The sequence below is a fragment of the Actinacidiphila sp. bgisy160 genome (assembly GCF_057707815.1).
Genome location: NZ_JBYIQW010000052.1, coordinates 1 through 55440, shown reverse-complemented (window position 1 = coordinate 55440; position 55440 = coordinate 1). Strand labels below are relative to the sequence as shown.

Below are 55440 nucleotides of genomic sequence, written 5' to 3'. Positions count from 1 at the left end.
GATCTCCGCAGCGTCCCATGCTTCGGCGACCTGCCCGCCAGACTCGATCCCCATACTCCTCCACTTGGCGCTTCCTCTCCGCGTCACCGATTCGCTGCAGCACGTAGTGCGGATACGCCTTCAACCCCGCCTCCTTGTTGCGCGGGCACCAGGCAGCGGCGTTCTCGCCGTCTCCTGCCTCCAAATAGAGGCGCTCCATCAATTCGCACGCCCTCGCGTTGCTGGCCAAGGCCATCGGTTCGGCCCATGCGATCGCTTCAGGGATCTGGCCCGCGGCCTCCGCCAGGTCCGAGATCCAGCCCCAACTGTTCTCCTCACCCAGCTCTGCCGCCCGTTGATACCAGACCAACACCTCGGCCGGGTCCTGGCCCCTTTCGCGTGACAGCTGTGCGATCGCGACCGTGGTGTCCCGATCCCTGACCGGTCGCACATCAGCCAGCCGAGTACCTCTGCCTCCACTCCGGCCTGCTCACTCTTCCGCTTGATGGCCCTCTCGTCACGTGAGCGCTTCATCGATCGGCCCTCGGTGTAGGACGCGGCGCGGTGGAAGGTCCGGTACCCGGGAGAGCGGTACCGCTTCGCCGCCATGACCACGCCGACGGCGGGGTCAAGCGGGTCGGCGCGCTCGACGAGGTGGACGTCGGCCTCCTTGCCGGTCTTCAGGACGCCGAGCTCCGTGTCGATCGCGCTCTGCGAGGTCGCCACCCAGTCCGGTAGAGGCTCGGGGCCTCGGCAGAGGCGTTCGACGCTGAGCCTCGACCAGCACTGGCCGTCCTCGAGGTCGTCGTAGGAACGGAAGTCGAAGACGAATCGGTCGTCGACGTCGCCCAGGTCGTCCGGCGGCGGGACGCAGCAGTAGGGGTCGGTGATGAAGCCGTCAGGGAATGCGGGGTGCTGAGGGTGCTGCGAGAGATCGTCGCGAGACATCGCACTCCGGGAAGACCGCCTTGATGCGGCGTTTGCGCAGGTGGGCGCGGTTAGCGCGGGAGGAGTAGGCCTAGGCACTGTTTCTTGGATCATGTGCGGAGCCAGATCACCAGTGATGCGACGGTGACGGTTCCGAGGTAGGTGTAGGCGCGTTTGTCGTAGCGGGTGGCCACTGCCCGGAAATTCTTGAGGCGGTTGATCGCCCGCTCGACGACGTTGCGCTTCTTGTACCGCTGTTTGTCGAAGCCGGTCGGCCGACCGCCGGCCGAGCCGCGTCTACGGCGGTTGGCTCGCTGGTCCTTGGGCTCGGGAATGGTGTGCCGAATCTTGCGTCGGCGCAGGTAGCGGCGATTGCTGCGGGAACTGTACGCCTTGTCCGCACTGACGCTGTCCGGCCGGGAGCGAGGCCGACCGGGCCCGATGCACGGCACCGAGATCTTGTCCAGCACGGCCTCGAACTGCGGGCTGTCGCCGCGCTGCCCTGGCGTCAAGACGATCGACAGCGGACGGCACCGACCGTCGGCCGACAGGTGGATCTTCGTGGTCGCCGCGCGAACGGCCTAAGCACTCGCCTGCTTCACCACCTCCGCCAGGCGGACGGACAGGCTCCGAAATGTCGGATCGCCCAGGTTTGCACCGCCGTGGGGCCCCTTTTGAGGAACAATCACCGGCGGGGCGGCTTTACGGGCACCGGCGGCATGCTGATGGGCCCGGGCCGTTGTGGAGTCCACCGACACATCCCAGTCGATCCTGCCCGCGGCGTTCTCGGCCGCCTGCACCCGCGCCAGCAACATTTCCCACGTACCATCCGCCGACCAGCGACGATGCCGCTTATAGACCGTTTCCCACGGTCCGAAGCGTTCCGGCAAATCCCGCCACGGCACACCGGTCCTCGCCCGGAACAGCACCCCGTTGATGACCTTCCGGTGCTCACTCCACCGACCGCCACGTGTACCGCCACGAGGCAGGAGCGGCTCCAGCCGCCCCCACTCCGCGTTCGTCAGATCTCCTCGGCCAACCACACTGAACAGCCTCAACCCACGCGCGTGATCACTTCAGGAGATCCGAGAAACAGACCCTAGTCGCCCCGCCACGGCGGTGGGCCGGGTGCGGGGACGGCCGACCGGCAGACGGACCCGCACGTTGTTCAGCACCGGGATGGACTGAAGGCTGTCGGCGGCCTGCCCGGCGGTCAGGACGATCGCCATCGGCCGACAGCGCCGGTCGGCGGCCAGGTGAATCTTGGAGGTCAACCGGCCGCAGGACCGGCCGCTCCCCGACACTCGGGACATCGTGCGCTTCAGCTCACGGCCGTCGGCTGTTCCGCAGCGGCGAGCACTGATAGCGCAGCCCCTTGCCCACGATCCGGAACCGCTCGCGACCGGCCGCCGAGAACGGGTTGGGCAGCTCGAACACCTGACGGTGCTCCGGGTCCAGAGCTGCGGTGATCAGCAGGATCCGGTACCGACCGCCACGCGCGTGGGTGCGCGCGGCATCCACCTCGGACGGCCCGAACTCGAACTCCACTCGCTTGCCGACGGGTTCGCTCAGCGCCTTCACCTCGTACAACCGTGTGGTGCCACGCCAGGCGACCTCGAAGTCGTACCCCAGGCTGTCCGATGCTTCCCGGTCGCCGTTGATGACCGCGGCGTACCCAGACCGCCAGCGCACCTCGGGGTAATGGCGCTGGAGCCAGGCCCGTGCCACGACCTCCCCGACCAGACCGATGGCCGACCGCTGGTCCTCACTCACCTGGTGCAGACGGGCCACGACCACCCGCGACGAGCCGGAACTCCCGCCCCGCCCGGGCTGGGGCACCGGCGCGACCGTGTCCAGGCGTACCTTGCCGGACTGGGCGAGGAAGGCTTCGTCGACGGTCCTGGAGGCTAGGTCCGCGATGGCGGAGAAGTGGTCGCGTCCCACGGCGACCTCCTTCTCGCCGATCATGATCGTGGCCGGGCCCGCCCCGCGTGATCCGGCGGTGCCCTGCGCGGGTCCGGTCCGGGGCGTCAGGTCGGCGGGGGTGAGGCCGAGGAGCCCCGCGTCGGCTGTGAGCGGCATGCCGGTCGGCCAGCCCACACCGCGCCGCACCACGTCGAGCAGTTGTCTCTCGCTCAGCTCGATGAGGTCGCTCAGGCCGGAGCCGTCGAGGAAGGTCCGCGCCTCCAGCAGGGGCGCGCCCTGCCAGCCGGTTGGTACGGGTGCTCCGTGCCGGCGGCACCAGGCGGACACGAGCCGGGCCAGCGCCGGAACCAAGGGGTCCAGTGCGGCGGTGTTGAGTTCGCGGAGCCGGTCGACGGGTGGGAGATCGGTGGTTCGCCCGAGATCGTCGTCGGCGCCGTGCGAGCGCAGCCAGGCCTGTGCCCTGGCCCGCATCTCGTCCTCGGGCGGGGTGACGAACCGGGGCAGCCAGTCGGGGTCCGGCAGCAGGTCGTGGAGTCGACGGGCGCCAGCGTACGCGGAGAGGTCCGCGCCGTCGCGGGCCGCCGCCACATACCGTTCCCGCAGCCGGTCCACCAGCGTGCTGGCGTGGCCGCGTACGAAGTCGCCGAAGGCCTGCTCGTGGAGATCGGGGTGGGAGTAGGGGGCGTAGCCGGGGCCGAGCGTGGTGAGCGCCTCGTTGAACCGCTGGAAGTCCAGGCCCAGTTCGTCGCGGAGTTCGGCAGGTGTGGAGCAGGAGCGGGCGAAGGCGACGAGTTCGGCGGCCGACACGGGCAGCGAGACGGTGTACCGGCCGACGATCTGGACGAGTTCGTCCTCGCCTGCCGCGCGGTCGAGCGCCCGCGCACTCTCCTCGTCCCATGCGGAGCCGAGGAGGCAGCACAGGGCCGGGCGCAGCAGTCGTACCGTGTCGTGCACGTCTCCCGTGAGATTGCGTCTGATCTCGGCGACCTTGGCCTCGGTCGTGTCCAGTGCCATCGCCAGGGTGCGGTCGTCGATCCTTTGGGGATCATGGGTGTCGAGCTGCCGTTCCAGCTTGACCAGGATCAGCTCCAGCGCGTCCTGCAGCCCCGGCCTGCCCAGCAGTTGGGCGAGCGCGGACGTGCACGCCTGCAGTTCGTCCCAGCCCTCCTCGCTGCGCCAGACGACGACCGTGGGATGGTTGGCGTCCGGCAGCGGCAGCGCGCGGGTGGTGGGCGGTGGTTCGGTGAGCACGCCCGAGATGACGACCTCCACAGCGTCGGCCCGGACGACGCGCACGGTGCGCAGCCGCTCCAGCAGGGCCCGCACACCGCGCTCGCTGCGGCGCAGGAACGACCCGGACTTCAGTTCCACGGCCAAAGCCACCACCGTGACGAGCCATTCTCTGCCGTCGATGAGCGTGTCGGCGTGAACAGTCGGGGTGATCGGTTCACCGTCGCTGTGGCGGATCTGCACATCGGTCGCCGACGTGCGCAGGGTGCGGATGCCGTGCGCGTCGGCCATCTCTACGATGGCGTCCCCGCTCTCCGGTCCGGCGACCAGGACGGGATGGCCCGCCAGTTCGACGAGTGCATCCTTCAGCGGCGCCTGCTCGTCGCAGACGTGCACGGGCACGTCCTCGGCCGTCGGTACGAAGGTGCCGAGGGCGTTGCCGCGACTAACCACGAGCCGTACCTCCTCGCCGGTGAGCCACGGCCAGCGGGTGTTCTGCGCGAGGTGAGACCACGCCCGCCCGTAGTGCTTCTTGAAGGAGACGCTGAGGTGCGTCGGCACGTCGCCCCGGTGGAGGATCTCGCCGAGGTGCTTGACGGCCGCTCCGGCGTGCCGAGGGTCCTCCCAGCTCCGCAGCCCGCACTGGCGGAGCCTCGTGGCCGCGACCTTGTCGGTGAGAAGCCGCCGGGTCGGCAGCGGCAACGAGGGGACGAAGCCGGGTAGTTCCCCGTCGGTGCTGAACCACGCCTCGCCGGGGGTGACGAAGGCCGGGCCGTCCGACTCGGCGTCCTCCACCGGAAGCCAGGGCGTGCGGCGGAGGAAGGACGCGAACGGTGTGGGCCAGGAGTGCTCGTCCCTCTTGTGCGGGTGCTCGGGCCGGTACACGGTGACGTCGAAGACCTCGTCGCCCCAGGTGCGGAACCCCAGGATGAGCAGTTCGGCAAATTCCCGCCGTGTGGTGGGGCCGAGGTCCGCCACCTCGGTCGCTCCCGGGAGATGAACCAATGGCCGCTGGAACGCGTAGGGCGTCCACGGGTGGGCGAACTTGGTCCACCGGGACCGTACATCCGCCGTCCACACAGGCCCCAGGCCGTCGCCGAGGCCGAACCGCTGGGCCAGGCCACGGGGTGCCAGATCGTTCCCCTGCTGGGCTCCCAGGCGGTCCCCGACAACGGACAGCCGCAGTCCGTCGACCACGCCGACGGCCGTGAGGAATTCGAGGTACGCCTCCCGGTCCCGGACCGGCGCGGGCCAGTCGTCGGGGCCGCTGATCCAGTGCCGCCGCTGGTCCGCCAGCTCGGGGATCCGGGAACCGCCCGCTTTGAGGAACCTCTCCAGCCGCTGCGCGCCTTCGGTGCCCCAGCCCGGTGAGTACGAGCAGCGTGCCGCCCTCGCCCAGCCGCCGTCGGTGAGCGGCACCCGGAAGGCGATCCGCGACAGCCGGTCGCGCTGCCCCGGCGTGAGCGCCGGGAACTGCCGCAGGGCGAAGGTGAGGGCGTCGCGGCTGAGGGCCTCCGAGGGCCGTGCCCCGAGCAGGTCGTGCAGCGCGTCGAGGACCTGGTCCAGCTGGTAGGAGCGGACCAGCCCGCCCCGCAGCAGGAAGTCCCGTCCGGGGCTCTCCCAGGTGATGTCGGGGTGGGTGAAGGCGATACGGCGGCGCAGCGCCTTGAGGTCGCCGGGGACGCGGGTGCCGGCGACGTCGTGCTCGTCCCCGGGGTGGAAGAAGACGGTGCCTTCCTTCTGGCCCTTCTTCCCTTGCTCCGCCGCGCCGCCGAGCGCAGGCCGCAGGCCGCCGTCCTGGTCGAGGATGATCCGCCGACCCCGCAGCGCGGTGTGCTGGCCGGTGAAGGCCTGGGCCAGGTCGTTGTAGAAGTCCGCCCAGCGTGGGCTCGGCGACTCGCCACCTTCTGCCCGGATCTCCTCGGCCACCGCCTCGGCCCAGTCGGCGGTCCTGACCAGCGGAGGACGCAGGGCCCGGGAGACGACCGCCTTGGCCAGCCGGTCGGCACGGGCATGCCGGACCTGGCCCGCGGAGGCGGCCAGCAGATGGGCTCCGGCCCGCGCGAGCGCCCCGGCAGTGAGGACCCGCCAGGGGCGGCGGCCGTCCGGCCAGGCGTAGGTGTCCCGCAGGGTGCCCCAGGACTCCCCGCCCTCCAAGGGGAGGAACGGCTCGACGGCGAGCCGCCCGTCCACCGCCTTGCCGAGGCGGGCCGGGGTGTCCCAGCACATGAGGTCGAGGACGAAGTCCCCGGCGCGGGCGTGCGGGGTCTCGGTACGCAGGTGTCTGGCCGATTCCACGCAAAGAACCGCCAATTGGTCGAGCAACAAATCGTTGAGGGCCACCGCCTCGCTGATGTCGAGCCGGGCGAGCTTGGTGAAGAACGGCGCGTGGGCGTGGCCCGGAAACGGCGCAGAGGACGCCTCCGACATCGGGATGAAGGTGTACATCCGGCCGTTCCGCGACAGCGGCCGGTCCAGTCGGAGCGCAACACCGACCCACGCCTCGCCCTGCCAGTCCCGCCATTTCGCGTCGATCCCATGGACGTCGACGCTGCGCTCGATCGCCACGCGCAGCGCCTCGGTGTCCAGGGTCCGCCGTGCCAGCAGATACCGCCCGGCGTCACCGAGGTCGACCTCGCTGATCCAGTCCGCGGTCCGGGACGCGACCAGGTCGCAGGGGCGTTGGGCACGTGACAGCACATGTCGTGTGCCGCCCTCGGCCCCGTCACGGATCTCCACGACCAGTTCCCGCACGCGGTCGAGGAAGAGTAGTAGGGGCGCCTTGTCGTCCACCACGTTCTCGGCCTGCGCCACGACGAGGCTCCAGGCGTGGTCGTTGCGCAGCGGCAGTCGTACGACGGTCGCGTAGCCGTCCGTGGCGAGTTCCTTGAGCACGGGGTCAGCAGCCTCGGCGGGCACCGGCAGTGCCAGCGGAGAGACGTCCTTGATCACCCGGGCGGCGAGGGCCGGGTCGTTGACGACGGCGTGGATGTCGTCCGGTCGGGCGAAACGGAAGCAGTAGCCGTCGAACGAGTCGGAGGCGGGCGACGCCTTCGAGTAGATCTCCGGCCAGTCGGTCAACTGCAGCACACTGCGGAAGCCGAGCCCCTTGTTGCCGATGCCCTCACCGGCTCCCTTGCTGGAGAGGGCCAGTTCAGTGATGGCCTTGAAGTTCTCCACGGTGAATCCGGTGCCTTCGTTGGCGACGTACAGGACACCGCCGCCGTCCTGGTGGCGCGTGGCCAGCACGGCGATCCTGCCGGTGCCCCCCGCGGCCAGGGCATCGTGTCCGTTCTGGATGAGCTCCAGGATCGTGCGGCCCTCGTACTCCTGGGCCGTGTCCTCGCTGACGGACTTCAGGCTCTCGGCGAAGCGCCAGTCTCCTCCCGCTCCGTCGAAGATCTCGATCCGCCGGCGTGTCAGGGCGGTGATCGCGTCCCCGAACCCCGCCCCTGATCCGCTGCTCCTCATCGGTGTGATTGCCGGTCCCCCCTCGCTGAACCGGCATGCCTGTGCGTGCCTGCCGGGAATCGTGCTCATCAGTGTGTCCGGAAGGGGGCACCAGCCACGTTTTCCGGCCAATTCTTTGAAAGCTCACATGTCGATGCGAGAGGGGGGTGGGGCCCGCTCGGTCCCCTGCGACGTCCGGGCACCCTCAGATGTGGTGAACGGCGGGACGACCGAAAGAAGCTCGTCGGCAGCCCGAATTGTCAGAGGCGGATGCTAGGGGCTGTCTGCGGTTGTGATCAAACGCGGGTTAAGCGAGAGCTGGTCATTCTCAGGGTCCCTCATGAGCCGGAGTGCATGCGCCACCGGACGGCGTCTACGGCACTTGGTCACAGGCCCTGTTCGGGCCTGGGCTCGGTCAGATAGACGCCGGCGAGCGTGCCGTCGTAACCCGCGGCCTGGGTCGCAGCCTCCAGGCTCGGGGAGTCCTTCCCTCCGACGTGGATCACCGCCTCGTAGTCCGCGCGAGTCAGTTCGCGCTCGACCCACTACTGACTTGTAATGCGTGATGTCGTGGGGTGCTGACAGGTCGTGATCGTCGCGGTACACCACGGTCATGAGGTACGCGCAGGGTGGTGGGCTGACTCACGAGCGGAGGGCGTTTCGCGAGCGGATCCGTCTGGACGCGGGTGAGATGTTCGCGGCTGGTAGCGACAACGCCGAGGTGGCGAGGGTGCTGCGGGTGCATGTGCGCTCGGTACAGCGCTGGCGGCGCGAGTGGGCCGAGCGGGGTGAAGCGGGCCTGGTCTCGAAGGGGCCGGCGTCCTTGCCCAAGCTCAGTGACGAGTTGTTCGTGAAGCTGGAGGCGGCACTGGCGTTGGGGGCGGTGGCGCACGGCTGGTCCGATGAGCGCTGGACGCTCGCGCGGATCAGGACGCTGATCGGGCGGATGTTCCACAAGAGCTACACCGTGCCCGGGGTGTGTCTGTTGCTGCATCGGCACGGCTGGTCGCCTCAGGTCCCGGCTCGCAGGGCGGTGCAGCGCGACGATGAGGCGGTCGCGACGTGGGTGAAGGAGACCTGGCCGGCCGTGGAACCACCGCGGCGGCGCTCGGGGCCTGGACCGTCTTCGCCGACGAGGCCGGGTTCTCGATGACGCCGCACACCGCCCGCACCTGGTCCCGCAGAGGTGTCACCCCGGTGATCCGGGTCAATGGCGGCAGCAGACGTCACCTGTCGGTGGCCGCTCTGTGCTGCTACAAGCCCGGCGAGCGGCCGCGGTTGGTCTTTCGGCACACCGGTGACCGGCGGGTCGACGGCCGCAAAGGCTTCTCCTGGAAGGACTTACGAGACCTGCTCACCGCCGCCCACACCCAGCTCGGCGGACCGATCGTGCTGGTCTGGGACAACGTCGGCCTGCACCTCAGTCGCGCGATGCGCGCCTGGATCACAGCCCGGGACTGGCTCACCGTGTTCCAGCTGCCGGCCTATGCACCCGACCTCAACCCCGTGGAAGGGATCTGGTCCAGCCTGCGGCGCACCAACCTTTCCAACATCGCCTTCACCGACTACACGCACCTGGTCACCGCAGTCCGCCGGGGCCTACGCCAGATCCAGTACCGGCCCACCATCATCACCGGCTGCCTCATCGGCACCGGCCTCGCCACAAGCCCCGGCGACATCACGCATTAATCCTCAGTAGTGTGCGCAACGGCAGCGGATTGATCTCGTTGCGGTCGCAGATCAACCGTCCAGTCGCGCCGGGCACCGCACTGCGGACACATCCCTCGGGGGGAGTTCGCCGATGCATCGCAGCCACCAGGCGAGGACGTCGGTGACGCCGTCCGCAGCGTCCAGTTCGCACCATCCGATGGCCTGCTGGAGCAAGGCATCGGTGTCGTGGCCAGCAGCGCGCTCGGCCTGGTCCAGGTGGCGGCGAGGGCGTCCCAGCCGGGCGCGATGCGTACGGAGTCGGCCTGCTCGGGCAAGGTGGTTTCGAGGGTGCCGGCGTACCACTCTCGTAAGGGTTCGGGAAGGCGACGGCCGTGCTCGCGCATCGCGTCCGTGGGGGCAGCGGCGGCTGATCGGTAGGCGCTGCACAGGTGTTGTGCGGCTCGTTGGGCGGCGGCTGCCTGCTGGACGTGACCGCGGGCGGAGTGCCAACGTTACGGCGGCGATGGTGACGAGGAGCATCGTGGACAGGAGCATCGCGGTGGTGCCGCCGTCTTCGCCTTTACCGAGGGCGTTGCCGGCGCGGATGACGCCGCGGGCGGCGGAGCGGATGGCTCCGTTGTCGGAACGCTCGGCGCGAATATGGGAGCGGGTGGCGCCTTCGAAGGCGCGAGCGGCCTCGGCGAGTCCTCGGGTTGAAGCCGGGGCTGGTCTGGGCGAGTGCGTCGAGGAGTTTGCCGACGCCGGCCGGCTGGGCCGCGGAGCACAACGACCTCCCGGATCGTCATGCACATGAGGTGTTTGGCCCAGGTGCCAGAGTGGCTCCCAACATGTGCGTAAACTCAGTCAAAGAACGCGCCCCCAACGCAAGTGATCACGGATTCATTGGGCGCCAGGCTGCCGAGCTCCGGAGGAAATCATGTCCGTAACCGCAGGGTCGACCCCGGTTGTCGTCACCCTTGCGGAGATCGCCCGCATCGCGGGAGTCGGACGCGCCGCCGTCAGCAACTGGCGTCGACGGTACGACAGCTTCCCCTCTCCTGTCGGCGGCACCGACACGAGCCCGCAGTTCTCCCTGCCGCAAGTCGAGGAGTGGCTCAAGCGGGAGAACAAACTCAAGACAGCGCCGAACCCGCTCGACCGGCTCTGGCCGGAATACGAGTCCCTGGGGGACCGAGAAACGACAGGCCTGCTGGTGGCCCAGGTGGGACTCCGGCAGAGCGGCGTCACGACAGGCAGGCCGGCGGCGGGGCCGCTCCTTGATCAGCGTCAGACCCGCCTGCTGGAGCGCACTCTGGAACTGGCTGATCCGGACCAGGAGCACGGGCCCTTCGACTTCCTTCTGGAGCGGTGGCTCCGGACGCACGTACGGCAGATCACGACGACTCCTGTGCAGCTGGCCGGGCTTATGGCGCAAGCCGCAGCCATGAACCACCCAGGCCCTGTACGGACCGTGCTGGATCCGGCCTGCGGGGCGGGGACGTTGCTCGTCGCAGCCGGCCGGCAGTGGGGTGCTGACCGTGCTGCGGGATTGCGTTTCCTGGGCCAGGACAGCGACGCGGTTCTGGTGGAGCTGGCCAAGGCGCGCCTGGCGATCGGCGGGTTCACCAAGCGTGACCTGTCCAACGTATCGTTGGCAGCGGGTGACACGCTGCGGGCCGATGCCCATTCCGGAGCGCAGGCCGATGTGCTCCTTTCCGACCCGCCGTCGAACGAGCGTGACTGGGGCCACGCGGAACTCGCCACAGACCCGCGCTGGGTCTATGGGCAGCCTCCGCGCACAGAGCCGGAACTCGCCTGGGTTCAGCATGCCGCGGCAGCTCTGGCTCCCGGCGGCGTCGCGGTTCTCGTGCTGCCGCCCGCTGTGGCGGCGCGCCGCGCGGGTCGCCGGATCCGGGCCGGTCTCCTGCGGTCCGGCGTGCTCCGGACCGTGATCGCCCTGCCTCCCGGTGCCGCCCCGCCCTACGGTGTCGGACTGCATCTGTGGATCCTGTGCGCGGACGGTGCCCTCGGCCGGGGCGGAGCGGACGGCGCAGAGCTCACCTTCGTGGACACCACACACGCCGCTCGTCCCGTGACCGCCGACAGGGGCGGCGTCGACTGGTCCGCCGTGACGGAGCAGATCGTGGGGGTCCTCGGCGGCACAAGCACGCTGGGAAGCGTCTCGGTACCCGTGGTCGACCTGCTGGACGACCAGGTAGACCTCACGCCTGCACGGCGTGTTCCGAGGACACGGGCCGCCACCATCGTCGACATCAGGCGCCTCTGGACGCGGTACGACGCGCACATGAGGGAACTGCGCGATGCCACCGACGCCCTGTCCGCACTCGTACCCGCGGACGACGGCGAGACGGTTCCGCTCATCAGCGTCGGCGAGCTGGAACAAGCCGGAGCCCTGGAGATCCGGACCGGGCAGGGCCTGCCGGAGTCACTGGTGCGCCGCGGGGAACGCCAGGAGGACGAGGCGCGCGTCCTCACGGGTGCTCCGCTGTCCGGGCAGGCGCAGCTGTGGCTTCCGGCGTCGGTGGTCGCGGCGGGCGAGCGGGATGGCTCGCTCACGGTCACAGCCTCCCAGGACGTCATCGTCTCAGTGCTGGCCCGGGCCTTCGACGTACGGGTGGACGCCGACGCCCCGTCCGTCCTGGGGCCCCAGCTCGCGGCGCTCAGGGCGAATCCCGCGGTCCTCGACCCATGGTTCCTGTCCGGCTGCCTGCGTGCCCCGGCCAATGTGCACAGGGCCGGCACGCACGCATCCACCACGTCACGCATTGACGTACGGCGTATGCACATCCCAAGGCTCTCGCTGGAGGAACAGCGACGGTACGGGGAGATCCACCGGAAGATCACCGCCTTCGAACGCGAGATGACCGATATGAAGAGCGTGGGCGGCGAGCTGAGCCGGGCGCTGGGGGACCTGCTGGCCGCAGGGCACCTTCCCCGGAACTGATCCGGCTACGGCTCTGGCAGCCGGGCGAGGAGGTCGGTCACCTCCGCTTCGTAACCGGATTCCGCCAGCTCGAAGGCGACCTCGCGACAACGGCTCGTCAGCCGGCCGGAAACCGGTACGGCGACGAGCGGCAGCCTGTGCACCACTGTGCGCCAGCCGCTGAACGCCCCGGCGAAGTCCCCCTCGGGCATCAGGCACTCGGCGATCCCGAGGCGGGCCTCCAGCACGAGAGGATCCGAGGGGTCTCCGTTCCCGGCCACGTACTGGTACTGCTCCTTCGCCTCACCCGTACGACCATCCAGTCGAGCGGCATCGGCACACACCAGCCGCCCCTCCAGGACGATCGGCTCGCGGGCCCCCCAGTCCGCCACCGCCTTGGGCAGCAGGTCGTGGAGCTCGGCACAGCGGGCACCAGAACCGTCGGCGAGCAGTTCCGCCCGGGCCTGGGCGATCCGTCCCGCGAACTGGTTGCGCCCCAGCCACCCGCCACGACGGCGGACCGGACGCCGCGCTACGGCACGGGGGGTGGGCCGCGTGTCCGGCGGGCCGGCCACCGCGCTCTCCCGCAGGCGATAGCGTGCGGTCGGGTCCGGAGCCAGTTCCGGATCCGGGGCCGGGTCGCCCGGCTTCGGCAGGAAGTCACACAGGACGTCCAGCACCTCGTCGATGGTATCGGGGCGGTCCGCCGGAGTCTTGGCGAGGAGGTCCCAGACCAGGTCGTCCAGTTCCTCGGGAATGCCGACGTTGATGCTCCGCAGGCGCGGCGGCAGGTCCTCGAGGTGCTGGGTGCTCTTGTTCCGGTCCGGCTTGTCCTCGAAGGGCCGCTCCCCGGTGAGGAGTTCGAAGAGCACACAGCCGAACGCGTAGAGGTCCACCGAGGCGGAGATGTCCTGCTGGCCCCGCAGCTGCTCCGGAGCCATGTACCCGGCGCTGCCCGGGGTCTCACCCAGTGCGGTGTAGCGGGTCGCATCGGGATCGGTGAGGTGAGCGATGCCGAAGTCCAGCAGCTTCACCGCTCCGTCCGCGCAGGCGATGACCACGTTGCCCGGTTTCAGGTCGCGGTGCACCACGCCGTTCGTGTGCGCGTGTGCCAGGGCTTCGGCGACCTGGACGGCGACGGCGACAGCGGCGTCGAACGGGAACGGCCGGCGCGTGTCCAGGAATTCGCGCAGGCTGATCCCCTCGACGTATTCCATGACGAGGTAGGACTCCTCGCCCTGGTAGCCATGGTGCAGCAGACGCGGGATCCCGGGGTGCTTCAGCTCCTCGAGGATCGCACCCTCGCGTTCGAACCGTTTCAGCAACTCGACCCGGTGTCGCGCGCGCTCTGCAGGGGTGAACCGGCCCTGCGTGTAAGCATCGAGCCGCAGCACCTTGACGGCGGCCAACTGCCTGGTCACCAGATCAGTGGCCGTCCAGATGGTGCCCATGCCGCCCTGGTCGAGCGCTTCCTCGACTCGGTAGCGGCCGTCGAGGACTTCCCCGGCTTCCACGCCTCACCCCCGGCTGTTCATGACACGGTGTCAGCCACACTGTAGCGGTTCACGGATCACATCGAACGAATCGCTTGACTGAGTTCACAGAAATACGCTTCCCTGGGTGTGTTGGCGCTCTCGTCCCACCACACCCGTAAGGGGTGCATCGTGCCGCTCCACCTGCCTCCACCCGGAACGAACGGAGACATCCGGCTCATCCGCACCTCGCTGCCACTGCTGCGCGAGGACCCTCAGGACTGCCCGCGCGGCAACGCCCTGCGCGCCAGGGCATTGCTCGCCCAGGTTCCGCCGCGCCGGCGGGGGAAGCCCGTCGAGGACTTCGCCCTCGGGCCGGTCATGAGCGTCCTGGACGCGGTCGAGCACGAGGGAGAGGACGCCGACAGCGCCTTGACGCGGCTTCTGAGGCATCAGAAGTACCATGCCGGGCACGTAAGTTGGGCAGAATCAGCCGTTCGGTCCTACCTGCTGGCGCGCGCGGAGCGCGAAGCGCAGCGGCGCGCGCTCGGGCGTCCGCCGACCCTGCCGGTCCGCGCCCAGTGGACAGCCATCACCGAGAGCGAGGTACCGGACGCCCGCGGGGCGATCCGCTACGAGCGCACGGCGTGGGGACGACGGTACGCGTCCGCCGACGGGTCGGAGCGCGAGATGTGGCTGCTGTCCGTGAATTCCGTCAAGGGGGACCGGCCGCCCGCCGAGATCGCGGAAGCGGCGGCCGTGGCTGCGACGGGCATCCCCTCCCGGTCGGCCTTCCGGGACATCTTCCGTCCCGCCGCCGGCAGCACCGTGCGCCCGAGGCGGGTCCGGATCATCGGCATCGGCTGCGGCAGCGATGATCACGACGTGCTGGCCGACTGGGATGTCGACGAGGCCGAGCGGCGGTTCGCCGAGCACGCCAAGCCCGTGCTACGTCGGGTGATCGAGGGCGACCGGCTCAACCCCGGTTCCAGCTGCACGCGCTGCGAAGGTCTGGCTGCCTGCGCGCAGCCGCCCCGGGCTCCTGGCGTTCTCGGGGTTCCCGGGCCGCGCCGCCCTCGCGCCCGCCGCTCCGTGTCCGCGAGCGACCTGCGCGTCCATGCGCGCTGCCCGGCGCAGTTCCACCTCACCCGTGTACTGCACCTGAAGTCGGGGGACCCGGAGAGCGAGCCCATCCGCAGGGGACGTGCCGTCGACGAGTGGCTCAACCTCCTTCACGGGAACGGATGCTGCCGCACGGCCCCCCTCCCGGATGCCCTTCCCGGCCTCTCCTCCGCCGAACTGCCGACCGCCCTCGCCCTGCTCGCCGAGCACCAGCGGGCCTGCCCTCTCGATGGCCTGCCGTCCGACGAGGCCGTACGGGTGCAGCCACGCCTGACCGCGTACGACCCCGAGCTGGATGTCGTCCTGATCGCCGACCCCGACCTCCTCTACACCCGCTCCGGAGGCTGGATCTGGCACGAGACGAAGACGGCTGCAAAGCCTCCCTGGGAGGGACGCGCGTTGATGGAGACGTACCCGCAGCTCGCCTTCGCGGTGCTGATGATGTCCGCCGGAGTACCCGGTGGTGATCCGCGCCGGTCGCTGATCGAGCTGGAGGTGCTGTACCTGGACGCGGAAGGCACCGGGAAGTCGCGCTGCGAGGAAATCGATCCCGGTGATCCGGACACCCTCGCCGAAGCACGCCGCATCATCGCCGGGCTCGCCGGCCCCTGGGCGGTGGACGAGACCTACGCACCGACGCCCGGCGGTCACTGCGGCGGCTGCGACATGATCACCCACTGCGCGGCCGGCCGCGCGCATCTGGAGGCACGGTGACGGCGACGACCGACAGCGGCATGCCGCCGCACGACGCCGACTGGTCAGCCCATCGCGGCATTCCCCTGATGCGCACGCTGGCCACCGCTCTCACGGTGCTCGACGCGGCCACCGGCCCTGACGCCTTCACCCTGCCCTACCCGCCCGAGGTGCAACGCGCCCTCGACCGGACGGTGCTGGCCTGCCTGGAGCGCGGGGCCGAACCTCCGGTGAGTCTTCCAGACCTGCTGTCGTGGTGCAGCGAGCGGCCGGTGGCCGACTGGCCGGTGGATCTGTCGGCCGAGGCGGCCGGACCAGACGATCTGCTGCTCGACCCGGACTCCTCACGCCCGACCGAGCTGTGCTACGAGTGGGCGGAGCAGTTCTCCGACAGCGCGCTGGTTCTCTACGACCGTGAGATCGTCCGCGCCGCGCTGCGGTTGTGCCGCGAGTACGGCGAGGAGGACGCGTACACCGAGTTCCGGCGGCTCCTGGTCACCCGGCCCGTCCTCACCTCGGCCGAGGAGTGGGCCGTGTCGTTGGACCATGTGCTCGACCCGGTGAAGGAGCTCCTGAGCCGCATCTACCGCCCCGTCCCGGACAGCTATTTGCGCGGTGACGTCTACGCGACCTGCGGCCGGTGTCTCACCCTGCTGACGCCGCTGCCCGACGGCGGCTGGTGGTGCGAGCGGGACCGCTGCCGCCGCCGGGGCCGGCCGCCGGTGGGGCGCCGCATCCCGCAGGAGGAGGCCGGTGAACTGCTCCAGCTGGCCAGGCCGTTGCGTCAGTTCATCACCGGTCCGGGGCGGGCGGAGGTGCAGCTGGAAGGGCGGCTCACCGGGCTCGGGCTGAAGGTCCGGATGTGGCCGGCGTACGACGCCTACGACATGCACGTCACCTTCCCCGACGGCTGGGTCTGGGCGGTGGACGTGAAGGACTGGGCCCATCCGGCGTTCCTGGGGCGGGCCGCCCGTCCGGTGCCGCAGGAGCCCCGGTACGACGAGGCGTTCTGGGTGGTGCCGCAGGACCGCGTCGACGACCGGCCGGGCTACATCGCCACGTACGAGCGCAACCGCCCGGCAACCGCGTGCCGTGTTCCGTTGCTCACCGACACTCACCTGCTCGCCCGCGCCGAGGACCGGCTCGCGCGGGTCGGCGGAGCCACGCGTAAGGAGGAGACCGGCGATGCGTGACCGCGACAGCTGGCACCACCCGGTCAGCCGGGAGGTCGCCCGCTTGTGGGACGAGGTTCCCGACGAACTCGGCGATGTGAAGCCCGGCCTGCTGTGCCAGGCGGAACTGGCCCTGCGGATCCTGGAGCGCATCGCGCCGGACGAGCCCGCCCGCGGTGCCTACGTCCTGCTCGGCGGTTACGAGTTCGCCGCCGCCCGGGGATACGTGTCCTGTCCCGAGCACGAGGTCATGCTCGGCGCGGGTCGTCATCTGCTGTGGCACCTGCGCCGCGGCCGCGCCTGGGAGCGCACGCTGGAGACCTACCGGGCCCTGCCGGACCGGCTGCGGGCCTATGAGGTCCTCGCGCTCGACCGGCCGGCGCGACGGCGTGAGCCGACCGTCGCCTCGGACCGGTTCGCCGTGTACGAGGCCGCCCTCGCCGCCCTGCCGCCGTTGGCCCGCAAGGAGCTGCCCCTGGCCCCGGCGGGGCGCGCCACCTTCGTCGACCGGCGCCGGCCCGCCTCCGTGACGTTGCCCGAGGAACTGCGTCCCGACCCGGTTCCCGGTCATGATCCGGAGGCGGGGCGGCCGGGAAACGGTGAGCCGCTCACGGTCAGCCGGGCCGACCTCGTCGAGACCGCCCAGTGGATGGACGCGACGGAGCGGGAGAACGAGGTCGAGAACCCAGGTCACTGGGAGGACCGCCTCACCGAGCTGCACATCTTCCCCCGTGATGCGGACGGGCTGGGCTTTTCGCAGGAAGGCGATCTCCACCTGGACGGGCCGCTGCACCTGGCCGGCATGGTCGGTGCGGGCAAGTCGACCTTGATGACGCTGATCGCGGTCTGGGGAGCCCGCCGGACTCCGGCGCTGCGCACCACGCTCGTCGTGGGCGATGTGGCCGAACAACTGCGTCTGACCGCTCTGCTCCGCGATCTGGGGCTGACCGCCACGCCGGTGCTGGGTCTGACCACGCGAGAGACGCATGTGCAGCGGCTGCACCGACGGCTCGCCTCCCGCGGCTTGCACAACGTGCTGGACCACGACGACCCGGGCTTCGACCACCTGAGCACCGTCTGCGTGGTGGACGCCCTGCGCGACACCGAGGCGGCACAGCCCCTGCGGTTCGTGGACGCGCCGTGCACCTCGCTCCACCCGGAGAAGAAGCGCACTCGCGACGAGAACCCGGATTCCGGCGCGCTGCCCGAGCCCTACCGGCCGGGACAGCGGCGGTCCCCGTCCGAGGGCGACCGCCCGGCGGAGGTGAAGGGATCCCCGCACGGGTGCCCCCTGTGGTACGCGTGCCCGCGTCACCGTGCGGCCCGGGAGCTGGTCGACTCTCTGATCTGGGTGGCCAACCCGGCAAGCCTCGTGCAGTCGGCCGTGCCGCGCCACCTGGGCGAGGAGCGGCTGCGCCACCTGGAACTGGCCTGCCTGCGCAGCGACATCATCGTCGTGGACGAGGCCGACTCGGTGCAGATGAAGCTGGACGAGATCTTCGCGCCGTCGGCGACGCTGGTCTCTCCCGGCCCCGAGTCCTGGCTGGACCAAGTGCAGACCCACCGTATCGAGGAGCTGTCCCGGCAGGGCCGGCTGCCGCTCACCGACCAGGAGGTCGAGCGCTGGTCCGCCTCGCTCACGGTTGTCCATGCCGCCACGGACCGCCTGTACAAGCTGCTGATCTCCGACGCCGACCTGCGCGAGTGGGCTGACATCGAGTATTTCAGCCCCTGGACGCTCCAGGAGAAGCTGCTCGGCTCCTGGTTCGCGCAGGACTCCGATGCTGGCGTCCCGGACGGCGTGTCCGACGAATCGGAGCTGTACGAGGCGTACGAGGACGACGTTCCGGAGCCCGAGTCGGCCGGGCCGGAGGTGGACGCCCACCGGGCCGAACTGACCGAGCGGTTCGACGACTTCCGGGATGATCCCCTGGGCGGCCGGAGCCCGTACGGCAATCTGACGGACGAACTGGTGCGTCTCGTTCAGGACCTGCTGACCACACTGTCCTCCTCAGGCACGCGTGAGCGGGTCCTCGCCGTGCTGCGCCCGCTGCTCGCGGACACCCCCGCGTCCGTGCGGGCCCAGGACGAGGCGTGGCTCGATCTGACGGCCCGGCGCCTGGAGTTCATGCTGCTGCTCAGCGCCCTGCACCAGCGTCTCGAACGGCTGGTCTTCCTCTGGCCCCAGGTGGAGGCCGCCCTGCACCTGGACTCGACCGGCAACGAGCTGTCCCGCCGTCCGCCGCTCGACTACGCCCCGCTGGTCCCGGAGGCTCCGATGGGCAACGTCCTGGGGTTCCAGTACCTGCCGGACGAGCGGGAACGCGATGTCGAGGGGCGGCACAGCGGCACCCTACGCTTCTTCAGGTGCGCGGGTGTGGGTCGCGAACTCCTGCTCTCCCTGCCCGACGTGGGTGCCGACCCTGGCCGCGGCCGCAGGGGTCCGCACGTCGTGCTGATGTCCGGCACCAGCTGGGCGGGCACCTCGACACGCGCGCACGTGGTCGCCCCGGTGGGCGCGGTGCTCACCCCGTCGCCACGGTCCCTCAAGGCCGTGAGCGAGTCGGAATTCAGTACGCACTTCCTGTACGACGACGAGGGGCGCCCCCTGAGCCTGTCGGGCACCGAGCCGAAGGCCCGGCCCGCGGCCTGCCGGGCGATGGTCAGCCGGCTCGGGTCGCCCGGCCGGGGCGGCGCCCCGAGCCCGTTGGAGCAGGAACTGGCCAGGGTCGCCGACAGCCGCCGGCGCCGGGCGATCCTCCTGGTGGGCAGCTACAAGGAGGCGCACACCGCGGCGGAGGTCCTGCACGAGATGGAGCGCTGGCACGGCCGCGTGCGGGTGCTGGCCGCCGACGACGCGGACCTGGAACAGGCCGTACGCGGCTCGGCACCGCCCAAGCCGGAGGCGGATCGGGTCACGGCGCTGCGCCGGGGTGATCTCGCCACGTTCGCCCAGGACCCCACGGCGGAGATCCTCGTGGCCCCGCTGATGGCGGTGGAACGCGGGCACAACATCCTCAACGCCCAGCGCAACGCGGCCTTCGGCACGGCCTTGTTCCTCGCCCGGCCGCATCCGCGCCCGGACGACCTCGCGCTGGCCGTGTTCGCGATCAACGACTGGGCGGCCCGTTTCGCCCGCGACGAACCCGGGCTGCCGCAGGGCACGTTCGGCAAACTGGTCATGGCCGCGGCGGACCTGGACGCGGCCGGGCGGGCCTTCCGGCACGTGGCGCGCGCCGAGTGGCGCCGGCTGCTGTCCCGCCGCTACATCTACTCCCGCCTGTCCGACCACGAGAAGACGTCCTTCACCTGGGACCAGCTGGTGACGATCTGGCAGGTCATCGGCCGCCTGGTGCGGGGCGGGGTGCCCGCCCGCGTGGTCTTCGTGGATGCCCGGTTCGCGCCGCGTACGGCCGAGTTGCTCTCACCCGGCGCCGCGGCGGCGCCGCTGCCGCGGGAGGACGGCCTGCTGACCGGTCTGCGGGACGTGCTCGCCCCCTACTTCGCGGAGGGCGCACCGCCGCCCGACTGCTCCGATCCGGCGGACCCCGCGGTCGCCCGGCTGCTGTACACGCCGCTGTACAAAGCGCTGCGCGAGATCGAACACCGCACGTCCTGACCTTCACCAGAGAGGACCGGCCCATGGCTCGCCCTTACGACTCCATCCGTACCGCCACCGCACGTCCCGTCTCCTCGGACGCCTCGGTGGTCGAGCGGTACCGCGCGCTGCCCTTTCCCGAGGAGTGGACCGGGGCGCTGCTGGCCCTGTGCAACGCGGGCCGTGACAAGCCGCTGGAGACGGTGCCCACGTTCCGTATGGACCAGGTCGTGCAGGCGCTCGCCCCCGACGTCCTGGTACGGCCCCGTCCCAACCGCCACCGCGGGGAGGGCCGGGACTTCTGGCTGTACGCCCCCGAGAACGTGCCCGATCCGCTGCCCGACGTGGCGTTCAGGGGGCTCCTCGCCACCTGGCTGAAAGACCTGCGGTCGGAGCCCGAGTTCCGCTCGCTGCTGTCCGAGACCCGCTCGGCGCTGCTGGAGAACCCGCCCCGGTGGCAGGAAGGAGTACCGGTCGAGCTGCTGCGTCAGCAGCGGCCCACCGACGGTGGCACGGCCGCGCCGGAGCCGCGTCAGTTCCAGTTGTCCACCGACTGGCTGGCCCGGCGGATCCTCGCCCTGGAGCCCTACGACTTCGGGGGCGGGCGGCTCCGTTTCCGGGCGATGCCGCGCGGCCCGATGGACCGGGGCGCCGAACTCGTCTCGCAGGCACTGGAGTTCGAGGGGAGCCGGGGTTCCGAGTGGTTCTCCGTCGTTCTGAACATCACGTTGCAGACGGTGCCGTTCGACTCGCTGCCCCGCTTCCATGTGCACAGTCATATCCGCCGGTACGCAACCCGGGTGAGTGCCAGGACGGGGCGGCTGTACCTGCCGTTCGGCCGCCGCACCACGGTGCTGCTGCGCCCGCGGGTGCCGTGGCTGCCCGGAGCACCGGCGAGCGACCGGTTCGCCGTGGCGCGGCTCGCCTGGAACCGCGGTGGGCACGACTGGGTCGGGGGCGGGCCCGCCGGGATGCTGCGGAACATGTCCCTCACGGAGTCGTTCCCGGACGCCGACGCCATCCTCACCGACCCGGCCGGCTGGCTCGCGGACGACATGCGCGCGGCCGTCCTTTACAGCACGGCCATGGGGACGCACGAGGTCGGAGCCGGTCTGATGACCGACCAGCGCTCGAAGATCGTGGAATGGGCCCTGCAGGCACTTCCGGAACAGCTGGAGCCGGTGCCCGCGCTGGCGCGCACCCGCCTGTCGGGCAGCACGCCCGGCAACCCCCGCCAGGAACCCTCCAAGGAACCGGCGAAGGCCGAGGAGGAGCGCAGGCGCGCCCAGGCCCGGCGGCACGGCACGGCGTTCGCGCTGCGCCATCTGCCCCAGGACCTCGCCCCGGGCGAACTCCCCACCCTGGAGGCGCGGTTGCTGTGGCAGACCCCGGTGATGCGGGACACCGCGGTCAACGCGCTCGTCACGCACCTCGATCTCAAGGGTGACGGCGGCGCGCCGGCTGCCGAGGAGGCCTATGACGGGACGGTGGTCCTTCAGTGGGAGTCCCCCGAGCTCACCGTGCGCCTGCACTGCCGCAGGCTCTCCCGCTCCCTCGGCCAGGACCTCGCCCTGCCGGAGGGGACCCGGCACTCCCGGGCCGCGGTCACCACGGCGATCCGCGATCGCCGCCGGGAGATGACGGCCTTCCTTGCCGAGGAGGGCGTCTCCTCACCCGCGCCCACGCTTGCCCTGGTGGAGATCGACCGGGCCAAGGACTTCTCGTCCCCCGGCCATGACGCGAAGTTCGCGCTGCGGCTGGGCTGCACGGACGCCGGCGTGCTCACGCAGTTCATGGCCGTGCCGAAGAAGGCCCAAAGCTACAACAGCGAGAAGAACAAGGAGTTCCGGGCGGCGAAGGCCTGGGACGACGGACTTCGGCAGCTGGGTGTGCGGGTCCACCCCGAGCACAGCCTCGGTGAACACCTGCCCGGCGGCCTGCGGTACGCGGCAGTGTGGATGGTGCGCAAGAACCGGCGCAGCCGCACCCGGTGGGCAGGGCATGTGCCCGTCGCCGTGCTGGTCACGCCGGAGCCCTCCGGTGAGGGGCTGGCCCGGGTGGAGGGCTGGGACGACGAGGCGCGTGCCTGGGTGCCGTACCCGGTGATGCTGCTGAAGCTGACCAGGCAGTGCGAGGTACCCAAGGACCTCGTCCCCGCGCCGCGCGACGGCGAGGCCCCGGTGACCCGTCCGTCCTGGTGGGCGGACATGGCTCAGCAGCGGCGGGAGACTGAGGAGTGGCTCCAGCGGGTGCGCCGCACGCTGCGCTCCACGCCGACCATGCTGCTGGCCCACGGGCAGAACATGCGCTCGCACTGGACGTGGCTGCAGGACGGCACCGTGGTCGCGGACAAGATCCGCGACGGCCACGCCCCCGCGCGCCGCCTGGATCCGGACCTGCGACTGGTGCGGGTGCGTACGGCGCGCAACCGGGAGACCGCCCAGTGGTGGGGCGTGAACCCTGGCGGCCCCAACGGCCTGGCCGCCCACCTGTGGACAGACCCGACCGCGGACCCCGACGAGGCCCGCGTCTTCTGGTCCACCACACCCAAGGCCCGCACCTTCAAGCTGTCGGTGGCCGCCGACAAGCTGGCGCCCCGCGTCAACACCAAGGGCAAGGTGACCATCGACACGGACAAGGCCGCGTGGAACCCCGGGCTGGTGGAGATCGCCGTTCTGGGGTGCCACCCCGGCGACGGTGACCTTCCTGAGGCGCTCGCGCTCGCCGCGCATCAGCTCCGGCAGGCCCCCGACCTGCCCGACGCACTGAGCCTGCCCCTGCCCCTGCACCTGGCGGGACTCGCCCAGGAGTACGTGCTGCCGACCCAGAACGAGGACGGCGGGGACGGCGGCGACGCCCACGACTCCGTCGCCGACGCCGACCCGGACACGGGGGCGGCCCCGGGCGTCGAGACGGCTCCCGAGCCGGAGGAGACAGACTGGGAGCAGCTCACTTTGGACATCCCGCCCCAGCCCACGCCCATGGAAAAAACGTATGAGGGCGAGCCTCGCTGACGATCCCGCTACTGCGCCCTGTCTGCCTGCCTGGCCCACTGGCGTACGGGGCGCGCGTCCGGTGCCATCGGGTGGTGGAACGGCCGACGGGGGTCGGGCTCGGCCCACGGCACCAGGGCGCCCTCCGGAGTGCCCGGACCGGGCAGGTGGGCGGCGAGGCGGCGGTAGACGTCGCCAGCGTGCGCAGGCCGGTCGACCGGTTTCTTGGCGAGCAGTTCCAGGACGAGGGTCTCGACGTCCTCGGGGAGATCCGGGCGCCGTACGCGCAGCGGCTCTGGGGGTACCTCCGTGTGCAGGCTCGGCACCATCAGCGGGGCCTCATGCTCGAACACCGGGCTGCCGGTCAGCATTTCGTGCAGCAGGCAGCCGAGGGCGTACAGGTCCGTGCGCGGACCGACCGGCTCGCCCATGACCTGTTCGGGGGCCATGTACTGGAAGGTGCCGAGCCGTTCGCCGGTCGTGGTGAGCTTGTTGGTGTCGCCGTCGAGGATGGCGGCGACACCGAAGTCGAGCACCTTGACCACGCCGTCGGTGCGGATGCGCACGTTGCCCGGTTTCAGGTCGCGGTGGACGACCTGGCGGGCATGGGTCGCGGCCAGCACCGAGCAGATCTGCACGCCGACGGCGGCAGCCTCCTCCAGGGTGAGCTGCTCCCGCTCGGCGATGTAGTCGCCCAGATCGAGACCTTGGACGTACTGCATGACGAGGTAATGCGTGCCGGTTTCGACACCCAGGTCGTACACGGCCGCGAGCCCGGTGTGGTCGAGCTTGGCGACCGCCTTGGCTTCGCGTTCGAACCGCGCGGCGTCATGCGCCAGTTGCGTCGGTGTCAGGCCACTCGCCGGGATCATGGTCTTCACGGCGACGCCCCGGCCCAGGTGTTCGTCGTCCGCCATCCACACCTGTCCCATACCGCCGTGGCCGATGGGGCTCTTGATGCGGTACCGCTTGTCGATGAGCGTTCCGATGTCCATAGGTGACTGAGTGTGCCACTGTCATGCACGACGGGGCATGACACCCCCCGCATGACAGTTCACACATTTGAGGGGCGTGACCCGTTGACTCAGTTCACAAATTGATGGTGTCATAGGAAGCCATATCATTGCGGCCCGCCACCCCTACCTCACCCGGTACGGTGAACGTGCAGGTCGGCGCAGGAATGAGTGAGGGTTTTGTGGACGTCTTCAAGGTGCACGAGCAGCTGATCGCCGACTACCGGTCCTTCACCACCAGTTCCGTCCTCGTGAAGAACGACCGCATCCAGAACACCGTCGACGAGGCGCTCGTCCAGGGCGACCAGTGGCCCGACCCGTGGCTGTCGCTCAATCCGAGCTTCGCTCCCGGGGGCACGGTGACCCAGCTCGTGCGGGAGGGACTGCTGCACCCGGAGTGCGAGCGGATCTTCCGCGTGGACAAGGAGAAGGACGGCTCCCTCCAGCAGGGCCGGCCCATCGCCTTCCACCGGCACCAGCGGGACGCCATCGAGGCCGCCCGCGCCGGTGGCAGCTACGTCCTGACCACAGGCACGGGCTCCGGCAAGAGCCTCGGCTACATCGTGCCGATCGTGGACCAGGTACTGCGGGCCAAGCAGGAGGGCACCGCTTGCGGCATCCAGGCGATCATCGTGTATCCGATGAACGCCCTCGCCAACAGCCAGCGATTCGAGCTGGAAAAGTTCCTGCGCCACGGCTACGGGGAGGGCAAGGAGCCGGTCACGTTCGAGCGCTACACGGGGCAGGAGAAGGAGGACGAGCGCGAGCGGATCCTCAAGGAGCTGCCGGACATCCTGCTGACCAACTACGTGATGCTGGAACTGATGCTCACCCGGCCCCGCGAGCGCAAGGCCCTGATGCGGGCGGCCGAGGGCCTGAAGTTCCTGGTCCTGGACGAACTGCACACCTACCGCGGCCGGCAGGGCGCGGACGTCGCGCTGCTCGTGCGCCGGGTCCGCGACGCCTGCGCCGCGCCGGACCTCCAGGTCGTCGGCACGTCCGCGACGATGTCCAGCAAGGGCACCCTCCAGGAACGACGCCAGGACGTCGCCGACGTCGCGACCACCCTCTTCGCCGCCGAGGTCACGCCGGACCGTGTGGTGGGCGAGACGCTGGTGCGCGCCACCCGCGACCACGAGCCGGCCGACGCCGAACTGACGGAGCGGATCAGGGCGAACGCGCCCTCGAGGGAGTACGACATCCTCAAGGACGACCCGCTCGCCTGCTGGATCGAGACCGAGTTCGGGCTGCGCACCCTCACCGAGGGGCCGGACGCGGGGACTCTCGTCCGGGCCGAGCCCACGACGGTGGAGAAGGCGGGCCGCATACTCGCCGAGCGCACCGGCGAGTCGTACGAGGCCTGCGTCGCCGCCATCCGCGACACGCTGCACGCCGGTTCGCAGGCCAAGAACGACGAGACCGGCCGGCCTCTGTTCGCCTTCCGGCTGCACCAGTTCCTGTCCAAGGGCAATTCGGTGTACGTGTCGCTGGAGGACGAGGAGACCCGGCACATCAGCCGCACCTACCAGCTCCGGGTGCCTGGCGCCAAGGACAAGATCCTGCTTCCGCTGTCTTTCTGCCGGGAGTGCGGCCAGGAGTACCTGACCGTCGCCCGCGAGGAGCGCAAAGACGGCTCCCTCGCCTTCCGGCCGCGCACAGAGGAGGACGAGGACAACGGCTACCTGTACGTGAGCGCCGAGCACCCTTGGCCCGACGACACCGGCAAGGCGATCGACGCCCAGCGCTTCCCGGACAGCTGGATCGTGACGGACGACAAGAAGGGCGGCGCCCAGGTACTGGCCGACAGCCGGCGCAAGCGGGTCCCGCAGCCGGTGTGGGTCAGGCCCGACGGATCGGTCGTCGACCGCGGGCAGGGCCTGTACGCGGCCTACATCCCCATGCCGTTCATGTTCTGCCTCAACTGCGGGGTGAGCTACGAGTCCCCGCGCGGCAACGACTTCGGCAAGCTGATGACGATGGACCGCGAGGGCCGCTCCACGGCGACCTCCCTCATCAGCTCCAGCATCGTGCGCCACCTGAAGGAACTCCCGGCGGACGAACTCGACGAGGACGCCCGCAAGCTGCTCACGTTCGTCGACAACCGGCAGGACGCCAGCCTCCAGGCCGGTCACTTCAACGACTTCGTCCTGGTCACCCAGTTGCGGGGTGCCCTCTACCAGGCCATGGTCGAGGCCGGTGAGGACGGGCTGCTGCACGAGGAACTCGCGCCCGCCGTGGTGGCCAAGCTGGGCCTGCGGCCGCAGAACTACTCCAAGAATCCCAAGGAGGCCTCCCATCAGGCGAAGCGCACCCTGCGTGCCCTGACCAAGGTGGTCGAGTACCGGCTGTACCTGGATCTGGAGCGCGGCTGGCGGGTCACCATGCCCAACCTGGAGCAGACCGGCCTGCTGCGGCTGGAGTACGCGGACCTGCGGGAGATCACCGCGGACGAGGAGCGGTGGGCGAAGGCCTGCGGACCGTTGCGGACCGCCGGACCCGGCAAGCGCGCGGAGCTCGCCCGGATCTTCTTCGACGAGCTGCGGCGCGTGCGCGCGGTGGACTTCCCCACCTTCGAGCAGGCCGACTTCGACGAGCTGCGCAAGGTGTCGTACATGCTGAACGACGCCTGGGGGCTGGCCGAGACGGAGCGCACCCCGCCGCCGCCCGGTACCGCGTACGTCCGTCCCGGGCGCCCGAACCGCGCGCGCACCGAGCTGAACGTCACCGCCCGGGCCGGCTTCGGCCGGTTCCTGCGCAGGCCTGGCCAGTTCCCGGGGCTGGGGCATCCGCTGGACATGGCCGAGACGCAGCAGGTGATCGTCGATCTCGCGGACATCCTGGCGGAGGCCGGGCTGCTCACCGAGGTGCCCACCGGGCGCGGCGAGGAGCCCGGCTACCGCATCAACCACACGGCGGTGGTGTGGACGGCCCGCGATGACGAGTTCGGCGCGGTCGACCGGGTGCGCCGGACCTACGGCAAAGACCGCGGCCCGCGGGTGAACCCGTTCTTCAAGAACCTCTACAAGGAGGTCGCCTCGACGCTCGCCGGCCTGGTCGCCCGGGAGCACACCGCCCAGGTGCCCACGGAGGTCCGCGAGGAGCGCGAGGAGGACTTCCGTGAGGGCGTCAAGCTGCCCCTGCTGTACTGCTCCCCCACCATGGAGCTGGGTGTCGACATCGCCAGCCTGAACGCGGTCGCGATGCGCAACGTTCCCCCGACCCCGGCGAACTACGCGCAGCGCAGCGGTCGCGCCGGCCGGTCGGGCCAGCCCGCGCTGGTCACCACGTACTGCGCCACGGGCAACAGCCACGACCAGTACTACTTCCGCCGGTCGAACGAGATGGTCTCAGGCGTCGTCGCCCCGCCCCGGCTGGACCTCGCCAACGAGGACCTGGTCCGCTCGCACGTCCACGCCATCTGGCTCGCCGAGACGGGCCTGGAGCTGGGCAAGCGCATCCCGCACATCCTGGACGCGGCCGGTGAGGCGCCCTCGCTACGGCTGTTCCCGCACGTGCTCGAGCAGATCCAGGATCCCGCCGCCCAGCGGCGTGCGCTGCGCCGGGCCACCGCGGTCCTCAAGGAGTCGGCGGACCGCCTAGCCGATACCTCGTGGTGGGACGAGCGGTGGCTGGAGCGGACCGTCGACAAGGCGCCGGGGAGGTTCAGGAAGGCGCTGGGCCGCTGGGAGGAGCTGTTCCGCAAGGCGCTCAAGGAGCGGGAGGTTCAGCACCGGCGCATCCTCGACAACACCCTGAACAAGGACGCCTCCGCCCAGGCCGAGCGCCGCCGGCACCAGGCGGAGACCCAGCTCAAGCTGCTGAAGAACGAGGACACCGGCGGCAACAGCCCGCTGTCGGACTTCACGCCGTACCGCTACCTGGCCTCAGAGGGGTTCCTGCCGGGTTACTCCTTCCCCCGGCTGCCGCTGGCCGCTTTCATCCCCGGCACGGGCCGCGCCGCGCGCGGCGGGCGGGACGGCGACTACCTCCAGCGTTCCCGCTTCATCGCGATCCGCGAGTTCGGTCCGGGCGCCTTCATCTACCACGAGGGCAGCCGGTTCCAGGTGGACCGCGTTCAGCTTCCGACCAGCGCCGCGGGGGACCTGCAGACCGAGGAGGCCAAAGTGTGTGAGCGCTGCGGCTACCTGCACGTCGGCGAACAGCTCGAGAACACCTGCGACTCCTGCGGCTCCGAGCTGACGGAGTCCCGGTACAACCTGCTCCAACTGCGCACGGTCTTCACCAGGCGTCGGGACCGGATCTCCTCCGACGAGGAGGAGCGGCAGCGCACCGGCTACGTCGTCGAGGTGTCGTACAAGTTCAACAAGCACGGCGAGCGCGACGGCTCCCTGAACGCCGCCGCCCGCGACGCCGACGGCGCCTCGCTCGCCGCGCTGACCTACGGAGACAGTGCGACCGTCCGCCTCACCAACCTCGGCTACCGCCGCAGCAAGCAGCGTTCCGGCTTCTGGCTGGACCCGGTCGAGGGCAAGTGGCTGGACGCCAAGAAGGACCAGGACAAGCCGGGCAAGCAGACCTCCGAGGAGCAGGACGGCCTGGAGAGCGCGGAGAAGGCCGAACGCAAGGTCCCGGTGATCCCCTACGTCCAGGACACCCGGAACATCCTGGTGCTCCAGCTCGCCGAGAAGGTCGCCCCGGACGTGGCGGTGACCCTCCAGTACGCGCTGGAACGGGGCGTCGAGGCCGAGTTCCAGCTCGAAGACGGCGAGCTGGACACCGAGCAGTTGCCGCCCTACGACGGCCCGCGCGACCGCATCCTGTTCATCGAGAGCGCCGAGGGCGGCGCCGGCGTGCTGCGCCGCCTCCAGGCCGAGCCGGACGCCCTGCGCCGTGCCGCCGCCCGCGCCCTGGAGATCGCCCACTTCCGCACGGACGGCACCGACAAGGGCGGCCCGGAGAACGGCCCCGCCTGCGAAATGGGCTGCTACGACTGTTTGCTGTCGTTTGGCAACCAGCGCGACCACCAGGTCATCGACCGCAAGATGGTGCGGGACCTGCTGCTGCGCTTCGGCGGCGCCCGGGTCGACGGGACCGTCCCCGGCGTCTCCCGCGACGAGCACGCGCAGGCACTGCTGGACGGCGCCGACAGCACGCTGGAGCAGAGGTTCGTGGCGTTCCTGACCCGCAACGGACTGCGGCTGCCCGACAAGCAGCAGTACTTCGTCTCCAGCGCCCTGTCCCGCCCGGACTTCGTGTACCAGACGAAGGTGGGCCCGGTCGCGGTCTTCATCGACGGCCCGCATCACGACTCGGAGGTGCAGGTGCAGCGCGACGAGGACGCGCAGGAGCGGCTGTACGACGACGGGTGGGAGGTCATCCGCTTCCGCCACGACGACGACTGGTCCGAGATCGCCCGCAGGTATAGCTCGGTGTTCGGCGCCGGCGACGACTGATCGCACCCCTCACTCCTCTTCTTCGTACGTCTCTTTCGAAAGGTCCGCCGATGACGCCGCCCACCACCGCCGCTCCCGCCCGGGACGGCAGCCGGGAGTTCGCGGTCGGCTCGCTCGTGCACGCGCGCGGCCGCGAGTGGGTCGTCCTGCCCGATTCCACCCCCGAGTTGCTGGTCCTGCGCCCGTTGGGCGGCGCGGAGGACGACATCGCCGGGGTGCTGCCCGCTCTGGAAACGGTCGAGCACGCCCGCTTCGCCCCGCCGAGCCCGTCCGACCTGGGCGACCAGGCGGCGGCCGGGCTGCTGCGCAGCGCGCTGCGCATCGGGTTCCGTTCCAGTGCCGGCCCGTTCCGCTCGCTGGCCGGTATCTCCGTGGAACCACGCCCGTACCAGCTGGTGCCGTTGCTGATGGCGCTGCGCCAGGAGACCGTGCGGCTGCTGATCGCCGACGACGTCGGCATCGGCAAGACGGTCGAGTCCGGCCTGATCGCGGCCGAGCTGCTGGCCCAGGGCGACGCCCGCGGCCTGGTGGTGCTGTGCAGTCCGGCGCTGGCCGAGCAGTGGCGGGCGGAACTGCGCGGGAAGTTCGGCATCGACGCCGAGCTGGTCCTGGCGTCGACGATAGGACGGCTGGAGCGCAGCCGCCTGTACGGCCAGTCGGTGTTCCGTCCCGACCGCAACTATGTCGTGTCGACCGACTTCATCAAGTCCCCCCGCCATCGGGACGACTTCATCAAGAACTGCCCCGACCTGGTCATCGTCGACGAGGCGCACACGTGCGTCGCGGACACCGGCCAGGGCGGTACCCGGCAGCAGCGCCAGCAGCGGTACACCCTGCTGCGCGCGCTCGCCGACGACCCGAACCGCCACCTGCTGCTGGTGACGGCGACCCCGCACAGCGGCAAGGAAGAGCCCTTCCGCAACCTGCTGGGGCTGCTGGACGAGCGGCTGGAGACGATCAGCCTGGACCGGCAGGCGGGCCGCGACCTGCTCGCCCAGCACTTCGTGCAGCGCCGCCGCGCCGATATCCGGGACGACTTCCGCGAGGACGCCAACTTCCCCAGCGACCGGAAGTCCCGGGAGGACGACTACGCCCTGCACCCCGACTACCGCCGTCTGCTGGACGAGGTGATCTCCTACGCCCGGGAGACCGTCCGCAGCGCCGACGGCGCGCTCCAGCAGCGCATCCGCTGGTGGTCGGCGCTCGCCCTGCTGCGCGCCCTGGGCTCTTCCCCGGCGGCCGTCCGCAAGACTCTCCACACCCGGGCCGGCGTGCAGGACGCCGACTCGGTGACCGAGGCCGACGCCATCGGCAGCCGGACGGTCACCGACCCGGCCGACGACGAGGCGGCGGAGTCCGCGGACGCCGTCCCCGGCGCGTTGCTCGCCCCCGGCGCTGCCGACCCGGACGCGGCGGCCCTCGACGAGGAGGACAGGGCAAGGCTGCTTGCCATGGCGGAGGCGGCGGAGGCGCTCAAGGGGCCTGCCAAGGACCGCAAGCTGAAGCAGCTGATCGACACGGTGCAGGAGCTGCTGACCGAGGGCTACAACCCCATCGTGTTCTGCCGCTTCATCTCCACCGCCGAGTACGTCAAGGAGCACCTCGACGCGGCCCTCAACAAGGGCGGGAAGGGCAAGAAGGGCGCGCCCGGGAAGAAGGCGTACGCCGTCGAGGCGGTCACCGGCGAGCTCTCCCCCGACCAGCGCGTCGCCCGCATCGCCGCGCTGACGGAGGAGGACGAGGACGGCGAGGCGCCCCCGGAGCGCCGTGTCCTGGTCGCCACCGACTGCCTCTCCGAGGGCGTGAACCTCCAGGAGAGCTTCGACGCGGTCGTCCACTACGACCTCGCCTGGAATCCGACCCGGCACGAGCAGCGAGAGGGCCGCGTCGACCGCTTCGGGCAGCGCCGGGACGTCGTCAAGGCGGTCACGCTGTACGGCTCGGACAACGCGATCGACGGCATCGTGCTGGACGTCCTGCTGCGCAAGCACGCCCGCATCCGCAAGGCGACCGGCATTTCGGTGCCAGTGCCGGACTCCTCCGAGAACGTGATGCAGGCGGTGCTGGAGGGGCTGATCCTGCGCGGGGAGCGCCCGCAGTACGAGCAGGAGGGCCTGTTCGCGGTGGAGTCGCCTGCCGGCCGACAGACGGCCGAGCTGCACCAGGCCTGGCAGAGCGCCGCCGAGCGGGAGACGGCCTCGCGCTCCCGGTACGCGCAGAACGCGATCAAGCGCGACGAGGTGGCGAAGGAGGTCGCCGAGGTGCGGGCCTCCCTCGGCACCGGTGAGGAGGTGCGCCGCTTCACCCGCCGCGCCCTCGCGGCCCTGCGCGGCGTCCCCGGCCCCCTGCCCGGTGAGCCGGACGGCTTCACGATGAACTCCGAGGCGCTGCCCGCCCCTCTGCGGGACGCCTTCACCACTCTCCTGGGCCCGCGCCACCCCCGCCCGGTGGCCTTCCACGACGCCCCGACCGCCCCGCGCGGCGAGGTGGCCCTGACCCGCACCGACCCGGTGGTGGCCTCGGTGGCCCGCTTCGTGCTCGACGCGGCGCTGGACGACCGGATCGAGCAGTGGCAGCGCCCGGCCCGTCGCTGCGGAGTGGTCCGCACCACGGCCGTGGCCAAGCGCACCACACTGCTCCTGGTCCGCTACCGCTTCCAGCTGTCGCTGCCCGGTCGGGACGGCGTGCTCCGGCAGCAGCTGGCCGAGGACGCCCGCCTGCTCGCCTTCCGGGGGTCGGCGGCGAACCCCGACTGGCTGCCGGAGGACGAGGCGGTCGCCCTGCTGGAGGCACGGGCCGCCCAGAACACCGACCGCGCCCTCGCCCAGGAGCGCATCGAGGGCGTCCTCGGCTCGCTGGAGTCGCTGATGCCGACGCTGGAGGAGCGCGGCGAGCAGCTCGCGGCCCGCCTCCTCGACTCCCACCGCCGGGTGCGCGGCGCCTTCCGCGACGTGCGCGGCGCGACCGGCCCGGCCCGCCGGGGCCTGCGCGTGGACGTCCAAGGCCAGCCCGACGTCCTCGGCGTGTACCACTACCTCCCGGTCCCCATCCTCGACGGCACGACCACGAACGGGGAAGCCCGCTGATGAGCCTCGCGAAGACCATCGTCACCGACTCCGCCCTCACGGTGGGCGGCCTGCTGCCGCCGGACATGCTGACCCGGGTCCGCGACGGCAAGGACGTGCCCGGCGCCCAGCCGAAGGACTACGGCCTGTTCGCGGTTAACGACACGGTCCGGGACGCGGCCGAGCGCTCCTGGGCGTACCTGAAGGGCGTGTGGACGGCCTACCGGGACTCCCTCGCCAAGGACGGCGCCCTCGACAACGAGGGCATCGCGGCGGTCGGCGTGACCGTCGAGCGCTGGCTGCTGCCCCTGTTCGAGCAACTGGGTTACGGCCGCCTGCCCGAGGCCCCGGCCGGTGGCCTGTCGTCGGCAGACGGCGAGAAGCGGTTTGCGGTCAGCCACGCCTGGCAGGCCGTGCCGGTCCACCTGACCGGTTGGAACGTCGACCTGGACCGCAGGTCCTCCACTCTCCCGGGCCCAGCCCCGCAGTCGCTGCTCCAGGAGTACCTCAACCGCAGCGGCGCGGACTCCCTGTGGGGCCTGCTGTCCAACGGCCGGCTGCTGCGCCTGCTGCGCGACTCGACGTCCATGGTCGGCTCGGCCTACGTCGAGTTCGACGTCGAGGCAATCTTCGAGGGTGACCGCTTCGCCGACTTCTTGCTGCTGTGGCGCCTGACGCACCGCTCCCGCTTCGAGGCACACGGCGACAGCGGCGCGGCGGGCTGCTGGCTGGAGCGATGGCGCACGGAGGCGATCGCCAGCGGCACCCGCGCCATGGAGCAGCTCCGCAAGGGAGTGGAGAAGGCCCTGGTGACCCTGGGCACCGGCTTCATCCAGCACCGGGACAACGCGGACTTCCGGCGGCGGCTGGACGAGTCCGAGGTGACGGTCCGCGCCATGCACCCGGCGCTGCTCAACCTGGTCTACCGCTTGCTGTTCCTCTTTGTCGCCGAAGACCGGGGCCTGCTGATCCCTCCGGACGCTCCGGACGACGCCCGCGAGCGCTACGAGAAGTACTTCTCGTCCGCCCGTCTGCGCCGCACGGCCATCCGCCGCACCGGCGGCCCGCATGGCGACCACTGGCACGCGCTGCGCCTCGTCCTGGAGGGCCTGGGCCAGGAGGGTGGCCGACCCGAGATCGGCCTGCCCGGCCTGGGAGGCCTGTTCGAACGCTCGGAGGCGGACGTCATCCTGGACGGCCTGGAACTGCCGAACGAGGCGCTGTTCACGGCCGTGCGGGCCCTGTCCGTGGTGACCGACCCCAAGCTGAACCGCCCGCGCCGGGTCGACTACCGTCACCTCGGCGCGGAGGAACTGGGCTCCATCTACGAGTCCCTGCTGGAACTGGTCCCCCGCTTCAACCCGGCGGCCAACTCCTTCGAGCTGCGCACCCTCGCCGGCAACGAGCGCAAGACGACCGGCTCGTACTACACACCGTCCCCGCTGATCGACTGCCTGCTCGACTCGGCCCTGGACCCGGTGATAGACGACGCGGTCAAGTCGGGCGCGACGCAGGAGGAGCAGGAGGCCGCGCTGCTGCGGCTGACGGTCTGCGATCCGGCCTGCGGTTCGGGCCACTTCCTGGTGGCGGCGGCCCGCCGCATCGCCAAACGGCTGGCCGCGGTGCGCATGGACTCGCCCGAGCCGAGCGCGGAGGCGACGCGTACGGCGCTGCGGGACGTGATCGGCCGGTGCATCTACGGCGTCGACCTCAACGAGATGGCCGTGGAACTGGCCAAGGTGTCGCTGTGGATCGAGTCCCTGGAGCCCGGCAAGCCGCTCGGCTTCCTGGACTCCCACATCAAGCACGGCAACGGCCTGGTGGGCGCCACGCCGAAGCTGCTGGCCGAGGGCCTGCCGGACGACGCCTTCAAGGTGATCGAGGGCGACGACAAAAAGTGGGTCGCCGCGCTGAAGAAGCGCAACAAGGCCGAGCGGGAGGCATGGAAGGCCCGCCTGGTCGGCGTCCACCAGGGCGAGCTGTTCGGGTCGACGACGGCGCTTGCGTCCTCCAACGCGAAGCTGGCGCGGGCCGCGGCGGACATCACGGCGGCGCGGAACGACAAGCTGGAGTACGTTCACGAGCAGCGGGACGCGTACGTGGCGCTGACGCAGGACCCCGACTCGGACTACCTGCGGGAACGGGAACTGGCCGATGCGTGGTGCGCCGCGTTCGTCTGGGAGAAGACCCCGGAGGCCGCTCCGCCGGCGCTGACGCTGGAGGGGCTGCTGAACCTGCGGAAGAACGGCTGGAAGAAGCTCCCGGAGGGGACGAGGGACGCGGTCGCCCGGCTGCGGGACGAGTACCGGTTCTTCCACTGGCACCTCGAGTTCCCCGAGGTGTTCACGGTGCCGGAGGACACGGATCCCTCGGCGGCGGGGGTGGACGAGCGGACCCGGTGGGGCGGGGGCTTCAGCTGTGTGCTGGGGAACCCGCCGTGGGAGCGGGTGAAGCTCCAGGAGCAGGAGTTCTTCGCCACGCGCAGCGAGGAGATCGCCACGGCGCAGAACAAGGCGGCCCGGGAACGGCTGATCAAGGCACTGGCGACGAGCGAGGAGCCGGCGAAGCGGAGACTGCTGACGGACTTCGCCGAGGCCAAGCGTCAGGCGGAGGGCGTGAGCCACCTGCTGCGCGACTCCGGCCGCTTCCCGCTCGCCGGCCGGGGCGACGTCAACACGTACGCGGTGTTCGCCGAGGCCGCGTCCCTCGGCATCGCCCCGCACGGCCGCTTCGGCCTGGTCCTGCCGACGGGCATCGCTACGGACGCGACGACGGCGCCGTTCTTCTCAGACCTGGTGCGCAGCGCGCGGCTGGCGTCCTTCCTGGACTTCGAGAACGAGGCGTTCCTGCTGAGCAGGGCGGTGCACCACTCGGTCCGCTTCTGCCTGCTGACGGTCGCGGGCCGTAAGGAGCGGGTGCGGGAGGCGTCGTTCGCCTTCGGCACCCGCTACATGGAGGACCTGCCGAGCCGCCGCTTCGCGATGCCGCCGGAGGAGATCCTGCTGGTCAACCCCAACACGGGGACGCTGCCGGTGTTCCGGTCGCGGCGGGACGCGGAGATCACGTTGGGGATCTACCGCCGGGTGCCGGTGCTCATCAGGGAGGGAGACCCGGAGGGCAACCCGTGGGGTCTGTCGTTCATGCGGATGTTCGACATGTCCAACGACTCCCACCTGTTCCGCACACAGGAGCAGTTGGCGGCCGACGGCTGGACTCTGAACGGCAACATCTTCGAGCGGGAGGGACAGCGGTACCTTCCGCTGTACGAGGCGAAGATGCTGCACCACTTCGACCACCGCCTCGGCACGTACGAGGGCCAGACGGAGGCGCAGGCCAACATGGGGACGCTGCCCCGGGTGACGCCGGAGCAGCATGACGATCCGCGGTTTTTCCTGAGGCCACGCTACTGGGTCCCCGAGTTCGACGTGGATACAGGGAAGAGGGATAGGAAGGGCAAGCCGGTCATGGAGCCGGGAGTGGCTTCGCGGCTGGCGGAGAAGGGGTGGCGTCACCGGTGGCTGCTCGGCTGGCGGAACATCGCTCGCTCTTCCGATGAACGCACCATGATTAGCGCCGTCGCCCCGTACTCCGGGGTCGGCCACAGCAACCCGCTGATGCTCCCGCGCGACGGAAAGTCCGCTCCCGTCTTGCACGCTGTTCTCTCGTCATTCGCCTTCGACTACGTGATTCGGCAGAAGATCGCTGGCACAAACCTGACTTTCGGTTATCTGTACCAGCTTCCCGTCCCGCTTCCGTCGGCCTTCGACGATCTGGAGACCGACGCCAGCTGGATCGCCTGCCGAGCCATCGAGCTCACATACACCAGCCACGACATGGCCGACTTCGCCCGTGACCTAGGCGATGACGGGCCTCCCTTCCGCTGGGACGAATCGCGTCGCGAGCTGCTCCGTGCCGAGCTGAACGCCGCTTTCTTCCACCTCTACGGGCTCGACCGCCATGAAATCGACCATGTGATGGACACGTTCCCTGTCATCAAGCGCAAGGACGAGGCCGCCCACGGCACCTACCGCACCAAGGCCCTGATCCTCGACATCTACGACCGCATGGCCGAGGCCCAGCGAACCGGCATCGCCCACCAGACCGTCCTCGACCCACCCCCCGGCCAGGGCCCTCGCCACCCGGCGTGACCTGACCGCCCCGCCTGAGCACCCTCACCGGCGCGCCGCCTACACCGGGCAGCGCGCCGTACTCGGCGCGTCCATCGCCCATCCACCTCACCGCACAGGCAGCCGCCCATGGAACCACGCAACTACCGCATGGTCATCTCGACCGCACAGGACTTCGTGACGACCTCGGCCGAAGCCGACCGCCAACTGCACCACTGGCTCGGCGTGATGAAGCGCTACGACACCTCCGCCCTGGACATGGGCCGCAACGAGATAGCCGAGGGCGTCACCCTCGACCACGACGCGGCAGCGGGCCGGCACGGCTCGTACTCCCGTTGGCGACTCCGCGAGAACCGGCCCGGCAACCAGGGCGCCTGGCAGTCCACCCTCGTGGTCCGCTCCGACAACGGCAAGGACGCGCGCCGCACCTGGCTCCAGGTGGACATCGAGCACCAGCCGGCCCCGGGCCAAGCACACATCCGTGCCAACACGCCCGGCATAGCCAAACTCCTCCTCGACGCCCTCCCCGCAGAGGACGGCCTCGCCGAAGTCGGCACGGTTCCGAAGTTCATCGAGCAGGACGACGTGGAGGAGGTAATCGAGGAACTCTGCGAGCAGGACCGCAGACTGCCCATCGTCGTGGCGAGTGTTCCGTACGGGCAGGATGCGGAGGCCTGGACGAAACGGATCGTCGAACCGGTCTTCCGGCACCTCAGCGGTCTCGCCGTCATGTACGTCCTCCGGCCGGAGGCCCAGCAGTCCTTCAACAGGACCCTCGAACACCATCCCGTCTTCGGGGGCGGCGTTCGCACCTACCTTCCTGGCGTGGACCCGGCCTGGCAGCCCGACGCCCAGCGTCACCCGGTGATGTCCCGGTCGACCATCGAGGCGAACGTCGGACGAGCGGCGGCGATCCTCGCCTCCCTTCCCCAGCGCCTGGCGCTGAGCCACCCCCTCCCGGAACCGCTGGACACCCTGCCGTTCCAGCGCAGCCGTCCCCGTCCGGTGGCCGACACGTCCAGCCTGGAGGCCCTTCGCAAGGAGCTGCGGAAGGTCGACACCCAGCGGCAGGAGGCGGAGCAGCGCGAGGAATCAAAGGACCAGCAGATCCGTGAGTTCCGTCTTCGTGTCAAGGAGGCGGACGACCGGGACTTCGAGCAGATCGTCGAGAACGACCAGCTCTACCGGGACTTCCAGGACGCCCACCGCAAGGTCCGCTTCCTGCAGAAGAAGCTTGAGGAGGCGGGCCTCTACGCGCTGGCCCACACACCGCCTCCGGAGCCCGAGGACCAGCCGGCCACCTTCGCCGAAATTCTCAACCGCATGGACGAGTTCACCTATCTGCGGTTCACCGGAAACTCCAAGAAGACCAAGGATCTGGACGCCCAGTGCATCGTCAACTGGGTGACCGTCGCCTGGGACGCGTTGCGCACGCTGAACGAGTACGCCGCCGCGTCCGCCGCAGGGACGACGGGCGGCGACTTCCGCCACTGGTGCGACAACCTTCCGGACGAATCCTCGAACCGCTTCCCGTCCGCCAAGGTCAAGATGAAGGAGTCCGAGACGGTCGGGAACAGAACGAAGTGGCGTCGGCAGCGCACGTTCCCCGTGCCCACGTCCGTCGCCAAGGAGGGCAAGCTCTTCATGCAGGCCCACCTGCGGATCGGCGGGGGCAACACGGTGTCGCCCCGGCTCTATTTCCATGACGACGGAGCCAGCACAGGGCTCGTCTACGTGGGGTACATCGGAGAGCACCCCGACAACACGCAGACCTGACCGGCTACTGCGGGTGGGTCAGCGTGCGACGGCGAACCGTACGAACGCGGCCCACTTCCAGGCAGAGACGGTGAGTTCAGCGCGGGCAGGTACCTTGGAGTCACGGACATGGATGGCGCCGGGCGTGACAGCGACTTCCAGGGATTGCACCGCCCTCGTTTCCGCTCTAGCTGCTCTTGAACCAGGTGAGAGGAGCGGATTCCGCAGTACTCATAGCTCTGCCACCACTTTTTCGACCAAGGCGCAGATCTCCCCCCTTCGATTCAGCCAGCTCCTCAGTTCCACACCGCGCGGCGCCCGCCTGGCCCGTCTGCTGACCGTGCAGCAGCTCGGCGCGTGGGGCTGGCCGCCAGCCTGCACGGTGAGCGAGTGCACCGCACTCGTCGTCGCCGAACTCACCGCGAACGCGCTGACCCACGGCTGTGCGCAGGGCCGCGGGTTCCGGCTCGGCCTCACCGTCGAGGGACCCGACGCCGGCACCCTCCGTGTCGAGGTCACCGACGCCCGGGGCGACCGCGCGCCCAGGCCCCGTACGACCGCCCCGGAGCCCATCGCCCAATCCGGACGCGGCCTGCTCCTCGTCGAAGCCCTCGCCGCTCGCTGGGGATGGGAACCCTGGCCGCCCTCCGGGAAGACCGTGTGGGCATGTCTCCCGCTCCCCTGACGAGGAATGCGAGACAGTCCGTCCACAGGCGAGCACACACCGTGGACAACTCCCTGGGGAGGTGGAGAGAATTCCGATCACGCTGTGGGGGAGGGACGTACGGGTGGGGGAAGACAACGCCGTGGGCGGCGCTGTGCCGCGCATCTCGCAGGGTATCGAGATGTACGCTGGCAAGGACGGGGCCGTGTCGTGGAGTGGCGTCGAGCTGACGGCCGACGTGATGCGGGAGTTGCGTGGGGGCCCGTGGGCCGAGCGGGTGGGTGATCTCGCCGCCACCCGCGACTTCCTGACCGAGTTACGGGGCCTGGCGACGACGGACATGGAGACCGACGCCCTCAAGGCTCTTCTGGCGAGCGAGCCGGAGCCGCTCCCCTGGCAGGTCGGCGAGGCCCTCGCCGAGGTGCTGCTCGAGCACTGGCACGGGGCGCTGTGGCTGTGGGACGGCGCCCGTGACCGGCGTACGCGCAAGGCGAGCCTCCCGGGCGCCGATCTGGTCGGCCTGTGCGTGGCGGACGGCTCGGCGCGGCTGCTGTTCGGCGAGGTCAAGTCGTCCTCCGAGCAGTCCGCCCCACCGGGCGTCATGATGGGTTCGGATGGCATGATCCACCAGCTCAGGAAGCTGTCCGCGAAGGACGACCACCTCACGCTCATGAAGTGGCTGCGCTTCCGGTGCCTGACCCCGGAGCACAAGGCCGCCTACCAGACAGCGGCCGGCCGCTGGGTGAAGTCGATGGGCAAGGACATTCAGCTCTTCGGCTGTCTGGTGCGCGACACCGCCCCGGAGCCGAAGGACCTGAGCAACCGGGCCAAGGACCTGGCCAAGACGGTCGTGGAGCCCATGCATGCGCTGCTCACGGCCTGGTACCTCCCCGTGGCCATGACGTCATGGCCCGACCACGTGGGGGTGCTCGACCATGGCTGACCTGGGCTGGCTGGACGACGTACTCGACCCGGCCCTTGTGGCCGAGGCCGACGAGGGGGCGCACCGCGTGCTGATTGCGTCCGCTCTGCGCGCTGTGGAGGGGGAGGTCCCGCCGGGCCCCGAGGAGGGCCACGAGGCGGTCGGTTTCGCGGTGGACGCCCTGGACCTGCTGGCCTGGGACGCGATCGCCGAGGACCCCAAGGCGGAGTCGACGCGGCGGCTGTGCGGGCAGATGTTCGCCCTGGCGCGGGCCCGGCTGCCCGCCTGGGACTCGCCGGAGGCCCGGCTTGAGCTGCTGCGCACGGCGTGCCTGGGCTGGATCGCGGACGAGACACCGCTCGCCGCCCGGCTGCTGGCGGACGTGGAGCTGCCCTCCGAGCCTCGGTTGGCCGATGACTGGGAGTCGCGTGTGCGGCGCGGTACCGCCGACGCGTGGCTGCTGTTGCTGCGCAAGCGCGGGTGGGACGACCTCGACGCGCTGGACCAGCTGCTGGTGCGGTTGCGGTGGGAGCAGGCGGGGCTTGAGGAGCCGTACCTCTCGGCGGCGGGTGACGACGCGCGTCCCGCCGCTTGGGGGCTGGCGGCCCACTACCACCTGCTCAAGACGGCGGAGCTACTCGCCGAGTACCTGGCTACGGGCGCGCTGATGCGGGGGCGGCGGCCGAGCCGTCACTACGGGGTGCGCGAGCGTGTGCAGTCGCACTGCGACCGCGCGCTGGAGGCCGCCATGGCCTCGGCCGACCCGGACCTGGAGGTGCTCGTACGGCTGCTGACCGCGACCGCCGACCAGATCATCGACAACAGCCTGTGGACGGTGGCGCGCGCGGTCAGTCCGGAGGTGAACGCCTTCGTGGCCTCGCTGGTCGACCGGGACCGGCCGCGCCCAATCTTCGAGGTGCTGCCGCCGCAGCGGGTCGCCCTCGCTGAACAGGGGCTGATCCGCACCGCGCACCGGAGTGTGGTGGTCAGTCTCCCGACGAGCGCGGGCAAGACGCTGATCGCCCAGTTCCGCATCCTCCAGGCACTCAACACCTACGACAAGCAGCAGGGCTGGGTCGCGTACGTCGCCCCGAATCGGGCGCTGGTGAACCAGGTGACGCGGCGGCTGCGCCGTGACTTCGCGGGGCTCGGCATCGGGGTGGAACGGGTCAGTCCCGCCCTGGAGTTCGACGGGCTGGAGGAGGACATGCTCACGGACCGCGGCGAGGGGCGGTTCCGGGTGCTGGTGTCCACGCCCGAGAAACTGGACCTGCTGCTGCGGTCAGGCTGGCAGGAGAAGATCGGGCGTCCGCTCTGCCTGGTGGTGGCCGACGAGGCCCATCAGCTGGGCGAAGGCAAACGCGCGATCAAGCTGGAACTGTTGTTGGCGACCGTCAACCGGGAGGCCCTGGACGCCGGTTTCCTGCTGCTGACGCCGTTCATCGACAACGGGGACGTCATCGCCGAGTGGCTGGACAGCGGCAGCCGGCAGTCGGTCGGGCTGTCCGTGGACTGGGCCCCGAACGACCGCATCCTCGCGCTCGCCCTACGGGAACGCACCCCGGGTGCCGGTGGCTTCCGGGTCGCCCTGGAAACCCTGGTCACCAGCCGCAGAACGCTCAGCGTTCCGGACACCCTGCCGCTGGACGGCAACCGGCCGCTCGGACTGACCTGGTCGCAGGCGAGCAGCCCGACCAGACTGGCCGCAGCGACGGCATCCGTGCTGGCCGAGCGGGGGCAGACCATCACCCTGGCCGGGCGACCGGACTACGCCTGGTCGATCGCCAAGCTGCTCGCCGGTGGCCGGGAGGACCTGCCGGACGCCGGCGAGGACCTGCGGGCCGTCCAGGCCGTGGTCTCGGAGGAATTCGGCCCGGACTTCCCTCTGGCGGGGCTGCTGGCCAAGGGCATCGGAATCCACCACCGCGGCCTGCCCGACGACATCCGCACCCTCACCGAGTACCTGATGGAGTCGGGTGACCTCACCCACCTGGTCTCCACCACCACCATCGCCCAGGGCGTCAACTTCCCCGTGGCCAATGTCGTCCTGGCCTCCCACCAGTTCCCGTACGGGGAGGACATCCCGGCCCCGGACTTCTGGAACCTGGCCGGCCGCGCCGGCCGGGTCGAGCAGGGCGAGGTGGGGCTGATCACGCTGGCGGCCACGGATGAGGTACGGGCCGGGAAACTGCGGGTGTTCGTCGGCCGCCAGGTGACGGAGCTGAACTCCACCCTCGTCGAGATGGTGCGTACGGCCATGGACAGCTACGGTCACCTGGACCTGCGCAACCTCGCCCACCTCCCCCAGTGGTCGGCGTTCGTGCAGTACCTGGCCCACACCTACCGGCAGATCGGGGACGCCGAGGAGTTCGCGGAAGAGATCGAGCAGATCCTGCGCGGCACCCTGGGCTTCCAGGACCTGCGGCGCACGGACCGCGGCTGGGCGGCGGAGCTGACGCGCAGCGTGCGTACGTACGCGGAACGGCTGTCCGGGCAGCCGCTGGCCCTCGTCGACAGTACGGGCTTCTCCTGGGAGAGCGTGTCGGCGACCCTGGGACGGCTGAGCGACGCACGCATCGGCCGCGACGTGTGGGAGCAACCCCTCTTCGAGGGCGACCGCCGACCGTTGGCCCAGCTCATCGGCGTCATGCTGGAGGTTCCGGAACTCAGGGACAACCTGGTCGAGGTGACCAACGAGCACGAGGGCCGCAGCGGGGACTTCGTCGCCCGCGTCATGCAGGACTGGGTGAATGGTGCGTCGATGCGGCAGCTCGCCGCCGACCACTTCACGAAGGCCGGCACGAGGGACGAGCTCAAGGCGATCACCAAATGCTGCCAGCGCCTGTTCGGTGAGCTGGCACCCGCGGTCTCCTGGGGCCTGTCGGCGCTGCAGTCGCTAACCCTGGGGAGGGACTTCGCCACCATGCCGGCCGAGACCCAGCGCGAGCTGCGCAACATCCCGTCGTACGCCTACTACGGCGTCCGGACCGAGGACGCCATCGCGATGCGGCTCGCGGGCGTACCACGGTCGGCGGCGGCCCGCATGGCCGCGACGATCGCCGACGAGGGCCTGACAAGCGGCCCCGCGGCGGCCCGCACCCGCCTCGCCGCACTGCCCGAGACGGCCTGGCGATCGGCCCTGGGCGTCAAGGGCCCGGCCTACCGGACGGTCTGGCGGATCCTCGACGGGGTGCAGTGACTCACCGGACGCAGGACGCCCACAGCACGTACGCCCGACGAGCTTCCACGAGCAGTGCGGCCGTGGCGCCCGGAGTGCCGAAGGAATCCACCGCCCTCGCGGTCACCGTGCGCAGGTGATCGGCGGCGATCCGTGTCCGCTCTCCCCGGACCTCATGCTGGCGCGAGGCGAGCGCCAGGTCTCGCTCCCACATGTCCTCCAGCGTGCTGTCCCCCGGGTTCTCCACGTCGTGCACCGTGGGGATCCGCGGCAGGTCGTCCGCGGTGAGGAGCGGAACAGCCTGTACGCCGACGGCGTCGGCCAGTTCGCCCTCCTCGTCCGCGTTCGCACCGAAGAGAATGCGCCGCACCACCATGCGATCCGCCTCCGACCTGGCCACCTCGGCCGCGAGCGCGTCCAGCCGGTCGAGGAGCACCGGGACGGCCGCGTACTCGCGGCGGCGCAGCAACTCGTCGAGCTCGCGGATCGCCTCGTCACCGCATTTCTGCGCGTGATCGAGCAGTCGGTTGCACCGGACGATCTCGTCGAATGCCCGCTGTGCGGTGCGCACCGCATGCTCGATGTTCCGCAGTGACTCGTCCAGGTCGTCGTCCTTGCGCCCACCCGGAACCTCCGCATTGGGCGTTGTGCCGTACGTCATGGTCACGCCGTTCCCCCTTGTCCTCGTCCCCGCGACTCATCATATGGAACACGATCAGCACCTTGACTCCCGAACACGGGTTGAACACTATTAACACTATGCCGACTATCGAACTCGATGAGCAGACTCACGAAAAGGTCGTCTTCGCCGCACGTCTCATGGCGTGCACGCCGTCCGAAGTGGTACGGCGGTTGGTGGAGTCATGGAGCACCCCCGAGGAGCCTGGCGAGGAGTCGGACGGCGTTCGTGTCCACGCGGTGTACCGGGGCGAGCGGATCCAGGGCCTCTTCCACCCGGCCACACGCACCCTGACCGTCACCCAGGGACCGGGGACCGGTCAGTCCTTCTCCTCGCCCAGCGCCGCCGCCATGGCGGTGATCCAGGAACTCAACCCGGACCGGTCCCCCAACACGAACGGCTGGCTGTTCTGGCGTGTCACGAGCAGTGGCGACGAACTGAAGTCCCTACGCAGGTAACCGGACTCGCGTAGCAGCCGATTCTCCGCAGCCCTTCAGCACGACCGCCGCCTCTCACCAAGGACACACCCTCATGACCACCCCGGACGCACCCGCCACCCACCTGCTGATCATCAACGCCCACGAGCCCCTCGCCTGGGTCCTGGAAAACCAGCGGATGGCCTTTCCCACCGGCCGCACCCAACAGTCCTTTTCCCTCCGAAAAGGAGACGAGATCCTGCTGTACACCACGCGCGGCTGCTTCGGGAACCCGACCCGGGACCTCGGACGCGTGATCGGCCTGGCCATCATCATCAGCAAGGTCCGCACCCTGGACACCCCTGTCGTCTTCAGGAGCGCCGTTTCACCGAAGGGTGCTGGCTGCGCGTCCACGGCCTCACGCCCTTCCGTGAGGGCGTCGTCCTGCGCGATCTCGTCAACGACCTCCAGGTCTTCCCCGACCCCGCTCACTGGAGCTTCCGCATGCGCCGGGCCTCGCTCCTCCTGCCGGACACCGACGCGGCCCTGATCAAGCGGGAACTACAGCCTCTCCTGAAGCCCTACGGCTCAGTGGTGGGTGACTACTCCCTCAACCGCCGCTGACGAAGCGGCCTACGCTACGACGAGGCACCACGACACCGCCGCCCGTCGAGCGCGCGGCCCGCCCCGACAGGAGTTGAGTCCCTGGCCCTTCCCGCCCCGTGACATGGTCGCCGCCTTAGGCATACACATGCACTTCCAGACCCTGGAACAGACCATGCGCGAACGCCACCCTCCCAGGATACGAATGGCCGGTTAAGCGGCCGCATGTCAGGATCGGACTGTGCATGCCTTCCTGGACTCCGTCGAAAGTTCGAGGTGCCCTACCGTGCCGCCTCCCAGGATGCGGCGGGTGGTGTTCGTCGCGTTACTGAGCTCGGACGGCCGGCTTGCCCTGGTGGCAGATGACCCGCCTGGAGCTGTTCACCGATGGGTGCTCCCTTCAAAATCCGTCCGAGCCACAGAGCCCTACCGTGAGGCGGCAGTGCGCGTACTCCGCGATGCGGTCGGCACGATGCCGGTGCGCGAGGGCGCTGTTGAAGGATGCCGCTGGGCTCAGGTGCCTGTGCCCATGGGTCGGAGCCGCCGAGAGGCACACGTGTTCATCTTCCGTCTCGCTGCGGCTGGTGCTCCGCCGGAGCATCTGCCCTGGAGGGGAGCGACACGCTGGGCGGGGCCTGAGCAGTGGCAGGAGTTGTGCACACGGTGCGATCTGCCAGATGTGGATGTGCTGTTGACGGGATACCTGGAGGGGTGGATCCCGGACGGGCGGATCACGTTGGGGCCTTGAGCCCCGGCACCTCGGCACCCGCTGTCACTCTGCCCTGGCGATCGCGGTGGCGGTCTCCTGCAGCGCCATGGCAACCGCTGGCATGTCCTGTTCACGCAGACGTACGGCGGGTGCGTACACGGAGATCGCAGCGAGCGGTTCCCCGATGCGGTTGCGGATGGCCACGCCTACGCCGTGCAGGTCGTGTGCACTTTCCTCGAGGTCTGCCGCCCATCCGCGGACTCTGACTTCCTCCAACTCCACCTCAAGCAGCGGCCACTCAGTGATGCTTCCTGCCGCCGTGGCAGGAAGCGCGGCCGGGAGTGTCGCGCGTACATCCGCCGGGTTGCGCAGTGCGAGCAGGGCTTTGCCCGCCGCTGTGACGTGGGCGGGGAGCTCCTGTCCGAGCGGAACACTGACGCGTAGGACATGCCGGCACTCCACTCCGTCGAGTAGTCGGACGACGGCCGTATCCAGGGAGTACAGGCACACCGTCTCCTGCAGCTTCTCGGAGAGCTCTTCCAGGGGTCTGCGCGCCTGTCGTCGGACGTCCAGCTGGGCGATCGCGGCCAGTCCCATGCGTACGAGCTGCGGCCCCGCTGAGTATCCGTGTTGGCCAGGATCGTGGCGCAGGAAACCCGTGCGCTGCAGGGTGACCAGGATGCGGTGTGCGGTGGATCGTGAGATACCGAGCTCCCGTGCGGTTTCGGTAACACCGACCTCCCCCCGGTCATACGCCAGGACGAGAACATCCAGGGCCTTCGTCACCGACGCCAAGGCCTCTGTCGCCGACAGATGCTTGCCATCCACCATGAAGGAACCGTAGCGCTCAAACGTTCCCGGAGACCGGGAGCTTCGACAGAATCCACACGTCAGGATTCTGTGGTGGCACGTCCCGCAGTTCCGGTGCGGCATCGCTCGAACCCGGCGAGCCAACTCAGGGCCAAGATAGGTCGAGTCCTGCGATAACCGAGACCGGACTTGCCGTGCTTGAGCGCACTGCTGACCGTTTGGTAGCGCCTCACAGGAACTGCGTGCGTGCCACAGTGTGCCGTCCCTACACTGGCAGCGGCCTTCCTTAGGAGTTCGCTATGGCGGGATACCGGACCAGCGCACCTGCGTCAGGCAAGGGTGTCTACATCGGCCAGGCCCGGCATGCCGTGAAGGAACTGATCACTTCACTGCGCGATGAGCTGGCCACATTGGAAGCTGTGTACGCGATGATGTGCCAGGGCGTCGAATCCACCGATGCCCGCGAAGACCCGCCCCACACTGGCGAGGACGCGGAAACCGCCCAGCGTTCCCAGGAGGGTCCGTCTGAAGTTTCTGTAGCCGACGAGGATCCTTCGTCCGAAGATGCGCCCCCAGGCATGGGCACTCGGGCCCTGGGGCCACCGCGTAACGGAAGCATGCGCGATGCGATCCTCACACTCCTGTGCGCCGCTCAAGAGGCAATGTCCATCACCGATATCGCGGCGGCGGTCCGCCCGGGAGCCGACGCGACTGTCCGCTCATCCGTAGGAAAAACCCTCAACCGCATGAAGCAACTTGGCGAGGTGGAAAACGTAGCACCGGGAATGTTCCGCGCCGTGCTGTCATCTCGGGCTGCTTGATCCACTCGAGAACGATCCTAACCCCACAAGCAGGCCTCCCTCGATTAGCGGTCGAGGGAGGCCACCAAACACGCGAACGGACGCTTCTCCTAGCAGGGTTCCGGTCCGTCGCGCACGTTCACTCTAGCGCTCCCACGGGTGGTGCTATAGGGCGTCTGCGCCATTCCGCACTTGAGCGTGCACGACTGACCTCAAATAGGCAATTGGGGATCAGTCATGAGCACATTGGGTCGCATTCGATCCGGGCCAGAGCGCCAAGCCCAGGGCGCGCTCCAGTCGGCAGACCGTCAGGACATCCGGCCAGGTGGCTCCCGCCAGCAGATCGCCGATGGTCTGTCTGCCGACGTTGCTCTGGGCGGCCAGTGCACGCAGCGAGAGTTCCGGCCTCTCACGCAGAGCGGCGGCGAGGCGGCGGGCAATCGTTTGGACCACTGCCGCGGCGGGCTCCCCGGTGATCCGGGCATCCGGCCACTTCTCCGGATCGACGGCGTAGCTCCATGGCGGCGCCGTGCGCGCTCGGCCTCCAGTCATAAAGATGCGTTCCTTCAGATCGTGATCGACACTGACACCAGTGGCCGGTTAACCGGCCACCTGTCATGGGCCTTGCGCCTGGAGGTCGCTGTGTCGAATCGTCTGCTGGCCTACGCACCGAAGGCCGAGACGGTGCCGCCCGCCCAGTGGCGCCGCATCGCTCCGGTCGTGCGCTCGCTGGGATTCATGGCCGTCGCAGCGGGACCCTACGGCCCAGACGTGGTCATGACGCCGCTCGCACGGCTGGTCGCCTGGGTCGAGGCCCAGGGCCTCCCGCTCGAACCCTCGGTGATCCTTGACCAGAGCACCGTCGAACGGTTCATCCTCGTCGGCTGCCGCGACATGGCCGCCAACAGCCGACGAACCTGCAGCAGCCAGTTGCGCCGGGCCTCCGAAGCGCTCCTGCTGGACCAGCTCGGACAGCATGCGCCGATCCGGCTGAAGGCCACCGCCGCCCCAGTGGCCCCCTACCCGCCGGCGGAAGTCGCCTACTGGCTGATCTGGGCGCAGAGCCTGCCCACCCCGGCCCAGCGGCGCAACGCCTGTCTTCTGTTCTGTCTCGGCGTCGGTTGCGGGCTCGCCGTTGAGGATCTTGTGTACGTTCAGGGGCGGGATATCCTCGTGGGCCCCACCGGCCGGGCACTGGTCAAGGTGCACGGGCGCCGTCCGCGCACTGTCGTATGCCGGTACGCCTACGAGGAACTGCTGCTGGCGGAAGCCGCCCACATCCCGGCAGATGCGTACGCCTTCCGGCCGGACTGGCAGGACCGCACCAGCAAGCACATCGCATCGGACTGGCTGGCCAGGTACCCGCGGATCATCGGCCGTTGTGACGGTGCAGTGCTGCAGATCCAGCGGCTGCGTACGACCTGGCTCGTCGAACTGCTGAATGCAGGTATTCCGCTGAAGGTGATCCTCAAAGCGTCGGGACTCGGGACCCTGCACAGCCTCTCGCGCTACCTCGTCTTCCTCCACGACGTGCCCGAAGCGGAGGCATCCGATCTGTTGCGGGGGGCGGCGGCATGAGCAGGAAGAACCCGGAGGACAAACCCTGCCGACGTACCGGCCTCGCCCTACGCCCTGCACCGCAGGCCCCCGGCCGTACCCTCAGCGACCGCGTTGTGAGGCAGGTCTTCGACCTCGTGCGCCACAGCGGAGTACTGGAACGCCTTCCCTCCAACGAGCACCGGCCAGGCCCGAAGGGCTTCCCGTTCCGCACAGTGCTGATCGGCCTGATCCTGTCGCAGTACATGGGCAAGAGCGCGAACATCAACGACGCATGGGAGACGCTCTTCTTCGCCCTGTCTCCAGGGTCCAAAGCCCTCCTTGACGTCCCCGACGTCGACCTGCACATCCCCGAGGGTGCAACCCGGGAAGAAATCGACCGCGTCGCGCACCACCAGTACGCGACGTCGAAGCGCGTCTACCGGTCCTGGGCCTCGATGACCCGGCGCCTCGACCCGGCACCACACGACCGCCGCAAGCGGCTGTCGCTCAGCGAGGCCAAGAAGATCCGACGGAAGTGGAATGCCCGCGCCAACCAGGACACCGTGCGCAATCTGGAGGCCATCGCCCAGGATCTGGTTCTCGCTCCGGTGATGGCTTCCTACCGGCGCGGCGACTTCGCTCGATGGCCTGGCCACATCGCGGTCGACGACACTCCGGTTCCGGTCTGGGGCAAAGAGCCGGACTACCACCAGGACCGGGCCTCGCTGGAGATCACCGCCGGGATGTACGTGAAGGGAGGAACGCAGAAGAAGTCGGGGCCCAGCGGCAAAGCTGCGGCCTCCACGAACACTGGCACCCGGCGCGGCACGACAAACAAGCCACCGCCTCGCAAGACCAAGTCGGGACGGGAGAAGAAGGCCAAGGCGCCAGAGAAGAGAGAGTTCCGCTACGCCATGATGGCCGCGTTCCCGGGCCACGGCCATGGCGACCTCGCCGGCGCCTACCCGGCGGTCTGCCTCGGCATGATCCTTCACACCCCGGGCACCGAACCCGGCCCGGCCGCCCTGCGCGCCATCCAGCCGGCCTTCGAACGAGGCCTGGTCAAAGACCTGTTCTGTGCCGACCGGGGCATCACCCAGGCCAAGCCTCACAACCTGCATCTGCAGCTGCTCAAACTCGGCCTCAACACGGTGAAGCACTACAACGACGACAAGGTCGACCGGCAGGGAGAGTTCCGCGGCATGCAGCTGGTCGGCGGCGAGTTCTACTGCTCGCTGATGCCCACCCCGCTCATCACTGCGGGCGCCACATACATCGACAGCCGCACGGACGAGGACCGCGCCCACGCACTCAACCTGATCCAGTCCCGGAAGGACTACCAGACCAAGATCAAGGAGTACGGGCCCGCAGGGGACCAGCGTCGACAGTGCCCCGCCCTCGGATCCCACGCCACGGTCACCTGCTACCGCCGGCCCCAGCCACGCCCGTCCACCGTCGTCGACCTCGACGCCCCCACTGTCCGCACCCCGGCAGCCCTGCCCACCATCCCCAGGCCCAAGCGGGACACCCCCGTCTACCCCGACATCTGCAGGGGGAAGAGCATCACCGTCCCGGGCACCGTGTTGGCCAAGTGGCGGCAGAAATACCCCCTGTTCACCCCTCTGTGGCAGGAAGCCTGGTCCGGACTGCGCAGTCAGAACGAGGGCGGCAACGGAAACCTCAAGAAGTCCGCCCTCGACAGCATCGACAATCCCCAGCTCCGCCTCCCGCACGGACGCGTCGCACAGACCCTGCTCAATGCCGTCATCATCTTCGTGGCGAACCTCAGAGCCATCCGACGGTTCCTCCGCGACCAGGGCATCCAGCCCCGCAAAGCCAGCACGCAGAGCGCCGCAACCCAACCCGGTGAGCCCCCCGACCCGCCCCAGGCGCGACCGGTTCCGACCGAGCAGGTCGATCCTCCGCCACGCGAGTGACACACCCCCGCCGCGCTCCGCCCCCTGAAAACCCCACATGCCTGCGCCACGGCTACCAGCCGTCGCGCAGGCATGTCCTGTTTCCGCAGGTGAGAGGTGCAGTACCTGGACCGCCACCGCCTCACCCCCTCACCGGGCCGATCACGAGGCTCGAGGCCCTAGAAACGACGAAATACCGGTGAGTCACATGACTCGACCGGTAATTCGTGAACGCTTCGGGACGATCTCGTGAACGTCCCTGTTGTGTCCGAGGGGGGACTTGAACCCCCACGCCCGATAAAGGGCACTAGCACCTCAAGCTAGCGCGTCTGCCATTCCGCCACCCGGACAGGTGTTCCGCGGGTCTGGCCCCGCGGCGACAGGGACAACGATACCAAGGATTCCGGGTGGGTTTCACCTGCGTATCCGCAGGGTGCACGGGGTGCCGGGGCCGTGTGGGCCCCGGCACCGGGGCCCTACGCCGCCTCGGGCGGCATCAGGTGGTAGCCGGGGAAGTTCCCCGGCAGGCGCTCGTGCGCGGGTCCCTGGGTGACCGCGCGGACCAGCAGCTCGCCGCCGACGAAGGCGCCGCGCCATGAGGCGCCGAGACCGCCGAAGAGCTCGGCACGGTCGCCGCGGGACCGGGGCTTGTTGTGGCCGACCTTGAAGGCGCGGATCTCCGGGGCGAGGCGGGCGTAGGTGTCCCGGTCGTCGGTGGAGAGGGTGGCGACGAGGGCGCCGTCGCCGGCGTTCATGGCGGCCAGCAGTTCCGCCTCGGTGTCGACCAGGACGATCGTGTCGACCGGGCCGAAGGGCTCCGCGTGGTGCAGCGGTGAGGTGGGGGTCGGGTTGAGGAGGGTGACCGGCGGCAGGTACGCGGAGCTGTCCTGGCCGGGCAGGAGGCGGGCGTCGTCGAGGCTGCCGCGGTGGATCGGGATCGCGCCGCGGTCGACGGCCTCGGAGACGAGGTCGCCGAGTTCCCTGGCTCTGGCCGCGTTGATCAGCGGCCCGAAGTCGAGTTCGGGGAGGTCGTCCCCGGGATCCTCGACGGCGAGCGGGTGGCCGAACCGTACGGAGCGCACGGCGGGCAGGTACGCCGACAGGAAGTCGGCGAAGAGCTCGCGCCGCACGACGAAACGGGGGTAGGCGGTGCGGTGCTGCTTGGCGTACTCGAAGGTCCCGCGGATGTGACCGGCGAGGGACTCCCAGTCGCTGTAGTCCCACACGCCCCAGGAGTTCAGGCCGTCCTGCTCCAGGACATGGCGTCTGCCCGGGTCGGCGGCCGCGGAGGCGATCCGGCCGCCGGTGTCCCGGCCGCCGACCACGCAGACGCAGCCGAGCTCGGGGGCCCGTACCAGCGCGGCGGAGAGCTCGTCGCCGCCGCTGACCAGGGTCACCGGTACGTCCTCGCGGGCGATGAGCGCGCAGGCGAGGGTGAGGCAGGCCAGTCCCCCGTCGGTGGGGGTCTTGGCGATGACGGCGTTGCCGGCCAGCGCCTGCACGAGCAGGGCGTGGACCAGGACGCTCATGGGGTGGTTCCAGCCGGCGATGTTGCCGACCGGGCCGGGCAGGGGGCGCCGCCACTCGACCATGTCGTCGATCTCGCCGATGTACCAGCGGACTCCGTCGACGGCCCGGTCGACGTCGGCCCGGGCGAGCCGCCAGGGCTTGCCGATCTCCCAGACCAGAAGGAGGGCGAGCAGTCCGCGGTGCTCACAGAGGGCGTCCAGGGCGGCCGAGACCCGCGCCCTGCGCTCGGCGACGGGGATCACCCGCCAGGCGCGGTGCTGGTCGAGGGCGGCGCGGACGGCCCGGCGGGCGGTGTCCGCGTCGAGCCGGGGCGGCCCGGCGACGGGGGTGCCGTCGACGGGGCTGGCGGCGCGCAGGATCCGGCCGTCGGCCTGCCAGGCGCCGGCCCACAGGTTGAGGACGCGGTCGTCGTGGAACGCCTCGGGGGCGGCCCGCAGACACCGCCGCCAGGTGTCCGCCCAGGCCGTTCCGGGTTTGAGGGCGAGCGTCACGGATGCTCCGCTCTTTCGGGGCGGAGCTCACGCAGCGCACCACCACGGGTGTAGAGGAATCCCCGCACCACCTCGGTACGGGGCAGTTCCGTGGCGCCGAGCAGGCGGGTGATGCACGCGCGCAGGTCCTCGGCGGGGGCGCCCAGCGCCTCGCAGTCCTCGTGGTGCACGAGCACGATCTCGCGGGTGCCGCCCCGCAGCTGGCTCAGGCGGAGCGAGCGGAGGGTGTCGGGGGTGACGCAGCCGCCCGCGTTGCGGATGACGTCGGCGTCGCCCGGCCGCAGCCCGAACATCGCCTCGACGCCGAGCCGGGCGTCCATGCACGCGACGATGGCGACCCCTGTGCGGGGCCGCTTCCGCTTGAGGTCGATCGGCGTGAGGGCCGCGCCCACGTCGTGCCTGCGGATGAGCAGTTGCTCCACACCCGAGGGCCTGGCGGGGGCGGTCACCGCAGCAGCCCGCGCACGAGCCGCGCGGTCTCCGAGGGGGTGCTGCCGACCTTGACGCCGGCGGCCTCGAGGGCCTCCTTCTTCGCCTGGGCGGTGCCGGAGGAACCGGAGACGATGGCGCCGGCGTGGCCCATGGTCTTGCCCTCGGGCGCGGTGAAGCCGGCGACGTAGCCGACGACCGGCTTGGTGACCAGACGGGAGATGTAGGAGGCGGCGCGTTCCTCGGCGTCGCCGCCGATCTCGCCGATCATGACGATGAGGTCGGTGTCGGGGTCGTCCTGGAAGGCGCGCAGGCAGTCGATGTGGGTCGTGCCGATGACGGGGTCGCCGCCGATGCCGACGGCGGTGGAGAAGCCGAGGTCGCGCAGCTCGTACATCAACTGGTAGGTCAGCGTGCCGGACTTCGACACCAGGCCGATGCGGCCGGCGGTGGTGATGTCGGCCGGGATGATGCCCGCGTTGGACTGGCCGGGGCTGATGAGCCCGGGGCAGTTGGGACCGATGACTCGGGTGCCGGAGGCGACGGCGCGGGCCCGGAAGGCGACGGTGTCGTGGACGGGGACGCCCTCGGTGATGACGACGACGAGCCCGAGCCCGCCGTCGACGGCCTCGTCGACTGCGGTGCGCACGAAGGGCGGCGGCACGAATACGACGCTGGTGTCGGCGCCGGTCATGCCGACCGCCTCCTTGACGGAGCCGAAGACCGGGACGGTACGCCCGTCGAACCCGACCCTCGTGCCGGCCTTGCGCGGGTTCACGCCGCCGACGACGTCCGTCCCCGAGGCGAGCATGCGGCGGGTGTGCTTCATGCCTTCCGAGCCGGTCATGCCCTGGACGATCACCTTGCTGTTGCGGTCGAGGAAGATGGCCATCGCGCTCAGCTCCTTGCGGGCTCGGCGGCCCGCGCGGCCGCGCCGTCCATGGTGTCCAGCTGCTCTACGAGGGGGCCCAGCGCCGCCGCGGCCTCGTCGAGGATGGCGCGGCCGCGCTCGGCGTTGTTGCCGTCGAGGCGGACGACGAGGGGCTTGGTGAGCTCGACGAGGTCGAGGGCCTGGACGATACCGTCGGCGACGGCGTCGCAGGCGGTGATGCCGCCGAAGACGTTGACGAGGACGGAGGTGACGTCGGGGTCGGAGAGGATGATCCCGAGCCCGTCGGCCATGACCTGGGCGGAGGCGCCGCCGCCGATGTCGAGGAAGTTGGCGGGGGCACCGCCGTGATGGGCGACCACGTCGAGGGTGCTCATCACCAGTCCCGCGCCGTTGCCGATGACGCCGACGGTGCCGTCGAGCTTGACGTAGTTGAGACCCTTGGCGCGGGCGGCGGCCTCCAGCGGGTCGCCCTCGCCGGGGGTCTCGTACGCCTCGTGGACGGGGTGGCGGAAGCGGGCGTTGGCGTCGAGGGACACCTTGCCGTCCAGGGCGAGGATCCGGCCGTCCGTGGCGCGGATCAGCGGGTTGACCTCGACCAGCAGGGCGTCCTCGGCGGTGAAGACCTCCCACAGCGCGATCAGGACGGGCACGGTCTCCTCGGGAAGGCCGGCCGCTTCGGCGATCTGCCGGGCCTTGTCCTCGGTGACGCCCTGCGCGGCGTCGACGGGAACGCGGGCCAGGGCCTGCGGCCGGGTGGCGGCGACCTCCTCGATGTCCATGCCGCCCTGGGCCGAGGCCATGGCGAGGAAGGTGCGCTCGGCGCGGTCGAGGAGGAAGGAGACGTAGTACTCGTCCTGGATGTCGGCGGTCGGCGTCAGCATGACCTTGCCGACCGTGTGGCCCTTGATGTCCATGCCGAGGATGGCCCGGGCCTTGTCCTCCGCGTCCGCGGGGTCGCAGGCGAGCTTCACGCCGCCGGCCCTGCCCCGGCCGCCGGTCTTCACCTGGGCCTTCACCGCGACCTGCCCGCCGAGGCGTTGGGCGGCGGCGCGGGCCTCGGCGGGGTCGTCCACCACCTGGGCGTCGAGCACGGGGACGCCGTGCCGCGCGAAGAGCTCCCTTGCTTGGTACTCGAACAGATCCATCGTCAAACGCACCTGCCCTGACTCGGAGGCCGAACGGTAATCCGGTGCACACCTCTGGACACCGGGTCGTCCATGCGGGATAAACGTCTGCATACAGTATTCGTCGGCTGTATGCAATGTACAGACCGCGGGACGGAATCCCGCGTTCGACCCGTTCACCGGCCCCCGACCGGAAGGAACCCTGGTT

At 70.2% G+C, this 55440-nt stretch carries 29 protein-coding genes, 1 tRNA gene and 2 pseudogenes; 17 read left to right on the top strand and 15 right to left on the bottom strand.

Going from position 1 to position 55440, the window contains the following annotated elements:
* The 4 genes and pseudogenes from AC3EUJ_RS29975 to AC3EUJ_RS29960 form a co-directional block, all read right to left on the bottom strand.
* Positions 1-352: hypothetical protein (locus tag AC3EUJ_RS29975; protein WP_431966838.1), on the bottom strand; the 352-nt coding region annotated here is incomplete at its 3' end.
* 664 nt (positions 353-1016) lie between these two features.
* A pseudogene (locus tag AC3EUJ_RS29970) lies at positions 1017-1949 on the bottom strand (IS5 family transposase).
* Between the two features lie 42 nt (positions 1950-1991).
* Positions 1992-2198 (bottom strand): annotated as a pseudogene (locus AC3EUJ_RS29965) (IS5/IS1182 family transposase); the annotation flags it as partial.
* 34 nt (positions 2199-2232) lie between these two features.
* Positions 2233-7533, bottom strand: coding sequence for a sacsin N-terminal ATP-binding-like domain-containing protein (locus tag AC3EUJ_RS29960; RefSeq protein ID WP_431966836.1), 5301 nt, complete (start codon positions 7531-7533; stop codon positions 2233-2235).
* Between the two features lie 592 nt (positions 7534-8125).
* Here AC3EUJ_RS29960 and AC3EUJ_RS29955 point away from each other — a divergent pair.
* Both AC3EUJ_RS29955 and AC3EUJ_RS29950 read left to right on the top strand, forming a co-directional pair.
* Positions 8126-9201 (top strand): IS630 family transposase gene (locus AC3EUJ_RS29955; protein ID WP_431966834.1). Its coding sequence is split into 2 segments (ribosomal slippage): positions 8126-8572 and positions 8575-9201, totalling 1074 coding nucleotides; the frame shifts between segments, so codons are not numbered across the junction.
* An 898-nt stretch (positions 9202-10099) separates the two neighbouring features.
* A complete protein-coding gene (locus tag AC3EUJ_RS29950) occupies positions 10100-12127 on the top strand; it encodes an N-6 DNA methylase (RefSeq protein ID WP_431966832.1) in 2028 nt (675 codons plus the stop codon).
* Positions 12128-12132: 5 nt separating this feature from the next.
* On the opposite strand, the gene AC3EUJ_RS29945 is transcribed toward AC3EUJ_RS29950, so the two are convergent.
* A complete protein-coding gene (locus AC3EUJ_RS29945) occupies positions 12133-13620 on the bottom strand; it encodes a serine/threonine protein kinase (RefSeq protein ID WP_431966830.1) in 1488 nt (495 codons plus the stop codon).
* A gap of 150 nt (positions 13621-13770) precedes the next feature.
* Between AC3EUJ_RS29945 and AC3EUJ_RS29940 the strand changes: the two genes are divergently transcribed.
* Genes AC3EUJ_RS29940 through AC3EUJ_RS29925 form a run of 4 tightly spaced genes read left to right on the top strand, consistent with a single transcriptional unit; the run spans position 13771 to position 23177 of the window.
* On the top strand, positions 13771-15414 hold the full coding sequence (locus AC3EUJ_RS29940) for a PD-(D/E)XK nuclease family protein (protein WP_431966828.1): 1644 nt from the start codon (positions 13771-13773) through the stop codon (positions 15412-15414).
* Positions 15411-16586, top strand: coding sequence for a pPIWI_RE_Y domain-containing protein (locus AC3EUJ_RS29935; protein WP_431966826.1), 1176 nt, complete (start codon positions 15411-15413; stop codon positions 16584-16586). Before AC3EUJ_RS29940 ends, AC3EUJ_RS29935 begins: the two co-directional genes overlap by 4 nt.
* Positions 16579-20184: a pPIWI_RE_Z domain-containing protein gene (locus AC3EUJ_RS29930; RefSeq protein WP_431966824.1), complete on the top strand. Its 3606-nt coding sequence runs from the start codon at positions 16579-16581 to the stop codon at positions 20182-20184. Before AC3EUJ_RS29935 ends, AC3EUJ_RS29930 begins: the two co-directional genes overlap by 8 nt.
* 23 nt (positions 20185-20207) lie before the next feature.
* Positions 20208-23177 (top strand): pPIWI_RE module domain-containing protein, encoded by a 2970-nt coding sequence (locus AC3EUJ_RS29925; RefSeq protein ID WP_431966822.1) that lies wholly within the window; start codon positions 20208-20210, stop codon positions 23175-23177.
* An 8-nt stretch (positions 23178-23185) separates the two neighbouring features.
* Here AC3EUJ_RS29925 and AC3EUJ_RS29920 read toward each other — a convergent pair whose 3' ends face one another.
* On the bottom strand, positions 23186-24151 hold the full coding sequence (locus tag AC3EUJ_RS29920; RefSeq protein WP_431966820.1) for a serine/threonine-protein kinase: 966 nt from the start codon (positions 24149-24151) through the stop codon (positions 23186-23188).
* Between the two features lie 185 nt (positions 24152-24336).
* Between AC3EUJ_RS29920 and AC3EUJ_RS29915 the strand changes: the two genes are divergently transcribed.
* The 4 genes from AC3EUJ_RS29915 (at position 24337) to AC3EUJ_RS29900 (ending at position 38551) form a co-directional block, all read left to right on the top strand.
* Entirely contained in the window at positions 24337-29583 is a 5247-nt protein-coding gene (locus AC3EUJ_RS29915; protein ID WP_431966818.1) for a DEAD/DEAH box helicase, read from the top strand.
* Between the two features lie 50 nt (positions 29584-29633).
* Positions 29634-32669, top strand: a complete 3036-nt coding sequence (locus tag AC3EUJ_RS29910; RefSeq protein WP_431966816.1) for a helicase-related protein — start codon at positions 29634-29636, stop codon at positions 32667-32669.
* Positions 32669-36796 carry an Eco57I restriction-modification methylase domain-containing protein gene (locus AC3EUJ_RS29905; RefSeq protein ID WP_431966814.1) on the top strand — a complete coding sequence of 1376 codons (4128 nt, stop codon included), beginning with the start codon at positions 32669-32671 and terminating at the stop codon, positions 36794-36796. Before AC3EUJ_RS29910 ends, AC3EUJ_RS29905 begins: the two co-directional genes overlap by 1 nt.
* 108 nt (positions 36797-36904) lie before the next feature.
* Complete coding sequence (locus AC3EUJ_RS29900) at positions 36905-38551, top strand: hypothetical protein (RefSeq protein ID WP_431966812.1); 1647 nt, start codon at positions 36905-36907, stop codon at positions 38549-38551.
* An 18-nt stretch (positions 38552-38569) separates the two neighbouring features.
* On the opposite strand, the gene AC3EUJ_RS29895 is transcribed toward AC3EUJ_RS29900, so the two are convergent.
* On the bottom strand, positions 38570-38701 hold the full coding sequence (locus tag AC3EUJ_RS29895) for a DUF397 domain-containing protein (protein ID WP_431966810.1): 132 nt from the start codon (positions 38699-38701) through the stop codon (positions 38570-38572).
* Here AC3EUJ_RS29895 and AC3EUJ_RS29890 point away from each other — a divergent pair.
* The 3 genes from AC3EUJ_RS29890 to AC3EUJ_RS29880 all read left to right on the top strand — a co-directional run bounded on the left by AC3EUJ_RS29890 (position 38664) and on the right by AC3EUJ_RS29880 (position 43315).
* The gene (locus AC3EUJ_RS29890) at positions 38664-39215 is read left to right on the top strand and encodes an ATP-binding protein (RefSeq protein ID WP_431966808.1); all 552 of its coding nucleotides are present in this window, start codon (positions 38664-38666) and stop codon (positions 39213-39215) included. The genes AC3EUJ_RS29895 and AC3EUJ_RS29890 overlap by 38 nt on opposite strands.
* Before the next feature lie 160 nt (positions 39216-39375).
* Positions 39376-40137, top strand: coding sequence for a hypothetical protein (locus tag AC3EUJ_RS29885; protein ID WP_431966807.1), 762 nt, complete (start codon positions 39376-39378; stop codon positions 40135-40137).
* A complete protein-coding gene (locus AC3EUJ_RS29880) occupies positions 40130-43315 on the top strand; it encodes a DEAD/DEAH box helicase (protein WP_431966806.1) in 3186 nt (1061 codons plus the stop codon). Before AC3EUJ_RS29885 ends, AC3EUJ_RS29880 begins: the two co-directional genes overlap by 8 nt.
* Before the next feature lies 1 nt (position 43316).
* On the opposite strand, the gene AC3EUJ_RS29875 is transcribed toward AC3EUJ_RS29880, so the two are convergent.
* Complete coding sequence (locus AC3EUJ_RS29875) at positions 43317-43961, bottom strand: hypothetical protein (protein WP_431966804.1); 645 nt, start codon at positions 43959-43961, stop codon at positions 43317-43319.
* A gap of 92 nt (positions 43962-44053) precedes the next feature.
* Here AC3EUJ_RS29875 and AC3EUJ_RS29870 point away from each other — a divergent pair, with 92 nt between their 5' ends.
* On the top strand, positions 44054-44431 hold the full coding sequence (locus AC3EUJ_RS29870; RefSeq protein ID WP_431966802.1) for a hypothetical protein: 378 nt from the start codon (positions 44054-44056) through the stop codon (positions 44429-44431).
* A gap of 1333 nt (positions 44432-45764) precedes the next feature.
* On the opposite strand, the gene AC3EUJ_RS29865 is transcribed toward AC3EUJ_RS29870, so the two are convergent.
* Complete coding sequence (locus AC3EUJ_RS29865) at positions 45765-46532, bottom strand: IclR family transcriptional regulator (protein WP_431966800.1); 768 nt, start codon at positions 46530-46532, stop codon at positions 45765-45767.
* A gap of 278 nt (positions 46533-46810) precedes the next feature.
* Here AC3EUJ_RS29865 and AC3EUJ_RS29860 point away from each other — a divergent pair, with 278 nt between their 5' ends.
* On the top strand, positions 46811-47332 hold the full coding sequence (locus tag AC3EUJ_RS29860) for a hypothetical protein (protein ID WP_431966798.1): 522 nt from the start codon (positions 46811-46813) through the stop codon (positions 47330-47332).
* A gap of 210 nt (positions 47333-47542) precedes the next feature.
* Here the strand turns inward: AC3EUJ_RS29860 and AC3EUJ_RS29855 are convergent, their stop codons facing one another.
* A complete protein-coding gene (locus tag AC3EUJ_RS29855) occupies positions 47543-47863 on the bottom strand; it encodes a helix-turn-helix domain-containing protein (RefSeq protein ID WP_431966796.1) in 321 nt (106 codons plus the stop codon).
* A gap of 21 nt (positions 47864-47884) precedes the next feature.
* Between AC3EUJ_RS29855 and AC3EUJ_RS29850 the strand changes: the two genes are divergently transcribed.
* Both AC3EUJ_RS29850 and AC3EUJ_RS29845 read left to right on the top strand, forming a co-directional pair.
* Positions 47885-48889 carry a hypothetical protein gene (locus tag AC3EUJ_RS29850; RefSeq protein ID WP_431966794.1) on the top strand — a complete coding sequence of 335 codons (1005 nt, stop codon included), beginning with the start codon at positions 47885-47887 and terminating at the stop codon, positions 48887-48889.
* Positions 48890-48984: 95 nt separating this feature from the next.
* Entirely contained in the window at positions 48985-50787 is a 1803-nt protein-coding gene (locus AC3EUJ_RS29845; protein WP_431966792.1) for a hypothetical protein, read from the top strand.
* A gap of 244 nt (positions 50788-51031) precedes the next feature.
* Here the strand turns inward: AC3EUJ_RS29845 and AC3EUJ_RS29840 are convergent.
* The 5 genes from AC3EUJ_RS29840 to sucC all read right to left on the bottom strand — a co-directional run bounded on the left by AC3EUJ_RS29840 (position 51032) and on the right by sucC (position 55253).
* Positions 51032-51116: transfer RNA gene (locus AC3EUJ_RS29840), tRNA-Leu, on the bottom strand.
* Positions 51117-51242: 126 nt separating this feature from the next.
* Positions 51243-52787, bottom strand: coding sequence for an aldehyde dehydrogenase family protein (locus tag AC3EUJ_RS29835; RefSeq protein ID WP_431966790.1), 1545 nt, complete (start codon positions 52785-52787; stop codon positions 51243-51245).
* Complete coding sequence (locus AC3EUJ_RS29830) at positions 52784-53236, bottom strand: carbonic anhydrase (RefSeq protein ID WP_431966788.1); 453 nt, start codon at positions 53234-53236, stop codon at positions 52784-52786. The genes AC3EUJ_RS29835 and AC3EUJ_RS29830 overlap by 4 nt, the downstream gene beginning before the upstream one ends.
* Positions 53233-54108, bottom strand: a complete 876-nt coding sequence (gene sucD / locus AC3EUJ_RS29825; protein ID WP_431966786.1) for a succinate--CoA ligase subunit alpha — start codon at positions 54106-54108, stop codon at positions 53233-53235. Before sucD ends, AC3EUJ_RS29830 begins: the two co-directional genes overlap by 4 nt.
* A 5-nt stretch (positions 54109-54113) precedes the next feature.
* The gene (gene sucC / locus AC3EUJ_RS29820) at positions 54114-55253 is read right to left on the bottom strand and encodes an ADP-forming succinate--CoA ligase subunit beta (RefSeq protein WP_431966784.1); all 1140 of its coding nucleotides are present in this window, start codon (positions 55251-55253) and stop codon (positions 54114-54116) included.
* Positions 55254-55440: the final 187 nt, after the last annotated feature.

What these genes read in the sequence shown, in the direction of transcription:
- AC3EUJ_RS29960 (WP_431966836.1), bottom strand. Translation starts at nt 7,533, where the DNA reads ATGAGGAGCAGCGGATCAGGGGCGGGGTTCGGGGACGCGATCACCGCC.
- AC3EUJ_RS29950 (WP_431966832.1), top strand. Translation starts at nt 10,100, where the DNA reads ATGTCCGTAACCGCAGGGTCGACCCCGGTTGTCGTCACCCTTGCGGAG.
- AC3EUJ_RS29930 (WP_431966824.1), top strand. Translation starts at nt 16,579, where the DNA reads ATGCGTGACCGCGACAGCTGGCACCACCCGGTCAGCCGGGAGGTCGCC.
- AC3EUJ_RS29925 (WP_431966822.1), top strand. Translation starts at nt 20,208, where the DNA reads ATGGCTCGCCCTTACGACTCCATCCGTACCGCCACCGCACGTCCCGTC.
- AC3EUJ_RS29920 (WP_431966820.1), bottom strand. Translation starts at nt 24,151, where the DNA reads ATGGACATCGGAACGCTCATCGACAAGCGGTACCGCATCAAGAGCCCC.
- AC3EUJ_RS29915 (WP_431966818.1), top strand. Translation starts at nt 24,337, where the DNA reads ATGAGTGAGGGTTTTGTGGACGTCTTCAAGGTGCACGAGCAGCTGATC.
- AC3EUJ_RS29910 (WP_431966816.1), top strand. Translation starts at nt 29,634, where the DNA reads ATGACGCCGCCCACCACCGCCGCTCCCGCCCGGGACGGCAGCCGGGAG.
- AC3EUJ_RS29905 (WP_431966814.1), top strand. Translation starts at nt 32,669, where the DNA reads ATGAGCCTCGCGAAGACCATCGTCACCGACTCCGCCCTCACGGTGGGC.
- AC3EUJ_RS29900 (WP_431966812.1), top strand. Translation starts at nt 36,905, where the DNA reads ATGGAACCACGCAACTACCGCATGGTCATCTCGACCGCACAGGACTTC.
- AC3EUJ_RS29890 (WP_431966808.1), top strand. Translation starts at nt 38,664, where the DNA reads ATGGCGCCGGGCGTGACAGCGACTTCCAGGGATTGCACCGCCCTCGTT.
- AC3EUJ_RS29885 (WP_431966807.1), top strand. Translation starts at nt 39,376, where the DNA reads ATGTACGCTGGCAAGGACGGGGCCGTGTCGTGGAGTGGCGTCGAGCTG.
- AC3EUJ_RS29880 (WP_431966806.1), top strand. Translation starts at nt 40,130, where the DNA reads ATGGCTGACCTGGGCTGGCTGGACGACGTACTCGACCCGGCCCTTGTG.
- AC3EUJ_RS29870 (WP_431966802.1), top strand. Translation starts at nt 44,054, where the DNA reads ATGCCGACTATCGAACTCGATGAGCAGACTCACGAAAAGGTCGTCTTC.
- AC3EUJ_RS29865 (WP_431966800.1), bottom strand. Translation starts at nt 46,532, where the DNA reads ATGGTGGATGGCAAGCATCTGTCGGCGACAGAGGCCTTGGCGTCGGTG.
- AC3EUJ_RS29860 (WP_431966798.1), top strand. Translation starts at nt 46,811, where the DNA reads ATGGCGGGATACCGGACCAGCGCACCTGCGTCAGGCAAGGGTGTCTAC.
- AC3EUJ_RS29855 (WP_431966796.1), bottom strand. Translation starts at nt 47,863, where the DNA reads ATGACTGGAGGCCGAGCGCGCACGGCGCCGCCATGGAGCTACGCCGTC.
- sucD (WP_431966786.1), bottom strand. Translation starts at nt 54,108, where the DNA reads ATGGCCATCTTCCTCGACCGCAACAGCAAGGTGATCGTCCAGGGCATG.
- sucC (WP_431966784.1), bottom strand. Translation starts at nt 55,253, where the DNA reads ATGGATCTGTTCGAGTACCAAGCAAGGGAGCTCTTCGCGCGGCACGGC.